Source organism: Enterobacter sp. DC4 (genome assembly GCF_000568095.1).
Classification (GTDB): Bacteria; Pseudomonadota; Gammaproteobacteria; order Enterobacterales; family Enterobacteriaceae; genus Enterobacter; species Enterobacter pseudoroggenkampii.
This window is the reverse complement of the sequence record NZ_AZUB01000001.1, coordinates 1,141,301-1,196,567: the sequence shown is the minus strand read 5'-3', so window position 1 is coordinate 1,196,567 and position 55,267 is coordinate 1,141,301. Positions and strand designations below refer to the sequence as shown.

59 protein-coding genes and 2 pseudogenes (1 of these 61 only partly in view) are annotated in these 55,267 nt (G+C 55.3%); 21 read left to right on the top strand and 40 right to left on the bottom strand.

The window, feature by feature from the left end; all coding sequences use genetic code 11:
* Window positions 1-256: 256 nt before the first annotated feature.
* Window positions 257-478 (bottom strand): annotated as a pseudogene (locus P349_RS25200) (hypothetical protein); the annotation flags it as partial.
* Between P349_RS25200 and P349_RS0124130 the strand changes: the two are divergent.
* From P349_RS0124130 to P349_RS18370, 4 genes and pseudogenes are all read left to right on the top strand, one after another.
* Window positions 469-951: pseudogene (locus P349_RS0124130) on the top strand (NAD-dependent epimerase); the annotation flags it as partial. The pseudogenes P349_RS25200 and P349_RS0124130 sit on opposite strands and share 10 nt — an antisense overlap.
* Before the next feature lie 74 nt (window positions 952-1,025).
* On the top strand, window positions 1,026-1,469 hold the full coding sequence (locus P349_RS18360) for a PACE efflux transporter (RefSeq protein ID WP_032647236.1): 444 nt from the start codon (window positions 1,026-1,028) through the stop codon (window positions 1,467-1,469).
* 94 nt (window positions 1,470-1,563) lie between these two features.
* On the top strand, window positions 1,564-1,935 hold the full coding sequence (locus P349_RS18365) for a VOC family protein (RefSeq protein ID WP_024908485.1): 372 nt from the start codon (window positions 1,564-1,566) through the stop codon (window positions 1,933-1,935).
* Window positions 1,936-2,072: 137 nt separating this feature from the next.
* Window positions 2,073-2,435 (top strand): DUF4406 domain-containing protein, encoded by a 363-nt coding sequence (locus P349_RS18370; RefSeq protein WP_024908484.1) that lies wholly within the window; start codon window positions 2,073-2,075, stop codon window positions 2,433-2,435.
* 38 nt (window positions 2,436-2,473) lie between these two features.
* On the opposite strand, the gene P349_RS18375 is transcribed toward P349_RS18370, so the two are convergent.
* Window positions 2,474-3,247 (bottom strand): DeoR/GlpR family DNA-binding transcription regulator, encoded by a 774-nt coding sequence (locus P349_RS18375; RefSeq protein WP_032647234.1) that lies wholly within the window; start codon window positions 3,245-3,247, stop codon window positions 2,474-2,476.
* A gap of 86 nt (window positions 3,248-3,333) precedes the next feature.
* Here P349_RS18375 and P349_RS18380 point away from each other — a divergent pair, with 86 nt between their 5' ends.
* Window positions 3,334-3,918 carry an NUDIX domain-containing protein gene (locus P349_RS18380; RefSeq protein ID WP_024908482.1) on the top strand — a complete coding sequence of 195 codons (585 nt, stop codon included), beginning with the start codon at window positions 3,334-3,336 and terminating at the stop codon, window positions 3,916-3,918.
* A 305-nt stretch (window positions 3,919-4,223) separates the two neighbouring features.
* On the top strand, window positions 4,224-4,916 hold the full coding sequence (locus P349_RS18385; RefSeq protein ID WP_024908481.1) for a helix-turn-helix transcriptional regulator: 693 nt from the start codon (window positions 4,224-4,226) through the stop codon (window positions 4,914-4,916).
* A gap of 14 nt (window positions 4,917-4,930) precedes the next feature.
* Here the strand turns inward: P349_RS18385 and P349_RS18390 are convergent, their stop codons facing one another.
* Window positions 4,931-5,569: an acyl-homoserine-lactone synthase gene (locus P349_RS18390; protein WP_024908480.1), complete on the bottom strand. Its 639-nt coding sequence runs from the start codon at window positions 5,567-5,569 to the stop codon at window positions 4,931-4,933.
* Between the two features lie 440 nt (window positions 5,570-6,009).
* On the opposite strand from P349_RS18390, the gene tam reads away from it, so the two are divergent.
* Window positions 6,010-6,768 (top strand): trans-aconitate 2-methyltransferase, encoded by a 759-nt coding sequence (tam, locus tag P349_RS18395; protein WP_024908479.1) that lies wholly within the window; start codon window positions 6,010-6,012, stop codon window positions 6,766-6,768.
* Window positions 6,769-6,773: 5 nt separating this feature from the next.
* On the opposite strand, the gene P349_RS18400 is transcribed toward tam, so the two are convergent.
* The 7 genes from P349_RS18400 to P349_RS18430 form a co-directional block, all read right to left on the bottom strand.
* On the bottom strand, window positions 6,774-7,964 hold the full coding sequence (locus P349_RS18400) for a cytochrome c biogenesis protein/redoxin (RefSeq protein WP_032647233.1): 1,191 nt from the start codon (window positions 7,962-7,964) through the stop codon (window positions 6,774-6,776).
* A 134-nt stretch (window positions 7,965-8,098) separates the two neighbouring features.
* A complete protein-coding gene (locus tag P349_RS18405) occupies window positions 8,099-9,397 on the bottom strand; it encodes an ATP-binding protein (RefSeq protein ID WP_032647232.1) in 1,299 nt (432 codons plus the stop codon).
* Window positions 9,394-10,134: a response regulator gene (locus tag P349_RS18410; protein WP_032647230.1), complete on the bottom strand. Its 741-nt coding sequence runs from the start codon at window positions 10,132-10,134 to the stop codon at window positions 9,394-9,396. Before P349_RS18410 ends, P349_RS18405 begins: the two co-directional genes overlap by 4 nt.
* A 44-nt stretch (window positions 10,135-10,178) precedes the next feature.
* Window positions 10,179-11,174 (bottom strand): alpha/beta fold hydrolase, encoded by a 996-nt coding sequence (locus P349_RS18415; protein ID WP_032647228.1) that lies wholly within the window; start codon window positions 11,172-11,174, stop codon window positions 10,179-10,181.
* A 145-nt stretch (window positions 11,175-11,319) separates the two neighbouring features.
* Window positions 11,320-11,760: a GNAT family N-acetyltransferase gene (locus P349_RS18420; protein WP_032647226.1), complete on the bottom strand. Its 441-nt coding sequence runs from the start codon at window positions 11,758-11,760 to the stop codon at window positions 11,320-11,322.
* 12 nt (window positions 11,761-11,772) lie between these two features.
* Window positions 11,773-12,243 (bottom strand): GNAT family N-acetyltransferase, encoded by a 471-nt coding sequence (locus P349_RS18425; RefSeq protein WP_032647224.1) that lies wholly within the window; start codon window positions 12,241-12,243, stop codon window positions 11,773-11,775.
* A gap of 11 nt (window positions 12,244-12,254) precedes the next feature.
* A complete protein-coding gene (locus P349_RS18430; protein WP_032647222.1) occupies window positions 12,255-12,842 on the bottom strand; it encodes a hypothetical protein in 588 nt (195 codons plus the stop codon).
* A 134-nt stretch (window positions 12,843-12,976) separates the two neighbouring features.
* Here P349_RS18430 and P349_RS18435 point away from each other — a divergent pair, with 134 nt between their 5' ends.
* Window positions 12,977-13,525: a GNAT family N-acetyltransferase gene (locus P349_RS18435; RefSeq protein WP_032647221.1), complete on the top strand. Its 549-nt coding sequence runs from the start codon at window positions 12,977-12,979 to the stop codon at window positions 13,523-13,525.
* Here the strand turns inward: P349_RS18435 and P349_RS18440 are convergent.
* From P349_RS18440 to sad, 9 genes are all read right to left on the bottom strand, one after another.
* On the bottom strand, window positions 13,513-14,427 hold the full coding sequence (locus P349_RS18440) for a bestrophin family protein (protein ID WP_032647218.1): 915 nt from the start codon (window positions 14,425-14,427) through the stop codon (window positions 13,513-13,515). The genes P349_RS18435 and P349_RS18440 overlap by 13 nt on opposite strands.
* Before the next feature lie 201 nt (window positions 14,428-14,628).
* Complete coding sequence (locus P349_RS18445; RefSeq protein WP_032647216.1) at window positions 14,629-16,080, bottom strand: tagaturonate reductase; 1,452 nt, start codon at window positions 16,078-16,080, stop codon at window positions 14,629-14,631.
* Window positions 16,081-16,198: 118 nt separating this feature from the next.
* Complete coding sequence (locus tag P349_RS18450) at window positions 16,199-16,726, bottom strand: GNAT family N-acetyltransferase (protein ID WP_032647214.1); 528 nt, start codon at window positions 16,724-16,726, stop codon at window positions 16,199-16,201.
* Between the two features lie 82 nt (window positions 16,727-16,808).
* Window positions 16,809-17,774: a sensor domain-containing diguanylate cyclase gene (locus P349_RS18455; RefSeq protein WP_032647212.1), complete on the bottom strand. Its 966-nt coding sequence runs from the start codon at window positions 17,772-17,774 to the stop codon at window positions 16,809-16,811.
* A 119-nt stretch (window positions 17,775-17,893) separates the two neighbouring features.
* Window positions 17,894-19,333, bottom strand: a complete 1,440-nt coding sequence (locus P349_RS18460; RefSeq protein ID WP_032647210.1) for a sensor domain-containing diguanylate cyclase — start codon at window positions 19,331-19,333, stop codon at window positions 17,894-17,896.
* A gap of 113 nt (window positions 19,334-19,446) precedes the next feature.
* Entirely contained in the window at window positions 19,447-19,803 is a 357-nt protein-coding gene (locus P349_RS18465; RefSeq protein WP_032647208.1) for a DUF4186 domain-containing protein, read from the bottom strand.
* A complete protein-coding gene (glsB, locus tag P349_RS18470; RefSeq protein ID WP_024908464.1) occupies window positions 19,803-20,729 on the bottom strand; it encodes a glutaminase B in 927 nt (308 codons plus the stop codon). The genes P349_RS18465 and glsB overlap by 1 nt, the downstream gene beginning before the upstream one ends.
* Before the next feature lie 62 nt (window positions 20,730-20,791).
* Window positions 20,792-22,381, bottom strand: a complete 1,590-nt coding sequence (locus tag P349_RS18475) for a methyl-accepting chemotaxis protein (RefSeq protein ID WP_032647205.1) — start codon at window positions 22,379-22,381, stop codon at window positions 20,792-20,794.
* Between the two features lie 111 nt (window positions 22,382-22,492).
* Window positions 22,493-23,881 (bottom strand): succinate-semialdehyde dehydrogenase, encoded by a 1,389-nt coding sequence (gene sad / locus P349_RS18480; RefSeq protein ID WP_032647203.1) that lies wholly within the window; start codon window positions 23,879-23,881, stop codon window positions 22,493-22,495.
* A 98-nt stretch (window positions 23,882-23,979) separates the two neighbouring features.
* Here sad and ptrR point away from each other — a divergent pair, with 98 nt between their 5' ends.
* A complete protein-coding gene (ptrR, locus tag P349_RS18485) occupies window positions 23,980-24,858 on the top strand; it encodes a putrescine utilization regulator PtrR (protein WP_032647202.1) in 879 nt (292 codons plus the stop codon).
* On the opposite strand, the gene P349_RS18490 is transcribed toward ptrR, so the two are convergent.
* From P349_RS18490 to P349_RS18500, 3 genes are all read right to left on the bottom strand, one after another.
* Window positions 24,812-25,294, bottom strand: a complete 483-nt coding sequence (locus tag P349_RS18490; RefSeq protein WP_032647199.1) for a GNAT family N-acetyltransferase — start codon at window positions 25,292-25,294, stop codon at window positions 24,812-24,814. The two genes, ptrR and P349_RS18490, sit on opposite strands and share 47 nt — an antisense overlap.
* A 91-nt stretch (window positions 25,295-25,385) precedes the next feature.
* The gene (locus P349_RS18495) at window positions 25,386-26,177 is read right to left on the bottom strand and encodes a PhzF family phenazine biosynthesis protein (protein WP_032647198.1); all 792 of its coding nucleotides are present in this window, start codon (window positions 26,175-26,177) and stop codon (window positions 25,386-25,388) included.
* Window positions 26,178-26,204: 27 nt separating this feature from the next.
* The gene (locus P349_RS18500) at window positions 26,205-26,993 is read right to left on the bottom strand and encodes a PhzF family phenazine biosynthesis protein (protein WP_032647196.1); all 789 of its coding nucleotides are present in this window, start codon (window positions 26,991-26,993) and stop codon (window positions 26,205-26,207) included.
* 177 nt (window positions 26,994-27,170) lie between these two features.
* Between P349_RS18500 and P349_RS18505 the strand changes: the two genes are divergently transcribed.
* Window positions 27,171-28,367 (top strand): sugar transporter, encoded by a 1,197-nt coding sequence (locus P349_RS18505; RefSeq protein ID WP_032647193.1) that lies wholly within the window; start codon window positions 27,171-27,173, stop codon window positions 28,365-28,367.
* Between the two features lie 94 nt (window positions 28,368-28,461).
* On the opposite strand, the gene P349_RS18510 is transcribed toward P349_RS18505, so the two are convergent.
* Window positions 28,462-29,127, bottom strand: a complete 666-nt coding sequence (locus P349_RS18510) for a MarC family NAAT transporter (protein WP_024908448.1) — start codon at window positions 29,125-29,127, stop codon at window positions 28,462-28,464.
* A 255-nt stretch (window positions 29,128-29,382) separates the two neighbouring features.
* Here P349_RS18510 and marR point away from each other — a divergent pair, with 255 nt between their 5' ends.
* From marR to marB, 3 genes are read left to right on the top strand one after another with little or no spacing between them, the layout of a single operon-like run.
* Window positions 29,383-29,817 carry a multiple antibiotic resistance transcriptional regulator MarR gene (gene marR / locus P349_RS18515; RefSeq protein ID WP_032647191.1) on the top strand — a complete coding sequence of 145 codons (435 nt, stop codon included), beginning with the start codon at window positions 29,383-29,385 and terminating at the stop codon, window positions 29,815-29,817.
* A gap of 22 nt (window positions 29,818-29,839) precedes the next feature.
* Window positions 29,840-30,220: an MDR efflux pump AcrAB transcriptional activator MarA gene (marA, locus tag P349_RS18520; RefSeq protein ID WP_008502237.1), complete on the top strand. Its 381-nt coding sequence runs from the start codon at window positions 29,840-29,842 to the stop codon at window positions 30,218-30,220.
* 33 nt (window positions 30,221-30,253) lie between these two features.
* A complete protein-coding gene (gene marB, locus P349_RS18525) occupies window positions 30,254-30,472 on the top strand; it encodes a multiple antibiotic resistance protein MarB (RefSeq protein WP_032647190.1) in 219 nt (72 codons plus the stop codon).
* Between the two features lie 32 nt (window positions 30,473-30,504).
* On the opposite strand, the gene eamA is transcribed toward marB, so the two are convergent.
* Entirely contained in the window at window positions 30,505-31,410 is a 906-nt protein-coding gene (gene eamA / locus P349_RS18530) for an O-acetylserine/cysteine exporter (protein ID WP_032647187.1), read from the bottom strand.
* 194 nt (window positions 31,411-31,604) lie between these two features.
* Here eamA and ydeE point away from each other — a divergent pair, with 194 nt between their 5' ends.
* Complete coding sequence (ydeE, locus tag P349_RS18535) at window positions 31,605-32,798, top strand: efflux MFS transporter YdeE (protein ID WP_032647185.1); 1,194 nt, start codon at window positions 31,605-31,607, stop codon at window positions 32,796-32,798.
* A gap of 46 nt (window positions 32,799-32,844) precedes the next feature.
* Here ydeE and zinT read toward each other — a convergent pair whose 3' ends face one another.
* The 8 genes from zinT to P349_RS18575 form a co-directional block, all read right to left on the bottom strand.
* Window positions 32,845-33,486, bottom strand: a complete 642-nt coding sequence (gene zinT, locus P349_RS18540) for a metal-binding protein ZinT (RefSeq protein ID WP_032647829.1) — start codon at window positions 33,484-33,486, stop codon at window positions 32,845-32,847.
* A 52-nt stretch (window positions 33,487-33,538) separates the two neighbouring features.
* The gene (urtE, locus tag P349_RS18545) at window positions 33,539-34,237 is read right to left on the bottom strand and encodes an urea ABC transporter ATP-binding subunit UrtE (protein WP_024908443.1); all 699 of its coding nucleotides are present in this window, start codon (window positions 34,235-34,237) and stop codon (window positions 33,539-33,541) included.
* A 9-nt stretch (window positions 34,238-34,246) separates the two neighbouring features.
* Window positions 34,247-35,044, bottom strand: a complete 798-nt coding sequence (gene urtD / locus P349_RS18550; protein ID WP_032647183.1) for an urea ABC transporter ATP-binding protein UrtD — start codon at window positions 35,042-35,044, stop codon at window positions 34,247-34,249.
* Complete coding sequence (urtC, locus tag P349_RS18555) at window positions 35,044-36,117, bottom strand: urea ABC transporter permease subunit UrtC (protein WP_032647181.1); 1,074 nt, start codon at window positions 36,115-36,117, stop codon at window positions 35,044-35,046. Before urtC ends, urtD begins: the two co-directional genes overlap by 1 nt.
* Window positions 36,117-37,691, bottom strand: coding sequence for an urea ABC transporter permease subunit UrtB (gene urtB, locus P349_RS18560; RefSeq protein WP_032647179.1), 1,575 nt, complete (start codon window positions 37,689-37,691; stop codon window positions 36,117-36,119). Before urtB ends, urtC begins: the two co-directional genes overlap by 1 nt.
* A gap of 24 nt (window positions 37,692-37,715) precedes the next feature.
* The gene (gene urtA, locus P349_RS18565; protein ID WP_032647176.1) at window positions 37,716-38,987 is read right to left on the bottom strand and encodes an urea ABC transporter substrate-binding protein; all 1,272 of its coding nucleotides are present in this window, start codon (window positions 38,985-38,987) and stop codon (window positions 37,716-37,718) included.
* Between the two features lie 203 nt (window positions 38,988-39,190).
* Window positions 39,191-40,294 (bottom strand): cobalamin-independent methionine synthase II family protein, encoded by a 1,104-nt coding sequence (locus P349_RS18570; protein WP_032647173.1) that lies wholly within the window; start codon window positions 40,292-40,294, stop codon window positions 39,191-39,193.
* Between the two features lie 156 nt (window positions 40,295-40,450).
* A complete protein-coding gene (locus P349_RS18575) occupies window positions 40,451-40,864 on the bottom strand; it encodes a rhodanese-like domain-containing protein (protein ID WP_024908437.1) in 414 nt (137 codons plus the stop codon).
* A 73-nt stretch (window positions 40,865-40,937) separates the two neighbouring features.
* On the opposite strand from P349_RS18575, the gene ftrA reads away from it, so the two are divergent.
* Together ftrA and P349_RS18585 are read left to right on the top strand one after the other, a co-directional pair.
* Window positions 40,938-41,945 (top strand): transcriptional regulator FtrA, encoded by a 1,008-nt coding sequence (ftrA, locus tag P349_RS18580; protein WP_032647171.1) that lies wholly within the window; start codon window positions 40,938-40,940, stop codon window positions 41,943-41,945.
* Window positions 41,946-41,978: 33 nt separating this feature from the next.
* Window positions 41,979-42,515, top strand: a complete 537-nt coding sequence (locus P349_RS18585; RefSeq protein ID WP_032647827.1) for a dihydrofolate reductase family protein — start codon at window positions 41,979-41,981, stop codon at window positions 42,513-42,515.
* 161 nt (window positions 42,516-42,676) lie between these two features.
* Here the strand turns inward: P349_RS18585 and P349_RS0124125 are convergent, their stop codons facing one another.
* Window positions 42,677-43,039, bottom strand: coding sequence for a hypothetical protein (locus P349_RS0124125; RefSeq protein WP_032647170.1), 363 nt, complete (start codon window positions 43,037-43,039; stop codon window positions 42,677-42,679).
* Window positions 43,040-43,281: 242 nt separating this feature from the next.
* Here P349_RS0124125 and P349_RS18590 point away from each other — a divergent pair, with 242 nt between their 5' ends.
* The gene (locus tag P349_RS18590; protein WP_032647168.1) at window positions 43,282-43,512 is read left to right on the top strand and encodes a DUF2554 family protein; all 231 of its coding nucleotides are present in this window, start codon (window positions 43,282-43,284) and stop codon (window positions 43,510-43,512) included.
* On the opposite strand, the gene P349_RS18595 is transcribed toward P349_RS18590, so the two are convergent.
* Window positions 43,513-45,477, bottom strand: a complete 1,965-nt coding sequence (locus P349_RS18595; protein WP_032647166.1) for a peptidase U32 family protein — start codon at window positions 45,475-45,477, stop codon at window positions 43,513-43,515.
* Between the two features lie 80 nt (window positions 45,478-45,557).
* Window positions 45,558-46,085 carry a helix-turn-helix domain-containing protein gene (locus P349_RS18600; protein ID WP_032647164.1) on the bottom strand — a complete coding sequence of 176 codons (528 nt, stop codon included), beginning with the start codon at window positions 46,083-46,085 and terminating at the stop codon, window positions 45,558-45,560.
* Window positions 46,086-46,156: 71 nt separating this feature from the next.
* Here P349_RS18600 and P349_RS18605 point away from each other — a divergent pair, with 71 nt between their 5' ends.
* A complete protein-coding gene (locus P349_RS18605) occupies window positions 46,157-47,344 on the top strand; it encodes a benzoate/H(+) symporter BenE family transporter (protein ID WP_274518284.1) in 1,188 nt (395 codons plus the stop codon).
* Here the strand turns inward: P349_RS18605 and P349_RS18610 are convergent.
* Window positions 47,324-48,196, bottom strand: a complete 873-nt coding sequence (locus P349_RS18610; RefSeq protein ID WP_024908429.1) for a helix-turn-helix transcriptional regulator — start codon at window positions 48,194-48,196, stop codon at window positions 47,324-47,326. The genes P349_RS18605 and P349_RS18610 overlap by 21 nt on opposite strands.
* Window positions 48,197-48,369: 173 nt before the next feature.
* On the opposite strand from P349_RS18610, the gene P349_RS18615 reads away from it, so the two are divergent.
* A complete protein-coding gene (locus tag P349_RS18615) occupies window positions 48,370-49,266 on the top strand; it encodes a DMT family transporter (protein ID WP_032647160.1) in 897 nt (298 codons plus the stop codon).
* A gap of 34 nt (window positions 49,267-49,300) precedes the next feature.
* On the opposite strand, the gene P349_RS18620 is transcribed toward P349_RS18615, so the two are convergent.
* Together P349_RS18620 and P349_RS18625 are read right to left on the bottom strand one after the other, a co-directional pair.
* On the bottom strand, window positions 49,301-49,975 hold the full coding sequence (locus tag P349_RS18620; protein WP_032647158.1) for a DUF3313 domain-containing protein: 675 nt from the start codon (window positions 49,973-49,975) through the stop codon (window positions 49,301-49,303).
* Window positions 49,976-50,110: 135 nt separating this feature from the next.
* Window positions 50,111-51,706, bottom strand: a complete 1,596-nt coding sequence (locus P349_RS18625) for an ABC transporter substrate-binding protein (RefSeq protein WP_032647156.1) — start codon at window positions 51,704-51,706, stop codon at window positions 50,111-50,113.
* 111 nt (window positions 51,707-51,817) lie between these two features.
* Here P349_RS18625 and pepT point away from each other — a divergent pair, with 111 nt between their 5' ends.
* Window positions 51,818-53,047: a peptidase T gene (gene pepT, locus P349_RS18630; protein WP_032647154.1), complete on the top strand. Its 1,230-nt coding sequence runs from the start codon at window positions 51,818-51,820 to the stop codon at window positions 53,045-53,047.
* Here pepT and tehB read toward each other — a convergent pair.
* Window positions 53,044-53,637: a tellurite resistance methyltransferase TehB gene (gene tehB / locus P349_RS18635; RefSeq protein WP_032647152.1), complete on the bottom strand. Its 594-nt coding sequence runs from the start codon at window positions 53,635-53,637 to the stop codon at window positions 53,044-53,046. The genes pepT and tehB overlap by 4 nt on opposite strands.
* Window positions 53,638-53,771: 134 nt before the next feature.
* Here tehB and ydcK point away from each other — a divergent pair, with 134 nt between their 5' ends.
* Window positions 53,772-54,752 carry a YdcK family protein gene (gene ydcK, locus P349_RS18640; protein WP_032647150.1) on the top strand — a complete coding sequence of 327 codons (981 nt, stop codon included), beginning with the start codon at window positions 53,772-53,774 and terminating at the stop codon, window positions 54,750-54,752.
* Here the strand turns inward: ydcK and rimL are convergent.
* On the bottom strand, window positions 54,747-55,267 hold the 3' portion of the coding sequence (gene rimL, locus P349_RS18645) for a 50S ribosomal protein L7/L12-serine acetyltransferase (RefSeq protein WP_024908422.1). It continues 19 nt past the right edge of the window; 521 of the gene's 540 nt are visible here — the last part of the coding sequence; its start codon lies off the right edge, out of view; it ends in the stop codon at window positions 54,747-54,749. The two genes, ydcK and rimL, sit on opposite strands and share 6 nt — an antisense overlap.

The window sequence follows — 55,267 nt, the reverse complement described above, 5'->3', positions numbered from 1 at the left end:
ATCAAAAATCGAACAAGAAGTGATGATTCTGACCGAACACGGACAAAGATAACTCATGTAGATTTGTCACTTTAGGTGACATTTCAAACTGGCTAAAACAGGTGACTTTTTAATCTTGCAATAACAGATATGGAATCAGGGAAAATCTGGCATTTTGCGGACATCGTTGGCCTGGCTTCTGAAAGTGTCTTCGCCGGCTATCTCACAGCGCGTCCAGCGCATGCCAGCTTAACGGTACTGTTCTTCCCAGGTTTACTTACCGTTTTTCCCTGTTGATATAAGCCTGTAAACCCTCTGCAAGAAAATCAAACACCGTTTTACAGGCCTGGCTGTGGCGTAAATCTTCATGCATCACCAGCCAGGTGTCGAGATGAAATGCAAAGAAATCAGGCATTATCCTCTGTAACGGCGGAGAAAAATCGGCCAGATGCACCTGGCACATACCGATACCTGCTCCGGCACGTATGAGGTTTAATTTTTGGTCCCCATGCTGGCAACAACTGGTTTTCACAGGGACTGGTCAAACCGGGGTATCCACCGCAGGTCATTAAAAACCCCGGGAAAACCGGCGCAGGCCACCAGTGGGCTTATCTGCCGGATGTCGCCGAAACGCTCGCAGCACTGTTGGCGCGTCGGGATGAACTCGAACCGTTTGCCAGTTTCCATATGCGCGGGTATTGGGATCCTGATGGGACAGCGATGACCGCCGCCATAAAGCTCGTCGCGGAGCGTGCCGGTATTACGGCGAAGGTGAAGTCGTTTCCCTGGTGGCTTATCTCTGCGATGAGTCCCTTTAACATCACACTGCATGAAATGCGGGAGATGCGTTATCTTTGGGAGCAGACAATAGAGATGGATAATTCAAAACTGATTGGGTTTTTAGGTCACGAACCGCAGACCCCTCTTAATGAGGCCGTACATTCGACATTAGTTGGTTTGGGCTGTATTTAACATAACCTGCTGTTTAGAAAGAGTTGAAAGATGTCTGATATACTTAAGCTTTTGAAAAACGCAGCCCTAATCAAATGGAAATTGAATTAAATAAAAGTGTTAAAGAGAGAATCTTCCATGCTGTCATTTTTGAGGTGACGGCCAACGTTATTATTGCCCTTTCACTTGCCTGGCTGATGAATGTGTCGGTACTCCAGTCAGGCTCGTTGTCCGTCATATCCGCACTTACCGCAACGGTCTGGAATTTTATTTTTAATAAGCTCTTTGATTCCCTGCAGAAAAAATACCAGTTTGAAAGAACATTTCTCATTCGTGCGATCCATGCGGTAGGTTTTGAAACGGGACTCATCATAACCTTAATGCCTGTCGCGATGATTATGCTGAATCTTACAATGACTGAGGCATTTTTTGTTGAGATTGGTCTTGTACTGTTTTTCCTGCCATACACGATGCTGTTTAACTGGCTTTACGACTATCTGCGCTGGACGTTTGTTGGACGTAAACGGTCTGTTATGTAGCGAGATATCAGTCACATTGACACGCCTTTGATCATCTTCGACTCCACTCACCTCCTATACTCTTCATTTCTCTATCTCTTTTCAGGAGTCGATAATGTTTGATCATGTGAAATTCGGCGTCAGCGATTATGAAAAAAGTAAAACCTTCTTCCTCGAGGCGCTTCGCCCGCTTGGTGTAGAACTCATCGATGAAGGCACGCCGGAGTATGGTGTAGAAATGAGTTCCGGCGATGTTTCACTTTGCCTTTTCCATACAAATGACAAACCCGCGCCTCTGCATCTGGCGTTTGTGGCCAATACGCGCCAGCAGGTTGATGATTTTTACCATGCTGCACTGCGCGCCGGCGGACGTGATAACGGCGGGCCGGGGTTGAGGTCATACGGTGAAAATTACTATGCCGCGTTTGTCATCTCGCCTGATGGTCATAATATCGAGGCGGTGTGCCATGCGCCGCAGAGTCTGTAGCGTCAGATGTCATTAAATATCTGTCATGCGTCTATTTGCACGATTATGCACGAAAGTGCTTCATTAAGCCACATAAATCCCGTATGGTATGATCTGTAATCGTGCAACTTCGTGCAATAACACTGACAGAGGTATTTATGACACAACAGTTGATTCTAATTGCCGGCCCCTACCGCAGCGGAACCGACGGCGTTCAGGCGCGCATTGATGAGAATCTGGCGCGTCTCGAAAGCGCAGCATTAGCCGTTTACCAGCGTGGTCACATTCCGATCATAGGTGAATGGCTTGCTTTGCCGTTGGCAAAGGCCGCGGGTTCGAAAACCGTTGGTGATGAAATCAGCGAAGCGATGCTCTACCCCGTTGCTCACCGGCTCATAGCGAAATGCGATGCAATTTATCGTATCGCCGGTGCATCTAAAGGTGCCGATATGGACATTGAGGTCGCCAGAAAATACGGCCTCAGGGTTTATACCGCGCTTGAGGACATTCCTGAGGCTTAAGGAAAACCGACAGCCAGGCTATACTCTCAGGCTGGCTGTCAGACAGTATCACGATCTGAGGTTAACACGACGGATACCCCCTTTTCTGATACTGCGCGGATCCAGTCCTTAGCGGTATTGTCTTCCACGACGATGGTATTCACCGATGACACATCACCAATCACAAACGAAGACGCTGTGTTGATCTTTTCCGGAGAAGCCAGAACAACAGTCTCCGCGGCTCTGCCGGAAAATGCACGTTTGATGCACGCCTCTTCGAAATCACCGGTCGTTAATCCAGCTTCAGGATGGATCCCGGTCACGCCCATAAAGAACAGGTCTGCATGAATATTTTCGATGCCTTCGATGGCCGCAGCGCCGACCGCAACGATAGAGTGTTTATACAAGCGACCGCCGATCAGAATCACCTCAATGGACGGATGATCGACAAGCCCCAGGGCAATGCTCGGGCTGTGCGTCACCACAGTGATACGAAGCTCGGGAGGGAGAAACGTAATCAGCTCCGACGTTGTCGTGCCACCATCGACGATCACCACCTGGCCTGATGAAATAAGCTTCGCGCCTTTGCGGGCCACCCTTTTTTTCGCATCCATTTTCACGGATTGCCGTTCAGCAAACGGAGCAATCGCGGAAGATGCTGGAAGCGCGCCACCGTGAACCCGCTGCAAGCGCCCTTCTGCCGCCAGCTCGCGCAGATCGCGCCGGATGGTGTCTTCAGAGACGTCAAAGAGAATGCTGAGCGCTTTTGACTGGACCTGACCTTCGGCGCCGAGCTTTTCGAGGATCAATTGTTTTCGTTGACTGGTGAGCATCATGAATTCCTGATGTTGCATGTTTTATCTTGTAAATGCACGATAATGCTGTTTATGATAATTACTCTACGTAAGGAGGAACAAACGTGCAATCAAAACGTGCAGATGTGCGCATCATTAACAGTGAAACACTGTCAGATAACTGGTACGTCCTTAAAAAATACACCTTCGACCTGCAGCGACGTGATGGCGAATGGCAGCGGCAGCAGCGGGAAGTCTATGACCGTGGCAACGGTGCGACGATTTTGCTCTACAACCGTGATAAAAAGACGGTGATCCTGACTCGCCAGTTCCGCTTCCCCGTCTTTATCAACGGCCATGAGGACAATCTAATTGAAGCCGCTGCAGGGTTGCTGGACAACATGGATCCCGAGAGCCGCATCAAAGCAGAAGCGGAAGAAGAGACCGGATTTCACGTTTCACGCGTGCAGAAAATTTTCGAAGCCTATATGAGCCCGGGCTCCGTTACGGAAAAGCTCTATTTTTACCTTGCCGAGTACCAGCCGAGAGACAGAACCGGCGCTGGCGGTGGGATCAAGGCGGAAGGAGAAGATATCGACGTGCTGGAAATGACGCTTGAAGAGGCATTACGCGGCATTGAGACGGGTAAAATCGTCGACGGGAAAACCATCATGCTGCTTTATCATGTGGCCCTTAAAGGTATTCTGTAACCTACTGGTTTAAATCCTGATTTGAAGGTGCATGAGTTGGTGCGCTTGTCCGATACGCGGATGGAATGCGGGAAACCTCCTAAATTTTGCAGCCTACTATATTTAGTGAACGATTTCGAAATTCGATAAAATCATAAACATTTCCCTGAGTCATCTGCATTTACCATTCAAAAATGCCAAACGTTCACGAGGCTGCCTGCAGAGGTAGCCTGTCTTATCTGTTGACTGGATTAAAATGCGACTCGCTACAGATAACGAAGCATATTATACTTGCTCCTCCACTCGAACAGGAGGCAGCAACTCACGTGAAGGATACATATTACAACGACATAACGATCAATACGCTAATTCAGAGTGAGCTGGACGCGTTTTTTGAGGATTTCAAAGGGATCGTCTTTGCCTACGCTATTATGAACAAGAAAGATCCTTCACAGATGAGGATACTCAATAACAGTCCTGAGTGGTTTAATATCTACCTTGAAAGAAAATATCAGTTCATTGACCCTGTCATTATTCGGGCTTTGCGCTGTGTTGAAGACTTTTTCTGGGAAAGCGATGTCGTCCTGTCGGATGGTTATAACCTGACACGCATTTTCGACGAAAGCGTTCAGTATGATATATACCAGGGGCAGACTTTTCCTCTGCATGACTATCTGAATAATCTTGTTGTCTTATCCGTCATCAGTCCTAAGCATTCTGGTATTGACATAGAGAAATATCGGCCGCAATTTCTACGCTTCCTTGTTCAGTTACATCAGAAGACACTCAATCTGTATAGTCAGCATCAGCAGAAAAAGAATGTGTTCTTGTCGCCACGTGAGCGACAAATCCTCAAATGGGTCAGTGCCGGAAAAACCTATGCAGAAATTTCTGTTATTTTATCTATTGCTGAACGCACCGTTAAATTTCATATGGGCAATATAATGAAAAAACTCGGTGTGAATAATGCCAGACATGCAATAAAGCTTGGAACAGAACTCCGGTTACTGGACGACTGACCCTCAGACACTGGTTATAGATAGCGTAAATGCCCGAGCATTTCGCGAAGCCAGTGGCTGGATTTGTCTTTACTAATAATATCTTCAATAATGCGGGTGCTGGCAGGCATATAAATATAGTAAATAACCTCCCCTTTTTCAGAAACACCGCGCTGAATAACTTCAACTTTCCAGTTCGCATGCCGAAATATGGCATACATACCGCGACTGGCTACTGCGTACATTCCGTGATATTTATTCTTTATGCAATAAATATTCATTGCAAGAAACAATGCTTTACTGGCGGGCACGCCCTGCAAACTTGCAGAATCTCGTGTTTCTTTATCTAAAAATAAACGACTCACTTCACAGCAGGGAACATCGGCTGGAAAAACAATGGGATTATCGAAATAATTGTGAAAGATTTCGCTTATCATTGTCGGCTGCGTTGAGTTAATAAATCGCGCGCCGCATAACAGCTGTCCATCATACATACCCAGTAAGTATGTCGTGTTATGGGAATCAAATTGATCCTTTTCCATCCCTTCGACGCATTCCACTTTCCAGTCGAGTCGGTCCCGAAAGGTTTTTCTTCTGAGTCGGTAGAGTTCGTGCGCTAGTGCTGGGGGTAAATCATCGTAGTCGTGTAAAAAAAATTCAATGACAGAAATCATGCTCTTGTTCCTGATAATAACACCTGAAACTATCATCACCTGTCTTTTAGGACAGCTTTCATTGTGCCGCATATTCCCTATACTTAAAAAGTACCTGACCACGAAGTTCTCGCAAAACTAAGCGGTCAGGAGGTCAAAGACCTACGAAACACCAGGGATATACCCATCGATGATTATCTAATATTTAAAGTTTCGGGTACAGAGCATAAGAAGCACTTTGCCGATAAAATAATAAAAAACAATAATCATAAAGTAATTACAATAAAAACATTGCCCCTTAATCTTTTAAGGGGTAATATTTCCGATTGCTTATTTTTCCCACCTTCCCCTTCATTTTACAGAATCTGCTGACTTCATCCGCCCAAAACCCTGGCCGGTACCGCTTTGCAGGTATCTGCCTGTGCTATTCTTGCAGAATCATGCAAAACGGAGAATTGATGATGGCCGACTGGAACCCTTCTCTTTACCTGCAATTTGGCGCAGAAAGAACGCGTCCAGCAGCCGAGTTGCTCGCCAGAATTCCTCTTGATGAAGCCGCTACTATCGCCGATTTGGGCTGTGGGCCAGGTAACAGCACGGCGCTGTTAAAGCATCGCTGGCCTTCTGCGCACATCACCGGCGTCGATAACTCCCCTGCCATGCTCGAGGAAGCACGCGCCGCCTTACCTGACTGCCACTTTGTTGAGGCCGATATCCGTCAGTACAAGCCTGGCCAGCCGCTGAGCCTGATTTATGCTAACGCGTCGCTGCAATGGGTTCCGGACCATTACGATCTCCTGCCTCATCTTGTCTCCCTGCTTAAGTTAAATGGCGTGCTGGCGATCCAGATGCCCGATAACTGGCTGGAACCCACCCATGTGGCGATGCGTGAAGTGGCGCTGGAGCAAGACTACCCGGACCGTGGCCGCGAACCTCTGCCGGGTATACATGCTTATTACGATATTCTGTCGGAGGCTGGCTGTGACGTGGATATCTGGCGGACAACCTATTATCACAAAATGAGCTCTCATCAGGCCATTATTGACTGGGTAAGCGCCACCGGCCTGCGCCCCTGGCTCCAGGAACTGAACGAGAGCGAGCAGAAACGTTTCCTGAAACGCTACCATGAACTGCTGGAAGAGCAGTATCCGCTCCAGGAAAACGGGCAGATACTGCTGGCTTTTCCTCGGTTGTTTATCGTGGCTCAACGCCAGCCCTGATCCGATTATAGGCGGGCTTCTTTGAGCAACTGCTGGATAACCTTTTCCTGCTGCGCATAATCACCCTCGCCAAAGGCGGTATAGCGCAGCTGCCCTTTGGCATCAAAGTAATAATGCGCTGGCCAGTACTGGTTGCCGAACGCATTCCAGATTTGATAGTTGTTATCCGTCACAACCCGATACGGCAACTGCCATTTCGTTACTGCCTTTTGTACCGACGAAAGCGGTTTTTCCCAGGGATATTCCGGCGTGTGAACCCCAATCACGACCAGCCCCTGCGACTGATACTTCGTGGCCCAGTCTCGCACATGCGGGAGCGTGTGCTGGCAGTTAATGCAATCCCACGTCCAGAAATCAATCAGAACAACCTTCCCTCGTAATGCTTCAGACGTGACAGGGTCACCGTTAATCCACCCTGTTCCCCCGCTTAACGAAGGCAGCTGGCTGCTGGGCTCAGCGATCGCCACCGGCTGGAGCTTCACCGGCGCGGTTGTGGGTTTTGCCAGATTTAAGAGCGCGGTCTCAAGACGGTCTGCAACGCCGTTAGCCCCTTTCAGCAGCGAGGTCATCCCCGTCGCGTTCAGGACGACTGCCGCTAACATTGCAACTCCTGCCCCCTGACGGAGCTTCGCCATCAGCGCAGACTTTGCCCTTAACGGTGTCATCAGCGAGCGGCTGCCGATAACGAGCAGGCCCAGCATCAGCGCGCATCCGCTGCCATAGGCAGCGAGCAGTGCGCCCGTGGCGATGGCCGAGTGGCCCGCGATATTAATGCTGAAAATAGCGCCCAGGATGGGGCCCGCGCAGGGAGACCAGAGTAGCCCGACCGCAAGCCCGGCCAGAAAAGCCGATGCCATTCCGCGCGTTTGCCCGCTTCGGGTGTTGAGAACATTTCCCGCGCTGACGGCCGGTCCCGCGATACGCTGGGCGAAAGACGGAAAAATTAAGGCCAGCGCGGCTATGGCCAGAATGACGAGCGCGATCCAACGCCCAACAATGGTTGCCGCTGTTATCCACTCGCTGGCGACGGTGATGACCATCGCAACCAGGGTGAACATCACGACCATCCCGGCGAGCAGGGCCAGAATATGTCGTCGTTGCCCCTGGAAACCGGCGAACAGGAGTGGAATAACCGGGAGCGTACATGGGCTGAGCAGGCTTATCATCCCGCCCAGAAAAGCGATTACCAGAAACATAATGACCTCACATTACACGTCCTGCGACACTGCAGTGAGGCTATTTCATCGTGCGGATATGTTCAGGATATGTGTAAAAACGCTGGTTTTGTCTGGCTCTGTATCCCCACGCCGGGAGATACAGAGCGGTACAATTAACGGCGCGGTAGCGTAATAGCGACATCCAGTCCGCCCCTGGTTCGGTTCGCCAGTTTGAGTTTTCCTTCCAGCTGTGCGGTCAGCTGCGCGGCAATAGCCAGGCCGAGTCCTGTCCCGCCGGTATCGCGGTTACGCGAGGTTTCAACACGATAAAACGGCTGCAGAACCGCCTCCAGCTCGGCTTCGGGTATTCCCGGTCCGTCGTCCACAATGTGAATCACCACCTCTTTGGCAGACGAATCATCAATGGCAATGACGGCACAGTCGCCGAACTTCAGGGCATTATCCAGCAGATTAGTCATTACTCTACGAAGCGCCTGCGGACGCGTGACGATCGGCAAACGGACTTCGTTTGCCTGAAACTGCACGTTTTTACCAATGTCCTGATAATCGCTGGCGATGCTGTTGACCCAGGCGTTCAGTTCTAGCTTCAGCGACGTCTCTTCCAGTGATTCTGATGACCGGGCATACGCAATGCCCTCCCGCACCAGACGCGACATGTTATCAAGGTCGTTTAAGAGCTTGTCCCGCAGTTCAGGCTGCTCCGTCATTTCTACACGAAGCTTCATGCGGGTAATGGGCGTCTGGAGATCGTGAGAAATAGAGGCCAGGATCTGTGCGCGCTCCCGGAGATAAGACTGAATGCGCGCCTGCATGGCGTTGAAGGCATGGGCTGCGCGCTGCAGCTCCAGCGGCCCTTTCTCCTTCATTGGCGTGCTGGCCGCCGGATCAAGTGAATCCACCGCGCGGGTAAATTGTGAAAAAGGCCGAACCACCTGCCGCACGGCGATCCAGGAGCAGGCCGCCAGGAGCAGCAGCTGTAGGATGAGCACAACGGGTAACCAGCTGGCGACGGGCGGCATGCGCGGGATGAGGTCAATGGTCAGCGGCGAGCCGTCTCTTAACGTTAGATGCGCCTGGATATGTGAAATGGCGCCGGGAACGGCGGTGAAGCTGAGAGGATATTGTGCCGCGAGCGTCGCTTTTAAGGTTCGGATAGCATCCTGCGAACGCTTATCCGTCGGCGCTGCGCCGGGTTCCCCTGTGCCCAGAATATAGCGATAGTTACCCCGTTCAAGCCGCGGCAGCCAGGCGGCGCGTTCGCTGGCCGGTAAGTGGTCTAAAATGGCGACGCTGGTTGCGACGTCGTTTTCCAGATTACCGAGCATCACCGTGCGGGCGCTGTGCATGCGTTCAATCATGACCAGCGTCAGGCTCAGGGCGTTAGCCAGCAGCAAACCGGGCAGCACGACGATAAGCAAACGGGCCAGCAGCGAGCGTGGCCAGAGCGTCATTCGTTAACCTCTTTGATGGTCACCGGCATCGTAAAGACATAGCCTTCGCTGCGCACGGTTTTGATATAGGCGGGCGTGCGGGCATCTTCATTCAGGCGCTGGCGAACCCGGCTCACCAGCAGGTCGACAGAACGTTCAAACAGCTCGGCGTCTCGCCCCTGCGTCAGATTGAGCAATTGGTCACGGGTCAGCACGCGCTGCGGATGGTCCAGGAAAACGCGCAGCAGACGATACTCCGCCCCGCTGAGCGCCACAATCACCCCTTCCGGGTCGATTAAGTGGCGGGCGACGGTATCGAGCTGCCATTCACCGAACATCACCAGCCGCCCTGCTTCTGTCACCTGTAGATTGGGCGGCATCGTGCGAAAACGCCGTAAAATCGCCTTAATGCGTGCCAGAAGCTCACGGGCGACAAACGGCTTCACCACGTAGTCATCCGCGCCCATCTCCAGGCCCAGGATCCTGTCCGTCTCCTCATTGCGGGCCGTCAGCATCAGGATGGGCAGATCTTTATGTTTGCCGCTGCGTAGCTGCCGGCATAGCGTGAGACCATCATCGCCGGGCATCATGACGTCCAGCACCACCAGGTCGATATGCTGTTTATCCAGTACGCTGCGCATCTCTTTGCCGTTGGCCGCGCCCGTCGCGCGATAGCCAGACTTACCGAGATAATCGACAATCAGTTCACGAATATCCCTGTCGTCATCGACGACAAGGATGTGGTCAATATGTTCCACCGAACTCTCCAGACCGAAGGGTAACGTACTGAAAATAGCACATTTCACAGCTTATCCGCGTCGATAACTGCCTTGACGAAATCCTGCGGATCTTCCTGAGGCGGGTTGTGCCCCACGGTTGCGCCGAAGGTGCGGTGCTCATATTTGCCGGTAAATTTAGCTGCATAGGCCTGCGGTGCCGGATGCGGCGCGCCGTTGTTGCCGCCTTCGATGGTGATCGTTGGGACGGTGATATTCGGCAGCGTGGCCAGTTTTTGCTCGTAGCGGTCGTATTTACGCTCGCCTTTTTCCAGCCCTAAACGCCAGCGATAATTACTGAGCGTCACCGCGACGTGGTCCGGGTTATCGAGGGATTTGGCGCTGGCGTTAAAGACCGCATCGCTAAATTTCCAGTCAGGTGAGGCCTGAGACCAGATTAAACGGGCGAAGTCATGCGTGTTTTTGGCATAGCCTTCAGCACCACGCGCGGTAGAGAAATAGAACTGATACCACCACTGCTGCTCCGCTTTTGGCGGCAGCGGCTGTTTGCCAATCTGTTGGCTGCTGATGAGATACCCGCTCACTGAAACGAGTGACTTCACGCGCTCGGGCCACAGCGCCGCAACGATATCCGCCGTCCGGGCGCCCCAGTCATATCCTGCAAACACCGCCTGCCGGATATTCAGGGCATCCATCAGGTTGACGATGTCTTTCGCCATCGCCGAAGGCTGGCCGTTGCGCGGCGTTTTTGCTGACAGGAAACGCGTGGTGCCGTAACCGCGCAGAGACGGCACAATGACCCGGTACCCTTTTGCCGCCAGTGCGGGTGCAACCTCGGCATAGCTGTGAATATCGTAGGGCCAGCCGTGCAGTAAAATAACCGGCTGACCGTCTTTCGGGCCAATGTCGACATAGCCGACATTCAGATCGCCGGCATTGATTTGCTGAGGATGATCAAAGGCTGCGGCGACGTTTGTGCCGGTGACTTCGGCCTGACAGGACATCACGGTGCCAAGTGAAACGGTCAGTGCAAGAGTTGAGTACGCGAGTTTGCTAAACATGTTGGTATCTCCGGTTGAGTACAATTCACGGGGATATAACAACACTGCAATGTATAGCGGATATGTGCGAAAGCGGGTTTATTGCAAGCCTGTGTATGTATCCGGAACGCTGATACAGTGTGATACAAACACAGGCGTTGTCGCCCTAAAGGGAGAGGCGATAGCGGACGTAATCGTCAGCTTCGCCATATTTGTCATAGAGTTTACGCGCCGGGTTGTTCTCCCGGGTGACCCAGTACAGTTTCGACCACCCTTCGCGCTTGCCTTCCTCAATCAGCGCGTCAATGAGCGCCTTACCGGCTCCCGCACCGCGTTCGGCAGCATCAACAAACAGATCTTCCAGGTAGCAGACGGGGGCCGTTGACCAGGTGCCTTCATGCAGAACACACATTGCGAAACCGATGACCTTTTCGTCCTTCTCCACGACCCGGCAGAACATCGATGAATGCGCTGAGAGCGCCCTTTCCCACGTCGCTGCGGTGACGGATTCCTCGAGGAAGCAATCATAAAAATGGGTGTAACCATCCCACAGCGGTCGCCATTGGGAATAGTCGTCTGCGCGTAGAGGTCTTACCGTGACAGCCATGTGTTCCTCACATTACAAATTGATCGCCATTTCGAAACAGCGTAAATCGACACCTGCCATACGCGAGTGATGATAGCTTTCGCTCAGCGTAACAAACCCCAGCTTCTGATAAAACGACTGGGCGTTAGGCGTCGCATCGAGCGTCAGGCGGGTTATCCCCCGGCTGCAGGCTTCCTGTTTGAGCGCCTCAATAATCCGGGTTGCCATGCCTTTTCCGGAGGCTGCAGGCAAGGTGAAAATCGCCTCCAGACAGTGGGTATCCAGATCGAGATAGCCGGTTGCCGCAACATCGCCCTTTTCATCTTCAACCACATAAAAAGGGTATTCAATGATCATCTTCCGAAAGCGTTCGGGCATGAGATCTGGCGTCCAGCGCGCAATGACCTCTGCGTCGTAACTAGTTTTACAGCCGTGACGAATCGCCTGATTGCGAATATTCCAGAGCGTTTCGGCTTCCTGTGGCCTGGCTTTTCGTAATGTCATAACCTCCTCCTTTAACGGCTTTTTAGCCGCATTTCCCGTGCCGACCTGGCAAGACGCTGAGTACGATAATAGAGCGTAAACAGCACAAAGCCGCTGCTGTTCATCACCACCCGACAAAGTAATAGTGCGAATGATGCGATGACCAGAGGCCAAAGACCTCCGTCATGCGAAAGCAGGAAATGTAAAACCTGAACGAGGGTCGTTATCAGCAGGATGATGAACAACGCCATAAAGCCCGACAATCCCGACGTCTTACCACGTGCCAGGAGTACGCTTGTCACAATGAGCGCGCCTGTCATCGTCACTGATGGTAAGAAAAAGCTCAATGCATGATGCAAAGGTGACAAACCCTGCAACGTGCTGAGAAAAGGCAAAAGGTTTAACGCAAACGCCACTAAAAACAGAGGTAACAGCATAGCTACCGGATAAGGATTTTGACGCGGAAGCTCGCTGAGTGGACGCGAAAAATACCGTTCCAGCTCGGGCGTGGAATGATTCAAGAGACGGATATCACGATGAGCAATAGCCTCCTCTATCTCTTTGCCATGCTGCAGGAGATCCTGGAAAACCCGTCCGGTTAAAAGAGACAAAAAACTCATCAAAATTTCACCATTAAAGAAATGATGCCCATTTCTGGTAGGGAATGAACCCAGCACGCCTCAACTAAATGTGATAGAGATGAAAATACCAGAACGCAAACAAAAGCATAACGCCTAAAAAGGGAGATCCGCGGATGACCATACCGACGCTCATGACAGAACGCTTACTGCTAAAACCGCTGGTTGCCGAAGATGCGGCTCAGATACAAAAGCTTTATCCGCGCTGGGAGATTGTCCGCTATATGGTCTCTTCCGTGCCATGGCCCTACCCGGATAACGGCGCGGAAAACTATGTCAATAACGTGGCGCTGCCGGATGTGGCGAAAGGGATTGCCTGGTTCTGGAGCATCCGACGACGTGAGGTGCCGGATGAATTGATGGGCATTATTTGCCTGTACGACGTCGAGGATAACAACCGCGGGTTCTGGCTCGCGCCGGAGTTTCAGGGCCAGGGATACATGCGCGAGGCCAGCATTGCCGCGACGGATTACTGGTTCAATACGCTAAACAAATCCGTCTTGCGGGCCCCGAAGGCCGCTGCTAACAGCCGCTCCCGTCGTATTTCGGACAGTAGCGGCATGCGGCTTATCAGGACGGAGAAGAAAGCCTACGTTAGCGGGATGCTGGACTCCGAGCTGTGGGAGATCACCCGCGACGAGTGGAACGCCCGTCAGGTCAGCTGATAGTGTTTATCCGGCATCAGCCTTTCCGGAATGTTCTCTTCATCGTTCATCTGCAGCAGATCGCGTTCCATCATGTTGCAGATGGCGTCCAGCGGTAGATCGTTATTCTCAGTGCCGAACGGGTCTTCCAGCTCTTCCGCCAGGGTGTCCAGCGAGATGAAGGTGTATGAGATCAGCGCAGAGACAAAGGGCGTCATGTAGTGCAGATCCACAACCAGCGCGAACGGCAGCATGATGCAGAACAGGTACACCGTGCGGTGCAAAATCAGCGTATAGGCAAACGGTACCGGCGTGGTCGCAATGCGTTCACATCCGGAAAGAACGATGGACATATCGTTCAGACGATTGTTCAGACTGTGGAACAGAATGTCTGAGAGTTGCCCGTTACGCCGCCGCACGGCCAGCCACTCCCCCATGATCAGTAAAATACGGTTCGCCGGTGAGTTGGCTTTCATCACCTGACGTAAATCATCCGGAGCAAGATAGTGAGAGAGTTGCTCGGCGTTAAGCTCCCGACGCAGGGTCATGCGCAGACAGTTAGCAAAAGCAATCTGCAGACGGACAAATTCGCCCAGATGCTTATCGTCAGGCAAGGTGTTTTTTACCTCGCGAAACAGCGAGCGCGCCGCTATCATCAACTGCCCCCAGAGCAGGCGAGCCTCAACGTAGCGTGAATAACAGGCGTTGTTTCGGAAACCGAGAAAGATTGCGATCGCCACGCCGAGAATGCTGAATGGCGCCACGGTAAATTTGATGCCCAGTGAGGTATACCACGGCAGCATCAGGATAACGGCAATAGAAAGCAGGAAGTTGAGCAGCAATCGGGTATAGATCTTAGGCAGTACCGAACCGTGCCAGACAAAAATCAGTTGTAGCCAGTGCTGTTTAGGACGAACGATCATAGTGAGTTTCAGGAAAGAAAAGAGCGAGGCTATTAAACGTGATCCCCGTCACCGTTGCAAGTTTGTTAACGGGACATTGCACTTTCTCCCCTGATTAGCGAAATCCGCACAGTGCTGCATGTGTTTTTTAAAAACAAAGCACATAGTATGTTGTAACTAAAATAAAATGTGTTTAAACCCGGCCGCAGCCGGGTGAACGCATTAGCAAAGCGGTTTAACCGCAGCGCGCATTCCCTTCAGCAGAATGGCATCAAGGTCCAGCGTGACCTGGTCGACAAGACCGATTACCTGCGTCAAGTCCTGTTCCCAGTGTTCGCGTGCGCTGAGCACCGACTGCACCAGCTCACGGGTGCTCAACTGCCGATCGCGGTGCTGCGCCCAGAGCTGCTGATAACGTTCCAGCCAGCACGCATCATCCTGCGCCGGATAGCTCTCCCCGTTACGCTCCGCGCGGTAGAACGCGATTAACGCGGCTAAGGCAAACGTCAGACGTGCCGGTAATTGCCCTGTTGCCTTCTGCCCTGCCAGCAGCTGCGGCAGGATGCGGGTGCGGTATTTGGTCATGCCGTTGAGCGCAATGGAAAGCAGCTGGTGTCGGATATAGGGATTGCGAAAACGCCCTGTTACCGCACTGGCGAAAGATTCCAGCTCGTCCCGCGGCAAATCGAGGACCGGAATGATCTCCTGATAAATCGCTTTTTCGACGAACGCGCAGATCTCCGCATCATTCATCGCCTCGCCCACCGTATCCAGCCCGGCCTGGAAGGCGACCGGCACCAGCGCCGTATGCGCCCCGTTCAGGATGGCAACCTTGCGTTCTTTGTAGGGCCTGATGTCGTCGACAATCACTACATTTAACGGGTACTTATCCAGACGGAGTTCCTGAGCAAGGGATGCCGGCCCCTGGATAACGAACAGATAGAAATGTTCAGCCGTGTCAAGGAACCCATCGTGATACCCCAGCTCAGCTTCAAGTACAGCCGCTTCGTCGCGCGGGTAACCGGTCACGATACGATCAACCAGCGTCGAGCAGAAGCTGTTGGCGTCGTTTAGCCACCGGATAAAGGCCGAAGGCAGCGACCACTCCTGGGCATAGCGCAGGACGAGTTCACGCAGCGCATCACCGTTGTAGTCAATCAGTTCGCACGGAATGATGATCCAGCCTTTATCAGGTGCACCGCTGAAGTGGCTAAAGCGCTCAAACAGCAGTCGCGTCAGCTTTGCCGGGTAGCTCACCGCAGGGGCATCGTCGAATCTGTCACCCGCGTGGTAGCTAATACCCGCTTCGGTGGTGTTCGAGAAAACAAAACGCATATCCGGGTTGTGTGCCAGTTTCAGAAACGCGTCATAATCGTCGTAGACGCTGATTTCACGGTTAACCGAGCGGATAAGACGGCTCTCACTCACCGCTTCACCCTGCTCGTTCAGGCCGCGAATGATAGTGGTATACAAACCATCCTGAGTGCTCAGCGACGGCGGGAAGTCACTCTGAATAGGACGGACGATAACCACTCCGGCATTAAGATCGGTATGTTCATTTAACAGGTCAATTTGCCAGTCGACGAACGCACGCAGGAAATTGCCTTCACCAAACTGAATGATGCGTTCTGGGTATTGAGCACCGGGAAAATCACGACGGTTGAGCGTGTTCACAAGGGGGTTCCTTTTATGATTAGTCATACAGCCTGATAAGATTGGTACGATAACTTACCAAAACTTAACGACCGGGAACCCTGTTTTGATCAATACGTCGCGTAGTTGTACAAAATAATCATAAGAACTTATAAAACACAGACGTGGCCGTCATGACGCCGTCCGGCATAAGGGCATAGCGCGGGATCTCCCCCACCTTTTGCCATCCGGCGCGCTGGTAGAACGTCTCGGCGCCGCTGCCGGTGGAGGTATCAAGTACCAGAACCGAAATGTTCCTGGCCCGAGCCTCAGCTTCAAGCGCTTCCATCAATGCCATCGCGGCACCTTTCCGGCGCGCTTTCTCGTGAACCAGCAGCTTCGCCACATCGGCGCGATGCGGCTGGTTTTCCGGCTGGTCTGTGATTAACTGCACCGTTCCGATGACGCCGTCCTGCGGGTCGACACAGGCCAGCACGAGGCGCTCATTGCGCCCTGCGCTTTCAGCAATGCCGCGCCAGAAAGAGCGGGCCCTCTCCAGGCTAAAGGGAAGCATAAAGCTGACGGATGCCCCGCCGTTCACACAATTTTCGAGGATCCCGGCTAGCGCATCAAGGTGGGTGAGAATTTCGTCTCGGGTGAGGTTTTTGATTTGCAGTGAGGTATTCATTGTTTTTCCTTACGTTGAATACCATCACTGTGCATTTAACATCTTATTAACGCAAACGGATCGGACATAGGCTTTTGTTATGTCACCGGGCGCGCTGGCGCTGCTGCTTCATGGCATACATCTTTTCATCGGCATCTTTTAACCACTGCTGCAGGTCGTTGCCGTTATGATCAAATTCACTTAGCCCCCATGAGAAGTGAAGCGACCAGGGGTGTAACCTGCGGGCGTTATAGTTTTCTACCTGCTCGGCGAGATACTGCATGGCAATCCAGGCGCCCTGCTCATCCGTATCCGCGAACAGCACGGCGAACTCGTCCCCGCCAAAACGAACCAGCAGATCCGCTTCGCGGAAAGAGGCACGCATCAGTTGCGCCATGGCATTCAGCGCCTTATCCCCCTCTTCATGCCCGAAGCGATCGTTAATTTCCTTAAAGCGATCCAAATCCAGCCAGCCGAGCGTCAGCGGCTCTGCCCGGCGCCGGGCAACGGAAAGCGTGAAGCGCACGAGCTGATTAAAACCCCGACGGTTGAATAGCCCGGTTAATTCATCCGTGGTCGCCGCGCTGATGGCAGCAAATTCATCTTCCGCCAGCGCGCCAAGGTCTCCCAGGACGGCGAGGTCGGCGGCAGAAAACTCCCGGGGAGCGTAATCAATCAGGCACAGCGAGCCGACGCTTGCGCCGTCACGCAGGCGCAGCGGGAAGCCCGCGTAAAACCGCACGCGAGGTTCACCGGCCACCAGCGGGTTATCCGCAAAACGATCGTCCTGAAGCATATCCCCTACCACCAGCGGCGCTTCGGTGAGGATCGTATGCCCACAAAATGAGATGTTACGCGGAACGGAGCCGGGTGCCTGACCATCAGCGGACTTAACGATTAGCGAATGCTCATCAATGAGATTGACCATCGCCAGCGGCACCTGGAAGAAGCGTTTTGCCAGACGCGTTAACCGGTCAAACGCCGGGGAACTGTCGATCTCAAGCAGACCGGATTCTCGTAGCGAGTTGAGTCTGTCTGTTTCATTTTCAGGGGTTGCAGGTGCTTTCATAATGTCTCCTGACGTAAAGCGTTACTAAAAGCGTAGCTTAAACAGAGGCATTGTCAGCGTTCTGACAGGCTGTTAAGTCGCTTACTATTCACGTCAATGCCTTATGACGATTAACGCAGCTATGTTTCACTCCCGGTGGGCGCGGCAACTTGCTCGTCCGCCACCCGGGCGCTGGTACGGTTTCGACCCGCTTTTTTTGAACGATAGAGATGATCGTCCGCTTCGGCCATGAGCTTGTTGAAGACCTCGGTCAACTGCCATGACTCAGCCTTTCCACTGCCGAGGCCAATACTGACCGTCAGAAAGAGCGTCTGGTGACGCCATGTAAAAGGATGGCTGGCAACGGTGGAACGGATACGCTCAGCCAGTTCAAAACCGTGCTGCGCATCGCCTGAATGAACCACCACAGCGAACTCTTCCCCGCCCATGCGCGCCACCATGCCGTCTTCGCCAACGACCTGCTGAACCTGTCGGGCAAACGACGCCAGCACGCGATCTCCGCACTCATGGCCGTAGTTATCATTAATGCTTTTGAAATAATCAATATCCAGCAGCATGACGGTCAAAAAACGGGTATGCCGGTACGTCTCTTCATGCTTTAACGCCTCATAAAGCCCGGAACGCGAGTAGACGTGTGTTAAAAAGTCATAATCCGCCCTCAGTGAAACCTGGCGGATCAGGGAATTAATCGCCGCCATGCTGACGGAGACCATCACCGGGCAGATCGCCATCGTGGCGATACCCAGCCGGGCTGAAAACATCATTGGCGTCGTAAACGGCGTCGCCACGGCAATATTAATAATCGAGTTGGCGACCAAAATGATTTCAGTGGCACCCGTGATAAACGTCAGCAGACAGGTCGCAGGCAATGAGTAACGAACCGCACACCAGATAAGCGCTGGCAGAGGAAACGAGAGGCTCCCCGCTCCGCCAATCACCACCGACGCGACCACCGAGACGATCAGCGCCATCACCGGCAGCAACTGCTCCAGACGTAACCTGAGATCACGCCCGGGCATACGTAACGTGAGCATACAGGGCACAACAAGCACGCCGGTTGAGAACTGCTCGCTAAACCAGTCGGCAAACAGCGGCCAGAAGGTGTGACTGTCAATCCCGACCGACCCCGCCGCGCCGAGCAAGGCACAAAGCAGCGCGGCAATCAGACAGTAGTTAAACAGGCGTAGCGCGTTAAGCGGATCGGGGGTTTTCTTTATCAGTCGCTTGTCGCGCTGAACCAGCACGGCGACGACAACAATAAAGACCATGTTAGACAGGTTGATCACCACGGAGGCCATCCCCCAGCTGGTCGTTACCGCGTCGTACAACAGCATCGCGACATAGGATACCGCATAGTAATGCAGGCGATTCAGGAAAACATAACGGGCAAAGATCCCTGCCATCACGCCATTGAGTGGCCAGAACAGCGACAAGGCCTCAACGAGCCGTAATTCCGCGCCCACAAAATAGAACAAGGTGGTGAGGATGAAGATCGTCGATGCATTTCGCAGCGGCGTGTCAGGCTGGAACGGCCTGAAAGCGGTAAGAGCAGAACGCATTAAATATCATTCCATATGAAAGCTTATGGCAATTATTGCGGTCGTCAGCATGATCGGGACTAACTTAGGATGCATCTATAACACAAATACCACTGGAGCATAACTCGTCAAATTTAGGCGTTCATCTGCAGCACCAGCCAGTGATGGATAACGCTGACGATATAATTTTGTTGCGGCGCGGTGAGCGTTACACCCTGTGGAATGTTATGCCATTTTGCCAGGCAGCCCCGACAACAGGTGGCGGTGGCATGCTGGGCGATAAACACCGGGTGACCGCGCATAGGCGTCTGTTTACCGTCATTTGCGGGTTGTGCAGGCGCAAGGCGCTTTTCGACAAAATCCGCGGCATGCTGGTCAATGGTTTCGGGGCCTTTGTCCCAGCAGTACTGTCGTTCTTTATCGCCTAAACGAAAGCGCGAGCGAAATGTCGATCGCGCCAGACGGGAAAAGAGAGGATCCAGATCGGGCATCAGTATACTGAACGTCCCAGACGCTGGGTCAGTTTCTCCAGAACCGCCACGCCGGCAAGCGAATTTCCCGTTTCATCCAGCTCCGGGCTCCAGACGGCTATCGCCATTTCATGCGGCACAATCGCCACGACCCCGCCGCCAACGCCCGATTTAGCCGGAAGCCCAACGCGCCAGGCAAACTCGCCGGCGTTTTGATACATCCCGCTGGTGGCCATCAGCGCGTTAACCTGACGAGCCTGAAGCGGCGAAACGACTTCCTGATCAAGGTGCGGTGCGTGCCCCTGGTGCGCAAGGAACAGGAACGTCTGAGCCAGCTCAACGCAGCTCATTTTCAGGGCGCAGTAATGGAAGTAGTTTTGCAGGACGGTCGCCACGTCGTTGTGGAAATTACCGAAGGATTTCATCAGCCAGGCGATAGCCGCGTTACGGGCAGAGTGTTCAAACTCCGAGCGTGCCACAACCGTATCATAGGTAATGTCGTCAACGCCCGAGAGCTGACGCACAATCTCAAGCATTCGCTGACGTGGTGCGCTGAGGCGGCTTTGCAGCATATCGCAGACCACCAGCGCCCCGGCGTTGATAAAGGGATTTCGCGGTTTACCCTGTTCTATCTCGAGCTGAAGCAGCGAGTTAAAAGGCTGGCCGGACGGATCTTTGCCCACCCGCTGCCAGATCTCGTCTTCTTCATACTGGCGCATCGCCGCAACCAGACTGAGCACTTTCGAAATGGACTGAATGGAAAAACGTTCTGTTGCATCCCCTGCCTGGTATCGCTGTCCGTCGATAGTACAGATAGCAATGCCCAGCTTATTCCCGCTGACCGAGGCAAGGGCCGGAATATAGTCGGCAACCTTCCCCTTTCCAATTAACGGACGAACCTGCGCCAGAATCTCGTCCAACATCTCATTATGGATGACCGCAGCCACACTTTGCTCCTTGCCCTCAGGCTAAAACGGGCTGCGAGTATAACAGAGGCTTATGTATTGCGTCAGGCGCTAAGACGAAAACGCGAAACGGCCTGCAATAAAAGATCGGATTGCTTTTGCAGCCGCTCAGAGGCATCCGAGGCGTCAGAGACCAGCAGGTCCGTCTGACGGGAGACCTGGTTCAGCGCCTGAAGCTGGCGGGTCATCTGGTGAATACTCTCTCCCTGGCTGAGGGTGGCGGTGGAGATCTCATTCAGCAAACTGCTTAAATTGCCCACCAGACCGGTGACCTGCTGCAGATTCTCTTCCATCAGGGTGACGGCACGGGAACCGTCTTCAATGCCCTGAACCGAGCGGTTGATCAGCTCCTGAATGGTCTGCGTCGAGTGGCTGCTCTTTCTGGCCAGCAATCCAACCTCCCGGGCGACGACGGCAAAACCGCGCCCCTGGTTTCCGGCATGGGCCGCCTCGATGGCCGCATTCAGCGCCAGGATGTTGGTCTGAAACGCCACGCTGTCGATCATCGCCACGATCCCGCGCATCTCAGACGATCGGTCGACGATCGCCTGCATGGACGCGTTTACGGTCGACATCATCTGGTCTCCCCCCGCGGCGGCCTGACGCGCTTCATCCGCCCGCGAGCTGGCGAGTCTGGCATAGCCGGTATTCCCTTCCACATGGTTTTCCAGCGCCGCGATATGCGCCGTCACATCCTCAAGCTCTTTCGCCTGGCGTGCCGACTGCTGATACAGCTTCTGGTTACCCTGTGCCAGGGAGCTAATGTTCTCCACCATGGTCGCCGTGGCATGGCTGACCTGCGTTACCAGCTGCTGCAGACCGTGCTGCATCGTTGCAATACTGTCGCTAAGCTGCCCTATCTCCCGGTTGAAGCGCATGACGTCCGGCGGCGTGCCGGAGAGATCCCCTGCCGCCAGCCGGTTTATATGCGCAATCAACCGACGCAGCGGCGTAATCACCCATCTGGACATGCCGAACCAGACGACAGCGGCGATGGCGAGCAACAGCACCGGCGCAAACAGGAATAACGTTTGCAATCCTGAGAGCTGCGCCATGAGGCTCTGACGCCCCTGCATGGCCTGCTTCTCGCTTGCCTGCTGATAACGCGCATAGTTGTCGTTAAAATCCGTCTGAAACGCCTGCGCCGGGACGGCAAAAAAAGCGTCGATGGTGTTATCTTTTACCAGACCTTCAGCCTGCTCTTTAATCGCACCGTAGAAAAGCTGATAGCTGTTCACCAGGGCGTCATCTTTCGGCGGATTCAGCGCCAGCCAGGCCTTCCACGCCTGCTGAGAAACCGTCAGCGCCTTTTGCGCATCGTCCATCAGGCTATGCCAGCTTCCGTCGGAGCCGGTCTCTTTATCCTGCATAAACCAGACGCCGGACCGGTTAAGCAGATCGCTTGCCGCCAGCAGGGAAACACGGGCCAGATCCAGCTTGCTCTGCTGCTGCCAGGCCAGCAGGTTTTGCTGCTCGTTACGCTGGGCGTTGTTCAGGGAGGCGTTAAGCAGGAGTGACGAGGAGAGCTGCAGCGCGGAGAAAAGGCCAATAATGCAAAAGATGCCCGTCAACAGGCCAAAGTGACGCGGGGTGAGACGCTGCGCAATACGGCGAAAAATTTGCGTTAGGTTCATAATTAGCTTCATTTACAAGGCGTTAGACGCGTGCGAGTCTACGAAATGAAAATGACAGAACCATGGCAGAATAATGACAACGGCCCTCACGACGAGGGCCGAAATTAAGGATTACACGCGATCCTTCCACACCGTCTGCACGTTACAGAACTCGTGCAAGCCAAAGTGGGAAAGCTCGCGGCCGAAACCGCTTTTCTTCACGCCACCAAAAGCCACGCGCGCATCGCTGGCGCTAAAGCCGTTGATAAACACGCCGCCGCACTCCAGCTCGCGGGAGAATTTATCCGCAAGCGCTGCGTCAGCGGTAAAGACGGTGGCGGACAGGCCAAAGTCGCTGTCGTTGGCAAGCATCAAGGCATGCTCCGCGTCTTTCGCGACGGTAATAGCCGCGACCGGACCAAACAGCTCCTGGCGGAACGCCGTCATCGACGGGGTGACATTCGCCAGCACGGTTGGCGCATAGTAATTCCCCTCGCCGCTGATTTTCTCGCCACCCAGCAGCAACGTTGCACCTTCTGCCAGCGTCGCCTGTACCTGCTGATGCAGTTCATCGCGCAGATCGAAACGCGCCATCGGGCCCAGGTAGTTTTCTTCCTGGTCCGGAGCGCCCAGCTTCAGGGCAGCAACCGCATCGACAAAGCGTTGGGTAAAGGTGTCCGCAATACCCTCTTCCACAATGAAGCGTTTTGCCGCCGCGCACACCTGCCCGGTATTCTGGTAGCGACCCGCTACCGCCGCTTTCACGGCGAGATCCAGGTCGGCATCGTTGAGAACGATGAACGGGTCTGAGCCGCCCAGTTCAAGAACGCATTTTTTCAGCGCGGCTCCTGCCTGAGCCCCAATGGCTGCCCCGGCACGCACGCTGCCGGTGACGGTCACCGCCGCAATACGACGATCGTTAATCGCCTGGCTGACGCCGTCATTGGTGGCGTTCACCCAGCCGAACACGCCTTCAGGGAAACCCGCATCCGCAAAGATCTGCCCTATAAGATCCGCAGAGCCGAGCACGTTGGGCGCATGTTTGAGCAGATAGCTGTTACCGGCCAGCAGAATTGGCACCGCGCCGCGCAGCACCTGCCAGAGCGGGAAGTTCCACGGCATCACCGCGAGGATCGGCCCCAGCGGACGGTATTCAATGACCGCGTTCTGGTTTTCCACCAGCGTCGGCTCCGCACGCAGCATTGCCGGGCCGTGCTCGGCATACCAGTCGCACAGACCGGCGGACTTTGCCACTTCCGCTCGCGCCTGCAGGATGGGCTTGCCCATTTCACGGGAGATAATCTGCGCCATCTCTTCCGCACGGTTTCGCAGCGCGGCGCCGAGATCCCGCAGCTTCTGCGCCCGGTGGGACACGCTTTCGCGTCGCCACTGGCGATACCCCGCGTCGGACTGAGAAATCGCGCGTTCAACCTCTTCCGGCGTCGCCCAGGGATACGCAGCGAGGGTTTCACCCGTTGCTGGGTTAACAGAGAGGGCATGTGTAGCAGATGAATATTTCATGATGTTCTCCACGCATTTCGGTTGATTGATTGTGGCTCACTCTGCTATTTCTTAAAAATGAATAATACTAACCACCTTATTCACGAAACGAGAATGCCATGGACTTAACCCAGCTTGAAATGTTTAACGCCGTCGCGCTGACGGGCAGCATCACCCAGGCGGCGCAGAAGGTGCATCGCGTGCCGTCTAACCTGACGACCCGCATCCGCCAGCTGGAAGCCGATCTGGGCGTTGAGCTGTTTATTCGTGAGAACCAGCGTTTGCGCTTATCCCCGGCTGGCCATAACTTCCTGCGCTACAGCAGGCAGATCCTCGCCCTGGTGGATGAAGCGCGCATGGTTGTCGCGGGGGATGAGCCGCAGGGGTTATTTGCCCTCGGCGCGCTGGAAAGCACCGCCGCCGTGCGCATTCCTGAAACGCTGGCGCAGTTTAACCAGCGCTATCCGCGTATTCAGTTTGCCCTTTCTACCGGGCCTTCCGGGACGATGATTGATGGCGTACTGGAGGGAACCCTAAGCGCCGCCTTCGTCGACGGTCCGCTGTCGCACCCGGAGCTGGAAGGCATGCCGGTCTACCGGGAAGAGATGATGCTGGTCACGCCTGCCGGGCATGTGGAGGTGACGCGCGCCTCGCAGGTCAGCGGCAGCGACGTCTATGCCTTTCGCGCCAACTGCTCGTATCGCCGACACCTGGAGAGCTGGTTTCACGCTGACCGCGCCACGCCCGGCCGCATTCATGAGATGGAGTCCTATCACGGCATGCTCGCCTGCGTCATTGCGGGCGCGGGCATCGCGCTGATGCCGCGCTCGATGCTGGAGAGTATGCCGGGACATCAACAGGTTGAAGCCTGGCCGCTGGCAGAAAACTGGCGCTGGCTCACCACCTGGCTGGTGTGGCGACGCGGGGCGATGACCCGCCAGCTGGAAGCCTTTATAGCGCTGCTAAACGAACGTCTTCAACCAGCGCCTTCTCCATAAACAGGCTGAGCGGGTCGTCAACGTACGGGGCAAACGCCGGACGCAAATCGTATCCGCACTGTTCATAAAGACGCACCGCGGCATGCTGCTTGATACCCGTTTCCAGCCGTACGGTATGACAATGACGGCTCAGAGCCTCATCTTCCAGGGCGGCCAGCAGCGTTTCGCCGAGATGCTGCCCGCGATGTGCCGGGTCAATATAGACCCGCTTCATCTCCCCCGTTCCGTCACCGTTGAGCACGATAGCGCCACAGCCCACGGCGTGCAGCTGCTGGTCGCGAATGATCATCAGGATCAGCGAGGCTTCCGGCAGCGCAGCCAGATCGAGCAGATGGTTGCTTTCTGCGGGATAGAGTTCGCTCTGATAGCGGTCAAGCGCCGCGATCAGAGCGAGAATGTCCGGATGACGTGCAGATTCAGAGGTAATGGAATACATGGCAGGCTCCTTGCTTTTTTATGAGGCTAAATTTCAACATAGCGCAGGCCTGCCTGGGTGCTACATAGTATTAACTTATCGCTCCGCCCTGTTAGCGCAAAAAGACGCGCCCTTTCAGATACAGGGTAGCCTGGCCGCCAATCAGCACGCGGTCGCCCTTAAGCTCACAGCGCAGATCCCCGCCACGGTGCGACACCTGGCGGGCATTGAGCGACGTTTTGCCCAGCTTTTCACTCCAGTACGGGATCAGCATGCTGTGGGCAGATCCGGTAACCGGATCTTCGGGCACCCCTTCGCCCGGGCAGAAAAAGCGGCTGACGAAGTCATATTCTTCGCCTGGTGCCGTCACGCAGACCATTTTATCCAGCGGAAGCATGGCACCGATATCCGGCGTTAACGCCTCCACCTGCTGCTGGCTCTCCAGCACCACCATGTAATCCCGACCCACGCGCACCTCTTTTTCCGCCGTGATGCCCAGGGCGCTAAACAGCACCTCGGGAGGATTATCCACAACCTCCGTCGACCACGCGGGGAAGTTCAGCGTCAGCCAGTCGCCGCTGCGTTTAACCGTCAGCTCGCCCACGAAGCGGGTGGTGAAGGTGATTTCGGTATGCGGGTAATCAAGGTATTCGAAAATGACGTGCGATGCGGCAAGCGTAGCGTGGCCGCAGAGGTTAATTTCATCCAGCGTGGTAAACCAGCGCAGCTCAAACCCACCGTCGGTGCGCACGAAAAAGGCGGTCTCAGACTGGTTATGCTGCTGCGCCATTTTGAGCAGCGTCTCGTCCGGCAGCCACTCTTCCAGAGGACATACCGCTGCGGCGTTGCCACCAAAGGTTTTGTCGCTGAAGGCATCCACCAGATAAAAATCAATTTCCTGCATTGTCTCTTCCTCTCTTGTTATGGCTATTTAGCGCAGAAAAACTGTGCCTTTCAGATAAAGTGTGGCCTGTCCGCTCATCAGCACCCGCGAGCCTTTGAGCTCACAGCGCACATCGCCACCGCGCGCTGAAACCTGACGGGCAAACATCGTCGTTTTACCCATCTTTTCGCTCCAGTACGGGATCAGCATGGTGTGCGCGGAGCCGGTGACCGGGTCCTCCGGGACGGAAACGCCCGGTGAGAAAAAGCGGCTGACAAAATCGTATTCCCCCTCACCCCGCGCCGTCACGCTCACCTTATGCTCGCCCGGCGTCATCGCCGAGAAGCGTGGCGCAAGCGCTTCAACCTGCTGGCGATTATCCAGAACGATCAGCCAGGCGCGTCCTTTACGGGCTTCAACGTAGCGGCTGATACCCAGCGCCGAAAGCATCTCAGGCGGGGGCGTCTCTTCATGGGTTGGACATGCCGGGAAGTCCAGCGTCATCCACTCTCCCTCCCGGCTGACCGTCAGGCGGCCAGAGGCGGTTTCAAAGTGGATCCGCGAATCCGGGTAATCCAGCTCGGTAAACAGCACGTGCGCGGCCGCCAGCGTAGCGTGGCCGCAGAGATTGACTTCGGTGAGCGTGGTAAACCAGCGGAGCTCAATGCCCCCTTTACTGCAGACGAAAAACGCCGTTTCCGACTGATTATGCTGCTGCGCCATTTTCACTAAGGTCTCATCGGGCAACCACGCTTTCAGCGGGCAAACGGCTGCCGGGTTGCCGCCGAACGAGGTATCGCTGAACGCATCTACCAGATAAAAATCAATCTCCTGCATTGTCTTACCGCCTGTTTTTATTATGTTGTTCTTTTATATTCAATGAAAACAGCGTTCCCGGCTACCGCTTTTATAAGGTAAATATTGAGATCTGCATCACATAATGGTTGAGTTTTCGCCGTTTGACGTTTTAAGATCGTCTCCTCTTCTTTTCAGCAACGAATCTCCGACATCCCTATGACAACGAACACAGTTTCCCGCAGGGTTGCGTGGCTACGCGTGGTCACGCTGGCCATTGCCGCGTTTATTTTTAATACCACAGAATTTGTTCCGGTTGGGCTGTTGTCTGACATCGCTGAAAGTTTCCAGATGGAAACGGCTCAGGTGGGCATTATGTTGACCATCTACGCCTGGGTAGTGGCGCTGATGTCCCTGCCGTTTATGCTGCTGACCAGCCAGATGGAGCGGCGCAGGCTGCTGATCGGTCTGTTTGTCTTGTTCATTGCGAGCCACGTGCTGTCATTTATGGCGTGGAATTTTACGGTGCTGGTCATGAGCCGCATCGGCATCGCCTTTGCCCATGCGGTGTTCTGGTCGATCACCGCGTCGCTGGCGATTCGCCTGGCGCCGGCAGGGAAACGCGCGCAGGCGCTGAGCCTGATTGCTACCGGTACCGCACTGGCGATGGTGCTGGGTCTGCCGATTGGCCGCATCGTGGGGCAATACTTCGGCTGGCGTACGACCTTCTTCGCCATCGGTATGGGTGCGCTGGTTACGCTGGTATGTCTGATTAAACTGCTGCCCGCGCTGCCGAGCGAACATTCCGGCTCGCTGAAAAGCCTGCCGCTGCTGATGCGTCGCCCGGCGCTGCTGAGTATCTACCTGCTGACCGTCATTGTGGTGACGGCCCATTACACGGCGTATAGCTACATTGAACCGTTTGTGCAGATGGTAGCAGGCTTTAGCGCCAACTTTGCCACCGTCTTACTGTTGATCCTCGGCGGTGCGGGCATTGTTGGCAGCGTGCTGTTCGGCAAGCTGGGTAACCGGCACGCCTCCTTGCTGGTGAGCAGCGCCATCGGCCTGCTGCTGGCCTGCCTGCTGCTGCTGATGCCCGCCGCGGGCAGTGAGAGCCATCTGGCGATCCTTAGCCTGTTCTGGGGCGTGGCGATCATGATTATTGGTCTGGGCATGCAGGTGAAAGTGCTGGCCCTGGCGCCGGATGCAACGGACGTTGCCATGTCGCTATTCTCCGGGATTTTCAATCTGGGGATTGGCGCGGGCGCGCTGGCGGGAAATCAGGTCATACTGCACGTGTCGATGTCGGCGATTGGCTATCTGGGGGCTATTCCGGCCCTGGTGGCGCTTGTCTGGTCGGTGCTCATCTTCCGTAAATGGCCGGTGGCGCTGGAGGAACAGGGGCAGCACGGGTGAGGTTTGTTTGTGCCGGGTGGCGCTGCGCTTACCCGGCCTACAAGCCCATAATAACGTAGGCCGGGTAAGGCGTAGCCGCCACCCGGCAATCACATCAATGATAGGTCTTAATAATTTCCAGCACGCCGTTAATAATAAACTGCACGCCCATACAGACCAGTAAGAAGCCCATCAGGCGGGAAATCGCCTCGATACCGCCCTTACCTACCCAGCGCATAATGGCGCCAGAGCTGCGCAGCGACACCCACACGATAAGACCGATAATCGCAAAAATCAGCGGTGGCGCTACCGTCAGCACCCAGTCCGGGAAGGTTGCGCTGTCACGCACCGTCGACGCGGAGCTGATGATCATCGCGATGGTCCCCGGCCCCGCCGTGCTCGGCATGGCAATCGGCACAAAGGCGATATTGGCACTCGGTTCGGTTTCCAGCTCTTCCGATTTGCTGGCCGCTTCCGGCGACTCATGCGCTTTTTGCGCCGGGAACAGCATGCGGAAACCAATAAAGGCCACAATCAGCCCCCCAGCGATACGCAGGCCCGGGATAGAAATCCCGAAGGTATTCATCACCACCTGTCCGGCGTAATAAGCCACCATCATGATGGCAAACACATACACCGAGGCCATCATCGACTGATGGTTGCGCTCGGCGCTATTCATATTCCCTGCCAGCCCGAGGAACAGCGCCACCGTCGTTAACGGGTTAGCCAACGGCAGCAAGACCACCAGCCCAAGGCTGATTGCTTTAATTAAATCCAACATAGTGCGTTGTTGTCCTTATCCATATTTAACACAGCAATTATAGGGTGAAAGTGTGACATTCAGCCATGGGTGCAACGTAACGATTATTTCCCTTCTGAAAAGATAACTGTCAGTTATCTATCTGATTTGAAAGACCTCAAAAAAAGTTCATGAAACGTTTTAGCAATTCGTGGCATCGGCTGACTCATTCAGTTGACTTATACTTGCCTGAGCAATAATATCTGCCGTGACTAATTACTTGCCAGGGCAACCATTGTGAAAAGCACCAGTGATATCTTTAACGACGTTGTTCCGCTGGGTCGTCTTATTCATATGGTCAATCAGAAAAAAGATCGCCTGCTCAATGACTACCTGTCACCGCTGGATATCACCGCAACACAGTTCAAAGTGCTGTGTTCCATTCGCTGCGAAGTGTGTATCACGCCGGTTGAGCTGAAAAAGGTGCTCTCTGTCGATCTGGGCGCGTTAACCCGCATGCTCGATCGTCTCGTCTGCAAAGGATGGATAGAACGAAGCCCTAACCCGAATGACAAACGCGGCGTACTGGTGAAGCTAACCAGCGATGGCGCGGACATGTGCGAGCAATGTCATCAATTAGTAGGACAAACACTGCATCAGGAACTAACAAAAAACTTAACGGCAGATGAAGTGGCAACCCTTGAGCTTTTGCTGAAGAAAATCCTGCCGTAAACAGAAAAAAAGAGGTATGACGATGTCCAGACGCAATACTGACGCTATTACCATTCATAGCATTTTGGACTGGATCGAAGATAACCTGGAATCGCCGCTCTCCCTTGAAAAAGTGTCAGAGCGTTCGGGTTACTCCAAATGGCACCTGCAACGGATGTTCAAAAAAGAGACCGGTCATTCATTAGGTCAATATATTCGCAGCCGCAAGCTGACGGAAATTGCCCAGAAACTGAAAGAAAGCAATGAGCCGATCCTTTATCTGGCGGAGCGTTACGGATTTGAATCGCAGCAAACCCTGACGCGTACGTTCAAGAACTATTTTGACGTGCCGCCTCATAAGTACCGAATCACCAGCGTGCCGGGCGAATCCCGATACCTGTATCCGTTAAAACACTGTAGTTAATCATCGCCTGTAACAGACGTAACCGAGGAAATCATGAAAGTTATCGCCTCCGCCGCCCTCGCCTTGCTGGTGCTGTTCTCCAGCCTGACCTTCGCGGAGCAAACCCCTCGTGCAACGCAGCAAAATAATCCTGATACGATGATTTTGCCGTCAGCACATGACCAGTCGCCTTATGATTTCAACCACATGGGTGCTGGTAGCGACAAATCCGACGAATTAGGCGTGCCTTATTATAATCAGCACGGCCTCTGATTCGTTTTTGCCCCGCAGACGCGGGGCTTTTTTTATGCCTTTTCGCTTACCCGCGTCGTCCGACGAACCCGCAGACCAAACACGTTAATGTACAGCCCGGCCATGATCAGCACGGCGCCCAACAGCTGCAGCGCGCTCAGCGTTTCATCCAGTAAGAGTGCCGCACTGGCAAGCCCTACCACCGGTACCAGCAGAGATAACGGTGCGACGCGCCAGGTTTCATACCGTCCCAGCAGCGATCCCCAGATCCCGTAGCCCACAATGGTGGCGACAAAGGCCAGATAGACGAGAGACAGGATCGTGGTCATATCGATGTCGACCAGACTGTTCAGCATCACCGCCGGACCGTCCAGAATACTCGACGCCAGCAGAAACGGGATCACCGGGCTCAGTGCGCTCCATACCACCAGCGACATCACCGCCGGGCGCGCCTCGTGCTGCATAATCAGCTTGTTGAAGATATTCCCGCAGGCCCAGCTCAGCCCCGCCGCCAGCGTCAACATAAACCCGAGCAGCGCCACATGCTGACCATTCAGGCTGGCCTCGATCAGCACCAGCACGCCGAACACCGCCAGGGTGATCCCCGCCAGCTGTTTGCCCTGCAGACGCTCGCCAAACACGAACGCCCCGAGAATAATGGTAAAGAACGCCTGCGCCTGTAACACCAGCGAGGCAAGACCCGCCGGCATACCGAACTTGATGGCGCAAAAGAGAAACGCGAACTGGCCAAAGCTAATGGTCAGACCGTAGCCCAGCAGCAGTTTCAACGGGATCTTCGGGCGGGCGACAAAGAAGATGGCCGGAAAAGCGACCAGCATAAAACGTAAACCGGCCAGCATCAGCGGCGGCATGTTGTGCAGCCCCAGCTTAATGACCACAAAGTTGAGCCCCCATACTACGACCACCAGCAACGCCAGCAGCCCGTCTTTCCGCGTCATACCCAGCCCCTGAATTATTAATAATTTGTTAACACTTCAAGGTAACAGAAAAAAGTGCGCCGCGAGAAGATCATTATTTCTGGCAGGCAGCTGAAGCACTTAGGGATAAATCAGGTGCTATACAAGCCCCTTATGTCATGGTAATCCTGTTAACACACATCTAATAAAAGCATAAGCAACTGTCGGGCAGGAATATGAAACCATCTCTCAGGCGCTCAACCGCAGCGCTGCTGGCATCGTCATTGTTGTTAACCATTGGTCGAGGGGCAACGCTGCCGTTCATGACCATCTATCTCACACGCGTCTACAGCATGAGCGTCGAGAATATTGGTTATGCCCTGACGATTGCGCTGACTATCGGCGTGGTGTTCAGCCTGGGGTTTGGCATTCTTGCCGATAAGTTTGATAAAAAACGCTACATGCTGATCGCCATCGTGGCCTTTATCGCCGGCTTTGTCGCGATCCCGCTGGTCGATAACGTCACGCTGGTGGTGCTGTTCTTTGCGCTGATCAACTGCGCCTATTCCGTCTTTTCGACGGTACTGAAGGCCTGGTTCTCCGACGTGCTCACCGCGAGCCAGAAAGCGCGCGTCTTCTCGCTGAACTACAGCTTCCTGAACATTGGCTGGACGATCGGACCGCCAATTGGCACCCTGCTGGTGATGTACAGCCTGCAACTGCCGTTCTGGCTGGCGGCCTTCTGCGCTGCCCTGCCGCTGGGCTTTATCCATTTCTTTGTGCAAAAAAGCGTGGCGCTGGATACTACCGAGGAGAAGACGCCTTGGCAGCCGTCGGTATTACTGAAAGACCGCGCGCTGTTCTGGTACACGCTGTCTGGCCTGCTGGCCTCATACGTGGGCGGGTCGTTCGCGAGCTGTATTTCGCAATACGTTCTGGCCGCGCATGCGGACAGTGATTTCGCCGAAAAAGTGGTGGCTGTCGTACTGCCCGTAAACGCCGCCGTGGTGGTGACGCTGCAATATGCGCTAGGCCGTAAGATCTCAGCCAACAATATTCGCCCGCTGATGACCCTCGCTACCCTGTTTTTTATCGTGGGGCTGGGCGGCTTTATGCTCTCCGGAGAGAACCTGGTTTACTGGGGCATTGCTGCCGCTATCTTTACCCTGGGTGAGATTATCTATGCGCCGGGCGAATACATGCTGATCGACAACATTGCGCCACCGGGAATGAAGGCGAGCTATTTCTCCGCTCAGGCGCTGGGCTGGCTCGGCGCGGCGGCAAACCCGATGATCACCGGTATCATACTGACCAACCTGCCGCACTGGTCGTTGTTTGTCATCATGATGGTCGCCATTGTTGTCGCATGGCTGATGATTTTGCGCGGGATGAGCGTGAAGGCGTGGTGTGAGTCGCCCAAAGCGGCGTAGCAAATGCAGGCCGGGTAAGGCGCAGCCGCCACCCGGCAATAAAGCATCAGTGGTGCAACATCTCCTCCACCACCTGCTCTTTATACATCTCGTTCGGGTAATAGGTCGGCCAGTTATCCATCTCTTTCAGCAGCGCCTCGTGGGAGGTATTGCCCATGAAAATATGGAAGTGCGAAGAGGCCTTCGGTCCGATGGTATGGTCGCTGAACTGCACGAACTTCGGCGCCTTGCTGCTGGCGTCCTTACACTCAAACAGATAGCGCACGCCTTTCTTACCTGACGCGTAGGTCAGAATTTTGTAGCCGCTGTAATCATAATGACAGCGGCTGACCGCTTTACCCTGATGGAACTCCATCACGTTATTTTCGATGCCGATGGCATCCACGTCCGTCGCATAACCCGTTCGGTAGTAGGCTTTCACCTCGTCAAAGGTTTTACTTTTGTCTTTCTGCGCTTTCTGTTTAAACGCCGGATCGAGCGAACCATCAAGCAGGAACGGATAGACCGACTGCCAGGTCCCGTCCCAGTCAGACAGCGTTCTGTCCTTCACGTCTTTATCCTCAAACACACCGTTCGCCGCTTTCTGTTCCGCTTCAGTCATCTGATGGCCGTGCGAGTGAGCAAACAGCTGGCCGCTGACCAGCAGCGCCCCCAGAGTCATAGCAAATTTTCCAATATGTGCAGTCAACATAACACCCTCATTCCGTTTGATAAGAACGAGGATGTTATATTATAACATTTCAGATCGCAACCAGGCCGCGCACGCCCTCCTGCTCCATGTTCTCACCCCGTCCGCGCTGAATAATTGTGCCGCGCGACATGAGCAGATAGCTGTCTGCCAGCTCGGCGGCAAAGTCGTAAAATTGCTCAACCAGCAGGATCGCCATATCCCCCCGGTCAGCCAGGGTGCGGATCACCTGGCCAATCTCTTTAATCACCGACGGCTGTATGCCTTCGGTCGGCTCATCCAGAATCAGCAGCTGCGGACGACTCGCCAGCGCGCGCCCAATCGCCAGCTGCTGCTGTTGCCCCCCGGAGAGATCGCCCCCGCGACGATGCTTCATCTCTTTAAGCACCGGGAACAGCTGCCAGATCTCTTCCGGCACCTGCTTCGCCTCGCGGGCGGAAAATCGCGACAGCCCTAGCAGAAGGTTCTCTTCCACGGTCAGGCGCGAGAAAATCTCGCGCCCCTGCGGAACATACGCCACGCCAGTCTGCACCCGCTGATGCGGCCTGCTGTGGGTAATCTTTTTACCCTGCCAGATGACCTCCCCGGTTTTCGCCGGGATCAGCCCCATCAGACACTTCAGCAGCGTGGTTTTCCCCACGCCGTTGCGCCCCAGCAGGCAGGTGACTTCGCCAGTGTTAGCCTCAAAGCTCACGCCGCGCAGGATATGGCTGCCGCCGTAATACTGATTCAGTTCGTTGACCTGTAACATTCCCTCTCCTTAACGTCCCAGATAGACCTCAATCACCTGCTCGTTAGCCTGCACCTCGCGAAGCGACCCTTCCGCCAGCACCCGCCCCTGATGCAGCACCGTCACATGGTCGGCGATGGTTTCAACAAAGCCCATATCGTGCTCCACCACCATCAGGGAGTGCTTGCCCGCCAGCGTTTTGAACAGCTCGGCGGTATATTCCGTTTCCGCGTCGGTCATCCCGGCGGCGGGTTCATCCAACAGCAGCAGATGCGGGTCCTGCACCAGCAACATGCCGATTTCCAGAAACTGCTTTTGTCCGTGGGAAAGCAGCCCGGCGCGGCGGTCGCGCTCGCTGCTAAGGCGCAGCAAAACCAGCATCTCATCGATCCGGTCGCGCTGTTCACCGTTGAGCGTTGCCCGCAGGCTCGCCCAGACGGACTTATCGGTTTTCATGGCGATCTCCAGGTTTTCCCACACCGTCAGCGCTTCAAAAACGGTGGGTTTCTGGAATTTACGCCCGATCCCCTGGCGGGCAATGGCCGCAGGCTCCAGCGCGGTCAGATCGATGGACTGATCGTAAATCGCCCTGCCGCTCTCTGGACGCGTTTTGCCGGTGATGACGTCCATCAGCGTGGTTTTACCGGCTCCGTTGGGGCCAATCACGCAGCGCAGCTCGCCCACGCCGATATTCAGCGAGAGATCGGTCAGGGCCTGAAAGCCATCAAAATTGACGTTAATGGCTTCAAGCTGAAGCACCGGGTCGGTCTGCTCGCGATAACGATCGCCGGGCAACTGGCGGGTAAATAACCCTTCGGCTGGCTGCATTATTTATCTCCCTTTCGAAACAGACCATAGACGCCGCGCGGTAAAAACAGCGTGACGGCGATAAAAATCAACCCCAGAAACAGCTGCCAGTATTCCGGCATCGCGACGGTGAAGAAACTTTTCGCCCCGTTCACCAGCGCCGCGCCAATCACCGGTCCCACCAGCGTGCCGCGCCCGCCCAGCGCCACCCAGATGGCCGCTTCTATCGAGTTCGTTGGTGACATTTCACCGGGGTTGATAATGCCCACCTGCGGCACGTACAGCGCCCCCGCCAGACCGCACAGCACGGCAGAGAGCGTCCATACCAGCAGCTTGAAGCCGCGCGGATCGTAGCCGCAAAACGTCAGCCGATTTTCGGCATCGCGAACGGCGGTCAGGATGCGGCCAAACTTGCTCTTCGCCAGCGCAAATCCGGTGCCTAACGCCAGGATCAGCAACAGTACTGTGGCCAGAAACAGCGCGATACGGGTAGCCGTTTCCGTTACTGAAAACCCGAGCAGCGTGGTGAAGCCGGTAAAGCCGTTATTGCCGCCAAAGCCGGTTTCGTTGCGAAAGAACAGCAGCATCCCGGCATAGGTCAGCGCCTGGGTCATAATCGAGAAGTAGACCCCTTTGATCTTTGAGCGGAAGGCAAACCAGCCAAACACCAGCGCCAGCAGGCCCGGCACCATCACAATCAGCACCAGCGCCCAGGCAAAATGCTGGGTTCCCCACCAGAACCACGGCAGCTCGCTCCAGGAGAGGAACGACATAAACGCGGGCAGACCGTCGCCCGCGGCCTGGCGCATCAGGTACATCCCCATCGCGTAGCCGCCCAGCGCGAAGAAGATCCCGTGCCCAAGCGACAGCATCCCGGCATAGCCCCACACCAGATCCAGCGCTACCGCAACGATGGCGTAGCAGAGGATCTTGCCAATCAGCGTCAGCATCCAGGTCGACAGCGCCAGCGGATGCGTCGCAGGCAGTAAGGCGAAAAACGGCAATATCAGCAGACACACCATCAGCAGGCTGCCTGCAAGTTGCGTTGTGCGTGGCGCTTTGCGCGCCAGCGTTAAGGTCAGCGGCTGGCTCATCAGTCAATCACCCTCCCTTTCAGCGCAAACAGTCCCTGGGGGCGTTTCTGAATAAACAGCACGATCGCCACCAGAATCACGATCTTGCCCAGCACCGCCCCCATCTGCGGTTCAAGAATTTTATTGAATATCCCCAGACCAAACGCCGCGGCCACGCTGCCTGCCAGTTGGCCTACGCCACCAAGAACGACCACGAGGAAAGAGTCAATAATATAGCCCTGGCCCAGCTCCGGCCCGACGTTACCGAGCTGCGATAACGCCACGCCGCCTAACCCCGCAATCCCGGAGCCAAGCCCGAACGCCAGCATATCGACGCGCCCTGTCGGTACCCCACAGCAGGCGGCCATGCTGCGGTTTTGCGTCACCGCCCGCACGTTGAGCCCCAGACGGGTTTTGTTCAGAATGAGCCAGGTGAAGAACAGCACCAGCAGCACGAAGCCCAGCACCACAATGCGGTTCCATGGCAGCGTCAGGTTGGCAAAAACCTGCACCCCGCCGGACAGCCATGCCGGGTTAGCCACCTCGAGGTTCTGGGCGCCAAAGGTCATGCGCACCAGTTGGATAAGCATCAGGCTGATGCCCCACGTCGCCAGCAGCGTTTCCAGTGGACGACCATACAAATGACGAATCACGGTGCGCTCCAGCACCATCCCGATGCCCGCCGTCAGGCAGAACGCGACCGGCAGCGCGATAACGGGATAGAGCGCCAGCCACTGGGGCGCCAGCCCGGCCATCGCCTGCTGCACCATCCACGTGGCATACGCGCCCAGCATCAGCATTTCGCCGTGCGCCATATTGATGACCCCCAGCAGGCCGTAGGTGATGGCAAGCCCCAGCGCCGCCAGCAGCAGCACCGACCCCAGAGAAAGCCCCATAAACGCCTGGCCCAGCAGATCGCCCCACATCAGCCGATGCTGGATCTGGCTAAGACTCTCCTGCGCGGCAGCGCGAACCCCGGCATCCGGCTCTGTCTGTGCCTGGGTAAACGGGGTAAGTCTGGACTCCACGTCCGGATCGTCAGACTGCCCTAATAATTCGACAGCCTTGCGGCGCACCTCGGCCAGCGGGCTGGCTAGCTGGAGATTTGCCACCGCCAGCAGCAGCGCCTGACGCGCCACCGCGTCCGTTTCTTCGTTTACCCGCTTTTCCAGAAAAGCGAGCATCCCGGGCTGGGCATCCCGCTGAAGCTGGCGTGCCGCCGATCGCCTTTCGGTGACACTGTCACTCACCAGCTGATGCGTCGCGATTGCCGTGGCGGCCAGTACGCGCAGCCGGTTGGTCAGACGAACGGCTTTAGTTGGCCCTTCGGCCGCCTTTGCGTCACCGAGCGAGATCATTTGACCATTGCGCTGCGCAAAGGCGTGCTTTTGGCTGTCGGTATACAAGTTTTCCTTTTGCAGCGCCTGCAGCAGCGGCAGCCTAACCACGTCCGGCGCGGCGGCCCACTGCGTCAACAAATCCGCCTGCTGGCTGCGGCTGGCGGCAACAAAACGATCGGCATCCGATGCCTGCGCCATCCCTGGCAGCAGTCCGGAAAGCCATACAAGAGCGATGAACAGGCGCATGGCGTTCATGACGTTTCTCCCTGCGGTGATGGCTTAGTTGCTGGCGGTTTTCATCGGCTGGTCGGGCTTTTTGTCATTCCCGGCGATGAACGGGCTCCACGGCTGGGCGCGTACCGGCTGTTCCGTCTGCCACACCACGTTGAACTGACCGTTGCCTTCGATTTCACCGATCATGACCGGCTTATGCAGATGGTGGTTGGTGGCATCCATGGTGAGCGTAAAGCCTGACGGCGCCTTAAAGGACTGACCAGCCATCGCCGCACGCACTTTATCCACGTCGGTAGTGCCCGCTTTTTCCACCGCCTGCGCCCACATATGAATCCCTACGTAAGTCGCTTCCATCGGATCGTTGGTCACCACGGTATCGGCGTTCGGCAGCTTATGCGCTTTGGCATAGGCTTTGTAATCCGCCACAAAGGTCTGGTTTGTCGGATTATCCACGGATTCAAAGTAGTTCCATGCCGCCAGGTTGCCCACCAGCGGTTTGGTGTCGATCCCGCGCAGCTCTTCTTCACCCACGGAGAACGCCACCACCGGCACGTCCGTCGCCTTCAGTCCCTGGTTAGCCAGCTCTTTGTAGAATGGCACGTTGGAATCGCCGTTGATGGTCGACACCACGGCGGTTTTGCCGCCCGCTGAGAATTTTTTGATATTGGCGACGATGGTCTGGTAGTCGCTATGACCAAACGGGGTGTAAACCTCTTCGATGTCCTTATCCTCCACCCCTTTCGAATGCAGGAACGCGCGCAGGATCTTGTTGGTGGTGCGCGGATAGACGTAATCGGTTCCCAGCAGGAAGAAGCGTTTCGCCGCGCCGCCGTCTTCGCTCATCAGGTATTCCACCGCCGGGATCGCCTGCTGGTTCGGCGCCGCGCCGGTATAGAAGACGTTTGGCGACATCTCTTCGCCTTCATACTGCACCGGATAGAACAGCAGGCCGTTCAGCTCCTCAAAGACCGGCAGTACGGATTTGCGCGAAACAGACGTCCAGCAGCCGAATACCACAGCCACTTTATCCTGACTCAACAGCTGGCGCGCTTTCTCGGCAAACAGCGGCCAGTTTGAGGCCGGGTCCACCACCACCGGCTCCAGTTTCTTACCCAGCACGCCGCCTTTGGCGTTGATTTCATCAATCGTCATCAGGGCGACATCCTTCAGCGGAGTCTCGGAGATGGCCATCGTGCCGGAAAGAGAATGCATGATCCCCACTTTGATGGTATCGGCCGCCTGCGCGCCAAAACTCATGCCCATCGCCACGACGGACGCGGATAACGCAAAGGCTTTTAATAAGGTACGACGCTGCATATTTTCACTCCTGAAAAAGAACGCTGTGCGAAAACGTCCGTTACGGCGTGGACGCGGAAATAAAAGTGTCAGCGAAGCAGGAGCAAAAAGGATGCCAGAATGGAGATAGCGCTATTTCTGGGAGGGGAACGCCGGATGTAAAGAGAACGTCTCAGAATGGCACAGCGCTGCACTTTTATAATGCAGCGCGGAGGAGGAAGGTTTTACCAGACTTCGCTGGCGATCTGCGTGACCAGACGGACTTTGTCCCACTGCTGGGTTTCGCTCAGGCTGTTGCCCTCTTCGGTAGAGGCAAAGCCACACTGCGGGCTGAGGCAGATCTGCTCTTTTGCCACGTATCTCGCCGCCTCTTCCAGACGAGCTTTAATTCCCTCCGGGTTCTCCAGCTCGCCGTTTTTCGTGGTAATCAGCCCCAGCACCACCTGCTGCTTGCCCGGTCGAACAAAGCGCAATGGCGCGAAATCGCCGCTGCGGTCGTTATCATATTCAAGGAAGAACGCGTCAACGTTGACCGTCCCGAATAGCACTTCCGCCACCGGCTCATAGCCGCCTTCGGAGATCCAGGTGGAACGGAAGTTACCGCGACAGACGTGCAGCCCGATGGTCAGGTCGTCCGGCTTGCCCTCCAGCGCCTTGTTCAGCACGCGGGCATAGATGCGCGCCAGCTCATCGGCATCATCGCCGCGCTCGCGGATCTGACGGCGCTGATCGTCCGAACAGAGATAGGCCCAGACGGTGTCATCCAGCTGCAGATAACGGCAGCCCGCGTCATAGAAAGCGCGAATGGCATCACGCCACGTGGTGGCCAGATCGTCGAAATAGACGTTCAGGTCCGGATACACTGTCGCATCAATGTCTTTGCGACCGCCGCGGAAATGGAGCACGCTCGGGCTGGGAATGGTCATTTTCGGCTGGGCGTTCCCGCTGATGCTTTTCAGATAGCGAAAGTCTTCCAGCATCGGATGCTCGCCAAAGCCCAGTTTTCCGGTGACGCGCACGCCGTGGGCTTTGGTTTGCACCCCGTTAAACTGGATGCCCTGCTGCGAATCGTAACGCTCAACGCCCTGCAGTCCGTCGAAGAAATCGAAGTGCCACCAGGCACGACGAAACTCGCCGTCGGTGACCACGTGCAGGCCGCACGCACACTGCTGCTCAACGACGTGGCGAATGGCCTCATCCTCTACCGCGCGAAGCTGTCCGGCATCGATTTCGCCGCTGGCGAACTTCAGGCGCGCCTGTTTGATGGCATCCGGGCGTAAAAAACTGCCGACTACATCGGCGCGGTACGGGGCGTGGTGTCGTTGCATGGAAATCTCCTCAGTCTGCCGACGGTAATTGCCAGCAGTGATAATTCATTATTTGAATTTTTAGACTTCTGGATGTCTAAATGTCCAAAAACAATGTCATACCTCACCGGCGTCGGCAAACGAGAAAATTTCACGGGCATTGAAAAAAATTCATCTTCACAGCGCGGCGGCGGTTTCGCTGCTGGCAAAGGCGAACTTTTCATCTTCCCAGCCGGTGATCCCCCCGAGCATGATTTTGACCGGCAGCCCGAGGCGCGCCAGCTTGAGCGCGGCTCTGTCCGCGCCGTTACAGTGCGGCCCTGCGCAGTAGACAACGAACAGCGTGCCTTCAGGCCATTGAGCCATGCGCTCAGCGGTAATCTGGCTCCGCGGCAGATGCAATGCGCCAGGTACGTGACGACGGGCAAACTGCTCCGGGCTCCCCACCACATGCAGCAAAACAAAGTCCTGCTCATTATTGGCGATGGCATGATGCACATCGGCACAGTCGGTTTCGACGCTCAGGCGACGCAGAAAATGGGTAACAGCTTCCTGCGGCTCGGCAGCCGGAAATTCAGTAACATAGCTCATGATCCTTCCTCATCTTTGGCGTTTGTGTTAACACTACTCTATCCACAAATTCAGCCCGTGAATGCGCTCGCTTATGCCAGAAAACAGCAAAAAGATGACAAACTTAAGACAACTTGCCCGCCCGAAGGTGGTCGTGCTGGCGTATGACGGTCTGTGTACCTTTGAGTTTGGGGTGGCGGTGGAAATATTCGGCCTGCCTCGCCCCGAGCTGGGCGACGAATGGTATCGTTTTGCCGTGGCGGGCGTGGACAGCGGTGAACTTCGGGCGACGGGCGGGATCCGCATCATTACCGATGGTGATATCTCCCTGCTTGAGTCTGCCGATCTGATTGTGGTTCCGGGCTGGCGGGGCCTGGACTCACCGGTTCCGGATGCGCTCTGCGGGGCATTGCGTCAGGCCAGCGCGCGCGGGTGTCAGGTGCTCTCTATCTGCTCGGGCGTGTTTGTGCTGGCCGCCTCGGGGCTGCTGAACGGACGTAAAGCCACGACGCACTGGCGCTACATTGACGCGTTAAAAGCCCGTTACCCTGACATCGACGTGGTTGAGGATGTGCTCTACCAGGACGAGGGCGATATACTGACCTCCGCGGGCAGCGCGGCGGGAATCGATCTCTGCCTGCACGTTGTGCGTCGGGATTATGGCATGGAAACCGCCAACAGCGTGGCGCGTCGGCTGGTCATTCCCCCTCACAGGGATGGATCTCAGCCGCAGCAGCTGAGCCGCCCCGTGGCGCAGCTGCGGGAGAGTCAACGTCTCGGCCAGCTGTTTGATTTTCTGCACACGCATCTTATCGAAGCGCATAGCGTCGACTCGCTGGCGCGTCGCGTCGGAATGAGCCAGCGCACCTTTCTTCGCCGCTTCGAGGCGGCAACGGGAATGACGCCCGCACGCTGGTTGATCAATGAGCGCCTGCTGCGGGCGAAAGATTATCTGGAAAGCAGCCGGTTAAGCATCGACAGCATCGCGGAACAGACCGGATTTGGTCAGGCGTCGACATTGCGTCATCATTTTCGCCAGCAGTTCGCGCTCTCCCCGGCTCAGTATCGCAAACAATTTTCACGTCCTGGTACCGCCCGCTGAGGCGTTAGTTTTATGGTTAATACGGAGCACCTGATGGTCACCACACACGTTTTTATCGCGGTCAGTCTTGATGGCTACATCGCCCGACAGAATGATGATATCGAGTGGCTGCTGCAGCGCGATGACCCGACTGAGGATCATGGCTATGCGGCGTTCATCGCGGACAAAGAGTGGATCATGATGGGCCGGGGGAGCTATGAGAAGGTGCTGACTTTTGACACATGGCCGTATGATCGGCCCGTGCTGGTGCTTTCCCGACAGCTGGCCGATACGCCCGTGCCCGACGCATTGAGGGGTAAAGTACAGTTTTCCGGCCGCACGCCAAAGGAGGTGCTCGACGATCTGGCGATGCAGAACGTCCATCGCGTCTATCTCGATGGTGGACAGGTGATCCAGTCGTTCCTGCGCGAAGGACTGGTAGCGGATATGGTGATCACGACCGTTCCTGTTCTGCTTGGGTCGGGAAAATCGCTGTTCGGCGCCCTGCCCGGAGATATCGATTTGACGCTGGTATCAAGCCGCAGCTTCCCTTCTGGCCTGGTGCAGTCACACTATCGACTGAAGCCATAAAACCACGGTAAACACTGAGCAAAAAAAACCGCCAAAAATGGCGGTAAATGCTTGCATGGATAGATTTGTATTTTGGTCTCTACGTCCCGACACTCCATGGCCGGGCTGCGGATCCCTTACAACCTAACACCTTTCATCTTAACGAACCCTAAACAGCGCTATTAACTTGCCTGGGTATTGATTTGCAAATAACGCATCAGACCCTGTTCAGCACTCTGTTTTGCGTCATCATTAATGGCTTCAAGATAAAATGATCGCGAGACACCATAAGGTGCTTTTTCAGACGGATACACCGCAAACTGGAATGTTTTCCCTCTCGTCCGATTAGTGCAATCTAATTCCCAACGCTGATCGTTAACTTTGGTGCTATTACAGACCACGCGCCCGTAATCGCTGGTTAAATATGAACCTACACGAGTTTCTGCGGATTGAATATATTCAGGTGCATCATTACCAACATAATGAGCCCCCGCAGCGGCTCCTACTGCAACCACCAGAAGCGCAAGCGCCATTATTTTTTTCATTTAAGCAGACCCATTCCTTAGCCAGAGGTTGACTATTATATAGGATTTATCCTTAATGCAACTGTCCAATTGTGTACTAAAAATGGCAGTTTACAAATCGCAATAGATTTTTAGGAAATATCTTAGGTTGATTTTTGAACCACACTCTTTGACATTCTCTTTGCGCTAATTTGAACTTTTGAATAATAACACTAAAAAATAATCGGCATGATTATTCTGCAATATCATTCAACGGTGAAACCATGATTAAAAAAGGGTTATCTCTTATCATGCTGATCTGCGCGCTGTTTTCAGGCCAGCTTATGGCCGGGCACAAAGGACATGAATACATATGGGTAAAGAACGTGGCGCATCAGCTTCGTCATGAAGCCGACAGCGATGAGTTGCGAAGCGCTGCGGAAGAGTCGGCGGAGGGTTTGCGCGAACACCACCTGTGGCAGAAGTCGCGCAAACCGGACACGCACGTCAGGTAATTAACTGCCCTTGCGTTTTGGCAGGGTTTTCATCAGGTCGTCCGGACTGACGGATGCCACAATACTGCCGGGCTGCGGCATTTTGAAGATGTGGTTTTTCATCTTGCCAATCACATGCATTTCGCAAGGACGGCAGTCGAACTTAAGGGTCAGAACTTCGTCACCGTTTACCAGCTGCATTGGGGTGGCCTTCCAGCTCTTAATGTTCCCTTTCGCCTGCTTAGGACACAGGTTAAACGCAAAGCGGAGGCAGTGCTTGGTGATCATCACCGGCACATCGCCCTTCTCTTCATGCGCTTCATAGGCCGCGTCGATCAGCTGCACGCCGTGGCGATGATAGAATTCACGTGCTTTATGGTTGTAAACGTTGGCGAGGAAGGACAAATGGGTGTCCGGGTATACTGGCGCAGGGACGGCTTCGGCTTTACGGCTACCGCGCGGATACTGTGCCAGGCGCGCGGCATCCAGCATCTCTGCCGTTTCGCGGCGGAACTGGTTCAGCAGGCTGTTCGGCACGAACAGCGCGTCCGGCAGATTCACGTCGATAGTTCGGGCGTAGTAAATCGTCTGGCCCAGCTTCGCCACGCCATCCTTCAGGCTGTTAAGCGCTTTTTCCGCGTTGTTTGCCACCTCGAAAAGACCATCGAGCGTATGCGTCACGCTGATACCGTCTTCACAGGTCATGGTCAGGATCAGCTGCTCTTCCCAGCCGCCCAGCTCAATATCCACGGCGATACGGCGTTCGCTGGAGGTTTTCAGCAGCGCCTGCTGCCAGTTATGATCGAGGTTGCGGTTAAGCGCCGCGTTCGGTCGCGCCTTGTAGAGATCGGCCGGCATTTCATTCGGCCATACGCGGTAGCGGTTCTCGCCGGTTTTCTCGACCGTATTCGCACGGAAGCCCACGACTTCGCGCTTAATCATCACGTTAAGGCCATCGCCGTTCGCCAGCGGCTCCGTCACTGCAACATCAAGGTGATCTTTCGCCACTTTCAGCACTTCGCCGACCGGTAAACCGATAAACTTCGGTGAGTCAAACGCGCCGATATCCCCTTTACGGGCATTCACGAAATAGTCCGTGCTGCCGCGGTGGAACGTTTTGTCCGTCGACGGAATAAAGAAATGCTCGGTGCGGCCGGCCGACGCGCGCGCCAGGTCGCCGCGATCCTCAATAATGGCGTCCAGCATCTGGCGATAGTGCGCGGTGATGTTCTTCACGTAGCTCATATCTTTATAGCGCCCTTCAATCTTGAAGGAACGCACGCCCGCGTCGATCAGCGCGCCCAGGTTGGCAGTCTGATCGTTATCCTTCATGGAGAGCAGGTGTTTTTCGAACGCCACGACGCGGCCCTGATCGTCTTTCAGGGTATACGGCAGACGGCAGGCCTGAGAGCAGTCGCCGCGGTTGGCGCTGCGGCCCGTCTGGGCGTGGGAAATATTGCACTGACCGGAATAGGCCACGCATAGCGCGCCGTGGATAAAGAACTCGATCGTCGCGTCTGTCGCCTGATGAATATCGCGGATCTGATTCAGATTCAGCTCGCGCGCGAGGACGATCTGCGAAAAGCCGACGTCGGAGAGAAATTTCGCCTTCTCGACCGTTCGGATATCACACTGGGTACTGGCATGCAGTTCAATGGGCGGAATATCCAGCTCAAGCACGCCCATATCCTGAACAATCAGGGCATCCACGCCGGTCTGGTAGAGATCGGTAATCAGACGTTGCGCAGGCTCCAGCTCATCATCATGAAGAATGGTGTTCAGGGTCACGAACACTTTCGCCCCAAATCGGTGGGCGAACGGCACCAGTTCAGCAATATCGCTCAGGCTGTTGCTGGCGTTATGGCGGGCACCGAAGCCAGGGCCGCCAATGTAGACGGCGTCAGCGCCATGAAGGATCGCTTCACGGGCTATGGCGGCGTCGCGGGCCGGGCTTAAAAGTTCAAGATGATGGGATTGCAGGCGCATACTTCGTCGTTATCCGTTATGGTCAAAATGGCGGCTATTGTAGTCAGAAGTATGCGTCAGCGAAACAGTTTTGCGTAGCCTCAGCGGGTATAATGAATCAGGGAGTGAAAATGCACCGTCCGGTCGCTGCTGTTGCGGTAGGCGTGCGGTTTATCGCCGGCAAAACGGACGCCCGAATCGGCAGAAATCGTCTGCCACTTGCCGTCAAGCTTCATCTCCAGCTCGCCGCTGACCACCACCACATGTTCAATCACTCCGGCCTCATGCGGCGTGGATTCACTCAGCGCACCGGGTGCCAGGGTAATGGAGAAATAATCAAATCTGAGCGTCTCGTCCCACGGAAATAGCGGCTTGACGATCATCGCCTGCTGCTGGGGGTCAAATACCGCCTGCTGGTCCGCCTCCGGCGTGATGAAGGCGGAAAACGGAACGTTCAGTCCCGTGGCAATTTTCCACAGCGTCGACACCGTCGGGCTGGATTCATTGCGCTCGATTTGCCCGAGCATGGCCTTTGACACGCCGGTCTCGTCTGCGAGCTTCGACAAACTCCAGCCGCGCGCCTGGCGCAGCGTTTTCAATGTGGTTGCAAGATGTCGTGTGATGTCCATGTTCCCTCCTGGTGACGACCAGCATACCACTTGTACGCTATAGCGCACAGTGCTACCTTATCCCGGACGCTATAACGCACAACGGAGTTTTCATGCGCCCTTCCTCTCACCTTGTTCCAGTCGCACTGGCTGGATTTGTCGCCGTGCTGGTCGGTTACGCCAGCTCGGCCGCCATCATCTGGCAGGCTGCCGCTGCGGCAGGCGCCAGCGCACAGCAGATTGCGGGCTGGATGACCGCGCTGGGAATTGGGATGGGCGTCAGCACGCTGGCGCTTTCCTGGTGGTACAAGGCGCCGGTCCTGACCGCCTGGTCGACGCCCGGCGCGGCGCTGCTCGCCACCAGCCTGCACGGCGTCACGCTGGCGGAAACCATCGGCGTGTTCATCTTTGCGAACGCGCTTATTTTGCTCTGCGGCATTACCGGGCTCTTCGCGCGTCTGATGAAGCTGATCCCCCATTCGCTTGCTGCCGCCATGCTGGCGGGGGTATTGCTGCAGTTTGGCCTGCACGCGTTTGCGCATCTCGAAGGGCACTTTCTGCTGTGCGGCAGCATGATTGCGGCGTGGCTGATCGCAAAAGCGCTGGCGCCGCGCTATGCCATCGTCGTTACGCTGCTGGTCGGCGGTATTGTGGCCTGGGCGGGAGGTGACGTTGTCACTGATAAGCTCACGCTTTCTCTGGTGATGCCTGAGTTTATTGCGCCCGCCTTCACCTTCACAAGCCTGGTGAGTATTGGCGTGCCCTTCTTCCTGGTGACCATGGCCTCGCAAAACGCGCCGGGGTTCGCCACGATGAAGGCCTCCGGTTACCCGCTGGCGGTCTCACCGCTCATCATCGTCACGGGTGGACTGGCGCTGCTGTTTTCTCCGTTTGGCGTCTTTTCTATCTGCGTTGCGGCCATTACTGCCGCTATTTGTCAAAGCCCGGATGCGCACCCGGATGCCGATAAACGCTGGCTGGCGGCCATCGCTGCCGGAGGGTTTTATCTGCTGGCGGGGATTTTCGGCGGCTCCATTACCGGGCTGATGGCCGCGCTGCCGCTTAGCTGGATCCAGACGCTCGCCGGTCTGGCGCTGCTGGGCACCATCAGCGGGAGTTTATATCAGGCATTAAGCCACGAAGCGGAGCGCGATGCGGCCATCGTTACATTCCTGATGACCGCGAGCGGCGTCACGATCCTGGGCATCGGTTCGGCATTCTGGGGGCTGGTGCTGGGCGGAGTATGCTACGCCCTGTTTTCACGCGCTCGCCGCGCGTAGCTGCGAAGGCGTCATGCCCGTCGCGCTGCGAAAGCGGTTGCTGAAGTGGCTGGCGGAGTTAAACCCGCAGGCAAGTGCGATCTCCGTCAGCGGCGTCGAGGTGTGCTGGACGAGGGCTTTCGCTTTATCCATTCGCCTCTGCATCACATACTGATGTGGCGCCAACCCCGTCGACTGGCGGAACATGCGTGCAAAATGGTATTCGCTGAGGGCAGCCTGCGCCGCCAGTTCGGCCAGCGTCAGGGGCTGCCCGAGATTCTCTTCGATAAAGGCGAGGACGTTGCGCAGCACAAACGGCGACAACCCTCCCGTGACAACCGGCAGCTTCCACTGCACGTTTGAGTAGTTTTGCAGCAGATGGGTCAGCAGCAGCGTGGAGGCCGTGCTCAGAGTGAGCTGGTTGGCGTGCTGCTGCCAGTCGCAGCCCAGTAAAAACTGGCGATACAGCGTGGTAATCTTCGGATCGCTACCAAAAATGCGCTCGTCCAGGGTCAGCGATAGCGGGCGCTTGTCCCAGATTTTTTCCCCTACGTCGCGCAGGTGTTCATCGGTGCAGTAGAGATGCACAAACGACAGGTCATCACGGATATCCCACGTCGATTCGCTCTCTTTGGGCATCAGGCAGAAACGGTCCGGCCCCCCACCGTTCTTCCAGCCGCCCGGCGTTTTTTGATAGCTTTCGTAGCCGTCAGCCACGTACAGGCTGAGGGTATGATGGTTGCTTTTTACCGTTATCGTATCGTGCTTGTTGTACCACGCTGCCAGCTGAATACCCGAATTCAGCGAGACGGTTTCCCGCAGGACCGCATTCTGTTGGCAAAGCGTTTCAAAGGTATCGTAAGCGTGAGACATAACCGTTAGCGCGTGATTGACCGGAATCTCAGTCTAAGAAGAGTTGTCTCTCGTTGCCAGTCCCCTCGGAAGAAAAAAGCGCAAGATTTTGCAAGTCACCCGCAAGCCGGTGAAAGCCCGTTACGCATCTCAGCGCCATACTGCGTGCTTTCGGGGTTTGAGAAGAGAAAAATATGAACGCATTACTCTATGGACTGGTGGTGGTCATCTGGGGAACCACCTGGATTGCCATTTTTCTGCAGCAGGGTCCCGTGGCGGCGCCCGTCTCTATTTTCTGGCGTTTCGCCGTCGCCAGCCTCACGATGATGATGGTGTTAATCGCCCTGCGCCGCCTGCGCACGCTGGCGCTGCGGGATCACCTATATTGCATACTCCAGGGATGCTGCGTTTTCTGCTTTAACTTCTGGTGTTTTTACACCGCAGCCTCGCACATCAACACCGGGCTGGAATCGGTGATCTTCTCTATGGCCGTACTCTATAACGCCATTAACAGCTTTATTTTCTTCGGGCAGCGCCCGCCCGCGCGTTTCTGGACGGCGGCGGCACTGGGTCTGGTTGGGATCATCACCCTCTTCTGGGACGATCTGCTGGCCAGCGGCTGGAGCGCGTCACTCCTGACCGGGATTGGGCTTTCCGCACTCGGTACCTACGGCTTCTCGCTGGGCAATATGATCAGCATGCGCCATCAGCGCAGAGGACTGGAAACCATGACCACCAACGCCTGGGCGATGCTCTATGGCACGCTGGTGATGGGCTGCATTGCCCTGTTCAGAGGCGACAGCTTTGTGCCGGAATGGACGGTGAGCTATCTCGGTGCGCTGGTGTATCTGGCTCTGTTTGGCTCGGTGATTGCTTTTGGTGCCTACTTCACGCTGGTGGGACGCATTGGTCCGGGCAAAGCGGCCTATAGCACGCTACTCTTCCCGCTGGTAGCGCTCTCCATCTCCACGGTGTATGAAGGCTACGTCTGGCATATCAACGGTATCGTGGGGTTAGTGCTGATTCTGGGAGGAAATATGGTGATGTTTACCAAACCGGAAACCTGGTTCAGGCGCTTACGGATGGCATAAATAAAAAGGCCTGCATTACGCAGGCCGTTTTATTTTATTTTGCGGTCTTTTTCACATCAAACATGGTGGCATCCGTCGCCATGTCATCAACAACCTGCTTCAGCGTTGCAAAGGTCATTGGTGTGCTTTCGTTATTCAGCTCTTTACCTTCGCCTTTACGAACCACTTTAATGACCGGCTTGCCGGTTTTCGCATCAATTAACTCACCTTCAAAGTACAGGTGGGTATCCATTGTACGGTGACCCGTCGCCATTTGCGTACCCGCTACAACCAGCGCAACAGGCACCACTTCATAGAATTGCAGACCTTCTTTCTTCGAGCTTACCCCGGTAATCGCACCGCGGAAGATCAGGCTGCGCGGCCCTGGCGTAGTGACGATAGGTTTACGCTGGCCAACCGCGGTTTTCATTTTGTTATTGGTATAACTCAGCAACTCATCCAGCGTTTTTTGACCAATCTGCGTAGTTGGTTTTGGAACGGGATAATACGTAATCGGATTCCAGACGATACTGTCATAATTGGCTTCGTTATATGACGGGTCAACCCAACGCAATGTTGGTTTGCCCGTTGCTGACGTGGTTTCCTTCAAGCCAGAATAGTTTTTTAAATAGCCTGAGTATTGTTCCGGGGCGGCGACTTTTGAAGAACAGCCCGCTAACGCCAACAGACCAGTAAGCACTGCAACTTTAAAAAAAGTTTGAGTACGCATGATAGTTTTCCATGTTATCTGCAAGTATGCATTTGAAGTTATAGCAAAAGACTGGCGGGTTTGTTGTGACAAAAAATGATGCGGTGAGCACAAATTGCAAAAAGACTGCCCGGAGGCGCGCCGGGCAGTGAAAAATTACTGATTTATATCCAGTTGCCAGAACAGATGTTTGCCAAACGGGTCGATTTCATAGCCCGTCACCTCCTTGCGCACCGGTTCGAAAATGGTTGAATGCGCAATCATCACCGCGGGCATCTGGTCATGCATCATCTGCTGAGCCTCTTTATACAGCGCCACGCGTTTATCGCGATCGGTCGTTGATTTTGCTTCCGCAATAATTTTATCAAAGGGCTTAAAGCACCATTTCGCCGAATTTGAGCCGCCGTTTGCCGAGGTACAGGTAAACAGCGGACCAAAGAAGTTATCGGGATCGCCCGTTGCGGTCGTCCAGCCCATCAGCGCGGCCTGATGTTCGCCGCCCTTCACGCGCTTAAGGTATTCACCCCATTCGTAGGTGACGATTTTGGTCTGTACGCCAATTTTCGCCCAGTCCGCCTGAATCATCTCCGCCATGCGTTTCGCATTCGGATTGTACGGACGCTGTACCGGCATCGCCCACAGGTCGACGCTCACGCCACTGGCAAAACCGGCCTCTTTCAGCAGCGCTTTGGCTTTTTCAGGATCGTAGTCGTAATCCTTAAGTTCGCTGTCGGCGCTCCAGACGCCCGGCGGCAGCAGATTCTTCGCCACGGTGCCGGTACCGTGGAACACCGCATCAATAATCGCCGGTTTGTTGATGGCCATCGCCAGCGCCTGACGGACCTTCACGTTATCCAGCGGCGGCTTCTGCGTGTTGAACGCCAGGAAGCCGGTATTCAGCCCCGCCTTACTCATCAGATTGATGTCTTTGTTGGCCTTCATGCGCGGCAGATCGGCCGGATTCGGGAACGGCATCACCTGACATTCGTTCTTCTCAATTTTGGCAAAACGCACTGAGGCATCCGGGGTGATGCTGAACACCAGCCTGTCCAGCTTCGATTTCCCCTGCCAGTAGTCGGCAAACGCAGTGAACAGGATCCGGGAGTCCTTCTGATACTGCGCCAGCTTAAACGGCCCGGTGCCGATGGGTTCCATATCCACCTTCTCCGGCGTGCCTGCTTTCAGCATCGCGTCGGCATACTCCGCTGAAAGGATTGAGGCAAAATACCAGGCCAGATCGGCGACAAACGGCGCTTCCGGGTGCGCCAGGGTAAAGCGCACGGTATGGTCATCGACTTTATCAATGCTGGTTATCAGGCTACCAAACTCCAGGCTTTCGAAGTTGGAGTAGCTGCCGTTAGAGACGTTGTGGTAAGGATGATTCACGTCTTTCTGCCGCATAAACGAGAAAATCACGTCGTCGGCGTTAAAGTCGCGGGTCGGCGTAAAGGATTTATTGCTCTGGAACTTCACGCCTTTACGCAGATGGAAGGTATAAACCTTGCCGTCGTCGCTCACCTCCCAGCGCTCCGCCAGGCTCGGCACCAGCTCCGTGGTACCGGGTTTGAAATCGACCAGCCGGCTATAGACCGGCACGGCGCTGGCGTCCACGCTGGTTCCCGAGGTGTATAATTGAGGATTAAAGTTTTCCGGCGATCCTTCGGAGCAATACACCAGCGTTTTCGCGGCAACGGCGGAACTGACCGTGAGTGCAGCGAGTGCCAGCGCTATAGTTGTGAGTTTGCTTTTCATCATTTATTCCTGTCTTTTTAATTCGACGGCTAATTAATTCTTTTGCCATTTCATAAATAACATTAAAGTGATGTGGCAAACACCTGAAAAATAAATAAGGAATAAATCACTATGGGCTCGCCGCTTTCCAGACAATTAACGCACCGTTTTTTCCGCTATCTCGCGATCACCAGCCAGAGCGACCCTAAAGTCAAAACCCTGCCCTCAACGCCGGGCCAGCACGACATGGCGCGGGAACTGGCGCAGGAGCTGGCACAGCTGGGGTTAGACGATATTGTGATTGATGAATTCGCCACGGTGACGGCGGTTAAAAAAGGCAACGTGCCCGGTGCGCCGCGCATCGGCTTTATTACCCATATTGATACCGTCGACGTGGGACTGTCACCGGATATTCATCCACAAATATTAACCTTTACCGGTGAAGATCTCTGTCTGAATAAAGAGAAAGACATCTGGCTACGGGTAGAGGAGCATCCGGAAATTCTGGCTTATCCGAATGAGGAGATTATTTTCAGCGACGGAACCAGCGTATTGGGCGCGGATAATAAATCGGCGGTCACGGTGGTCATGACGGTGCTGGAAAACCTGACGGCGGAGCATCGGCATGGGGATATCGTCGTGGCGTTTGTGCCTGACGAAGAGATCGGCCTGAACGGTGCCAAGGCGCTGGATCTTACGCGCTTTGACGTCGACTTTGCCTGGACCATCGACTGCTGCGAGCTGGGGGAAATTGTCTACGAGAATTTTAATGCGGCGGCCGCGGAGATCCGTTTTACCGGCGTGACGGCGCACCCGATGTCCGCCAAAGGCGTACTGGTGAATCCCCTGCTGATGGCGACTGACTACATTAACCATTTTGACCGCCAGCAAACGCCGGAGTGCACCGAGGGGCGTGAAGGCTATATCTGGTTTAACGGTATTCAGGCCGGACAGAACGAGGCCGTTCTTAAGGCCAATATCCGCGACTTTGACAAGGACAGCTTTGCCGCCCGCAAGCAGCAGATTGCCGACGTGGCCGCGCTGATTGCCGCCCAACATCCAACGGCCAGAGTGGACTATCGCATTGAAGATACCTACAGCAATATCAGCAATGCGATTGGCGAAGACCGGCGCGCCATCGATCTGATGTTCGAGGCAATGGAATCGCTCGGCATTACGCCTAAACCAACGCCGATGCGCGGCGGCACCGACGGCGCGGCGCTCTCGGCAAAAGGTCTGCTCACCCCGAACTTCTTCACCGGCGCGCATAACTTCCACTCGAAGTTTGAATTCCTGCCGCTGTCGTCGTTCGAGGCGTCTTACAAGACTGCTCTCCAGCTCTGCCTGCTGGCCGCCCGTTAAGCGGGCTTGCGCGCCAGCATTGTGGCAAAGCGCAGCTTGATGCGGTTGCCGTGCTCATCGGTACGGTGCAGTTCGCCAACATCTTCGTTGTATTTGAGCAACTCCCAGCCTTCGTAGTAGTTGCTCAGCTCACCGCTTTTAAACGCAAACGGGAAGCCGACGGTGCACGGGTAATCCGCCGTATCCATGGCGGCAACGATCAGGTTGTAACCGCCCGGCCTCGTGCAGCGCTGCATGTTGGCAATAAGGCCCGGGATGGTTTTTGACTCCAGGAACATCAGCACCACGGTGGAGAGAATGAAATCGTACTCGCCGTCAAAGCTCAGGTTGTTCAGATCCTTAATCGCGGTATGCAGATTAGCGATCCCTTCTTCCGCTTTGATTCGCTCGATATTGTCGATGCTCATCGGGTTTTTGTCCCACGCGGTCACGTCGTACCCGTTGGCCGCGAGGTACAGGCTGTTACGGCCGTTGCCGCAGCCCAGATCCAGCGTTTTACCGGGCTTCACAATCTCCGCGCTGTACAGCACCTCTGAATGGGTACGGGTTAAGCCATATTTCTCTGTGAAGTAAGTCTCATCGACGGTCATTGTTTTTCCTGCGTTCGCATAAAGTGAAAGTGCATTTTACATACCATTTTAAGGCGTTTACCGTCTGGTTGCCAGCCGTTCTAAAACCGAAAAATTTGCTACGTTTAGTGAAGACGCATACCAGAGATCAAACGATGAAAAAATACCGGCTCAGCGATGAAACCCGCCTCTGGCAATGGAAAAACGGCGAAACCACCCACTCTGCGACGTTGCGGCAGATCGTCGCGACGGCGGACTTTAACGACGTGACGGCCGGCACGAAAGGCGGCTGGATTGACGATGAGCGCGCCCTCGCGCAGGACGGCGACTGCTGGATCTACGACGAAAACAGCGTGGTGTTCGCGGGTGCAACCGTGTCCGGCAACGCGCGTCTTACCCTTCCATGCATCATTAGCCATGACGCGCATATCGGCGACAGCTGCTGGCTGGACGGCGCGGAGGTCAGCCACGGGGCGCGTATAAGTGACAACGTCACCATTCAGCAGTCCTGCGTACGCGGCGAGTGTCATATCTACGGCGAAGCACGCGTGCTGCATCACAGCGTGGTGATTGCTGCCAAAGGGTTAACGCCGGACCATGAACAGATCCTACAAATCTACGATAAGGCGACGGTCAGCCAGTCGCGCATTGTGCACCAGGCGCAAATCTACGGTGAGGCAATGGTTAATTTTGCCTTTGTTGAGCACCGGGCCGAAGTCTTCGACAACGCGATCCTCGAGGGTAACGACCTGAATAACGTCTGGGTGTGCGACTGCGCAAAGGTCTATGGTAACGCCCGCGTGATTGCCGGTTTTGACGACGATGCCATTCCGACGGTGCGCTACAGCTCGCAGATTGCGGAGAATGCCGTGGTGGAAGGAAACTGCATCATCAAGCACCACGTCCTGATTGGTGGTCAGGCGTGGCTGCGCGGCGGGCCGATCATGCTGGATGACAAAGTGGTGATCCAGGGACGCGCGCGCATCAGCGGTGATGTGCTTATCGAGCATCGGGTCGAAATCACCGATAACGCGGTCATTGAAGCGTTTGCCGGCGAGAGCATTCACCTGCGCGGCGAAAAATTGATTAACGGCGACCAGCGCATCACACGCACGCCGCTGCTGGGGGCGTTATAGGGTACAGATCCTGCCGTAGATATTCACATCGTCAAAGCGGCCATTCAGGTATTCCGCTTCCCGCAGGCACCCTTCCAGCGTAAAACCGTTGCGCACAGCAACGCTGTTGCTGTGCTGATTCGCCACCCGACACTTGATCACAAAACGGCGGATCTCACCGCGCTCGACGTAGTAGCGCATAAATGCCTGCAGAGACCGGGAGAGAATACCCTGCCCCTGGTGGGCTTCATCCAGCCAGTAGCCGATGTAGCCAGTTTTGTTGGTCGGTTCAATCGTGTTAAACGAAAGCACGCCAACCAGCGCGCCATCCTTGAAGATCATAAACATTTTGGCGTAGCCGCGCTGGTGCAGCATCTGATTACTCTGCACGTTACGGCGGGTATCCTCTTCGCTGCCCACGTGCTGCGCCCAGTCAAAGGCGGTTTGCAGAAAGGTTTTGTTTTTGACGACGAGATTGTGCAGGTCGGTGGCGTAATGTTCTTCGACGGAACGCAGTTCGATGTGTTGTGAAACGG

Coding starts and splice junctions, on each gene's coding strand:
- P349_RS18360 (WP_032647236.1), top strand. CDS start 1,026: ATGGAAATTGAATTAAATAAAAGTGTTAAAGAGAGAATCTTCCATGCT.
- P349_RS18365 (WP_024908485.1), top strand. CDS start 1,564: ATGTTTGATCATGTGAAATTCGGCGTCAGCGATTATGAAAAAAGTAAA.
- P349_RS18370 (WP_024908484.1), top strand. CDS start 2,073: ATGACACAACAGTTGATTCTAATTGCCGGCCCCTACCGCAGCGGAACC.
- P349_RS18375 (WP_032647234.1), bottom strand. CDS start 3,247: ATGCTCACCAGTCAACGAAAACAATTGATCCTCGAAAAGCTCGGCGCC.
- P349_RS18390 (WP_024908480.1), bottom strand. CDS start 5,569: ATGATTTCTGTCATTGAATTTTTTTTACACGACTACGATGATTTACCC.
- tam (WP_024908479.1), top strand. CDS start 6,010: ATGGCCGACTGGAACCCTTCTCTTTACCTGCAATTTGGCGCAGAAAGA.
- P349_RS18400 (WP_032647233.1), bottom strand. CDS start 7,964: ATGTTTCTGGTAATCGCTTTTCTGGGCGGGATGATAAGCCTGCTCAGC.
- P349_RS18405 (WP_032647232.1), bottom strand. CDS start 9,397: ATGACGCTCTGGCCACGCTCGCTGCTGGCCCGTTTGCTTATCGTCGTG.
- P349_RS18415 (WP_032647228.1), bottom strand. CDS start 11,174: ATGTTTAGCAAACTCGCGTACTCAACTCTTGCACTGACCGTTTCACTT.
- P349_RS18420 (WP_032647226.1), bottom strand. CDS start 11,760: ATGGCTGTCACGGTAAGACCTCTACGCGCAGACGACTATTCCCAATGG.
- P349_RS18425 (WP_032647224.1), bottom strand. CDS start 12,243: ATGACATTACGAAAAGCCAGGCCACAGGAAGCCGAAACGCTCTGGAAT.
- P349_RS18430 (WP_032647222.1), bottom strand. CDS start 12,842: ATGAGTTTTTTGTCTCTTTTAACCGGACGGGTTTTCCAGGATCTCCTG.
- P349_RS18435 (WP_032647221.1), top strand. CDS start 12,977: ATGACCATACCGACGCTCATGACAGAACGCTTACTGCTAAAACCGCTG.
- P349_RS18440 (WP_032647218.1), bottom strand. CDS start 14,427: ATGATCGTTCGTCCTAAACAGCACTGGCTACAACTGATTTTTGTCTGG.
- P349_RS18450 (WP_032647214.1), bottom strand. CDS start 16,726: ATGAATACCTCACTGCAAATCAAAAACCTCACCCGAGACGAAATTCTC.
- P349_RS18455 (WP_032647212.1), bottom strand. CDS start 17,774: ATGAAAGCACCTGCAACCCCTGAAAATGAAACAGACAGACTCAACTCG.
- P349_RS18460 (WP_032647210.1), bottom strand. CDS start 19,333: ATGCGTTCTGCTCTTACCGCTTTCAGGCCGTTCCAGCCTGACACGCCG.
- P349_RS18465 (WP_032647208.1), bottom strand. CDS start 19,803: ATGCCCGATCTGGATCCTCTCTTTTCCCGTCTGGCGCGATCGACATTT.
- P349_RS18475 (WP_032647205.1), bottom strand. CDS start 22,381: ATGAACCTAACGCAAATTTTTCGCCGTATTGCGCAGCGTCTCACCCCG.
- sad (WP_032647203.1), bottom strand. CDS start 23,881: ATGAAATATTCATCTGCTACACATGCCCTCTCTGTTAACCCAGCAACG.
- ptrR (WP_032647202.1), top strand. CDS start 23,980: ATGGACTTAACCCAGCTTGAAATGTTTAACGCCGTCGCGCTGACGGGC.
- P349_RS18490 (WP_032647199.1), bottom strand. CDS start 25,294: ATGTATTCCATTACCTCTGAATCTGCACGTCATCCGGACATTCTCGCT.
- P349_RS18495 (WP_032647198.1), bottom strand. CDS start 26,177: ATGCAGGAAATTGATTTTTATCTGGTGGATGCCTTCAGCGACAAAACC.
- P349_RS18500 (WP_032647196.1), bottom strand. CDS start 26,993: ATGCAGGAGATTGATTTTTATCTGGTAGATGCGTTCAGCGATACCTCG.
- P349_RS18505 (WP_032647193.1), top strand. CDS start 27,171: ATGACAACGAACACAGTTTCCCGCAGGGTTGCGTGGCTACGCGTGGTC.
- P349_RS18510 (WP_024908448.1), bottom strand. CDS start 29,127: ATGTTGGATTTAATTAAAGCAATCAGCCTTGGGCTGGTGGTCTTGCTG.
- marA (WP_008502237.1), top strand. CDS start 29,840: ATGTCCAGACGCAATACTGACGCTATTACCATTCATAGCATTTTGGAC.
- marB (WP_032647190.1), top strand. CDS start 30,254: ATGAAAGTTATCGCCTCCGCCGCCCTCGCCTTGCTGGTGCTGTTCTCC.
- eamA (WP_032647187.1), bottom strand. CDS start 31,410: ATGACGCGGAAAGACGGGCTGCTGGCGTTGCTGGTGGTCGTAGTATGG.
- ydeE (WP_032647185.1), top strand. CDS start 31,605: ATGAAACCATCTCTCAGGCGCTCAACCGCAGCGCTGCTGGCATCGTCA.
- urtE (WP_024908443.1), bottom strand. CDS start 34,237: ATGTTACAGGTCAACGAACTGAATCAGTATTACGGCGGCAGCCATATC.
- urtD (WP_032647183.1), bottom strand. CDS start 35,044: ATGCAGCCAGCCGAAGGGTTATTTACCCGCCAGTTGCCCGGCGATCGT.
- urtC (WP_032647181.1), bottom strand. CDS start 36,117: ATGAGCCAGCCGCTGACCTTAACGCTGGCGCGCAAAGCGCCACGCACA.
- urtB (WP_032647179.1), bottom strand. CDS start 37,691: ATGAACGCCATGCGCCTGTTCATCGCTCTTGTATGGCTTTCCGGACTG.
- urtA (WP_032647176.1), bottom strand. CDS start 38,987: ATGCAGCGTCGTACCTTATTAAAAGCCTTTGCGTTATCCGCGTCCGTC.
- P349_RS18570 (WP_032647173.1), bottom strand. CDS start 40,294: ATGCAACGACACCACGCCCCGTACCGCGCCGATGTAGTCGGCAGTTTT.
- P349_RS18575 (WP_024908437.1), bottom strand. CDS start 40,864: ATGAGCTATGTTACTGAATTTCCGGCTGCCGAGCCGCAGGAAGCTGTT.
- ftrA (WP_032647171.1), top strand. CDS start 40,938: ATGCCAGAAAACAGCAAAAAGATGACAAACTTAAGACAACTTGCCCGC.
- P349_RS18585 (WP_032647827.1), top strand. CDS start 41,979: ATGGTCACCACACACGTTTTTATCGCGGTCAGTCTTGATGGCTACATC.
- P349_RS0124125 (WP_032647170.1), bottom strand. CDS start 43,039: ATGAAAAAAATAATGGCGCTTGCGCTTCTGGTGGTTGCAGTAGGAGCC.
- P349_RS18590 (WP_032647168.1), top strand. CDS start 43,282: ATGATTAAAAAAGGGTTATCTCTTATCATGCTGATCTGCGCGCTGTTT.
- P349_RS18595 (WP_032647166.1), bottom strand. CDS start 45,477: ATGCGCCTGCAATCCCATCATCTTGAACTTTTAAGCCCGGCCCGCGAC.
- P349_RS18600 (WP_032647164.1), bottom strand. CDS start 46,085: ATGGACATCACACGACATCTTGCAACCACATTGAAAACGCTGCGCCAG.
- P349_RS18610 (WP_024908429.1), bottom strand. CDS start 48,196: ATGTCTCACGCTTACGATACCTTTGAAACGCTTTGCCAACAGAATGCG.
- P349_RS18615 (WP_032647160.1), top strand. CDS start 48,370: ATGAACGCATTACTCTATGGACTGGTGGTGGTCATCTGGGGAACCACC.
- P349_RS18620 (WP_032647158.1), bottom strand. CDS start 49,975: ATGCGTACTCAAACTTTTTTTAAAGTTGCAGTGCTTACTGGTCTGTTG.
- P349_RS18625 (WP_032647156.1), bottom strand. CDS start 51,706: ATGAAAAGCAAACTCACAACTATAGCGCTGGCACTCGCTGCACTCACG.
- pepT (WP_032647154.1), top strand. CDS start 51,818: ATGGGCTCGCCGCTTTCCAGACAATTAACGCACCGTTTTTTCCGCTAT.
- tehB (WP_032647152.1), bottom strand. CDS start 53,637: ATGACCGTCGATGAGACTTACTTCACAGAGAAATATGGCTTAACCCGT.
- ydcK (WP_032647150.1), top strand. CDS start 53,772: ATGAAAAAATACCGGCTCAGCGATGAAACCCGCCTCTGGCAATGGAAA.